This window comes from Murdochiella massiliensis, from assembly GCF_900059565.1.
GTDB classification, from domain to species: domain Bacteria; phylum Bacillota; class Clostridia; order Tissierellales; family Peptoniphilaceae; genus Murdochiella; species Murdochiella massiliensis.
Genome location: NZ_FIZW01000002.1, coordinates 690315 through 747985, shown reverse-complemented (window position 1 = coordinate 747985; position 57671 = coordinate 690315). Strand labels below are relative to the sequence as shown.

The 57671-nt window shown below is 51.4% G+C and carries 51 protein-coding genes and 3 tRNA genes (2 of these 54 cut by a window edge); 39 read left to right on the top strand and 15 right to left on the bottom strand.

The window, feature by feature from the left end; translation table 11 throughout:
* From BN3910_RS05130 to BN3910_RS05115, 4 genes are all read left to right on the top strand, one after another.
* Window positions 1-1102: the 3' portion of a MurT ligase domain-containing protein gene (locus tag BN3910_RS05130; RefSeq protein WP_066924978.1), read on the top strand. It extends 260 nt beyond the left edge of the window; only the last 1102 of its 1362 coding nucleotides appear in the window; its start codon lies off the left edge, out of view; its stop codon occupies window positions 1100-1102.
* On the top strand, window positions 1099-1797 hold the full coding sequence (locus BN3910_RS05125; protein ID WP_066924976.1) for a hypothetical protein: 699 nt from the start codon (window positions 1099-1101) through the stop codon (window positions 1795-1797). Before BN3910_RS05130 ends, BN3910_RS05125 begins: the two co-directional genes overlap by 4 nt.
* A 68-nt stretch (window positions 1798-1865) precedes the next feature.
* Window positions 1866-1951, top strand: a tRNA-Ser gene (locus BN3910_RS05120).
* A 450-nt stretch (window positions 1952-2401) separates the two neighbouring features.
* Entirely contained in the window at window positions 2402-3598 is a 1197-nt protein-coding gene (locus BN3910_RS05115; protein ID WP_066924974.1) for an ATP-binding protein, read from the top strand.
* A 128-nt stretch (window positions 3599-3726) separates the two neighbouring features.
* Here the strand turns inward: BN3910_RS05115 and BN3910_RS05110 are convergent, their stop codons facing one another.
* Window positions 3727-4473, bottom strand: a complete 747-nt coding sequence (locus tag BN3910_RS05110) for a DUF1287 domain-containing protein (RefSeq protein WP_082790318.1) — start codon at window positions 4471-4473, stop codon at window positions 3727-3729.
* A 292-nt stretch (window positions 4474-4765) separates the two neighbouring features.
* Here BN3910_RS05110 and BN3910_RS05105 point away from each other — a divergent pair, with 292 nt between their 5' ends.
* The 5 genes from BN3910_RS05105 to BN3910_RS05085 all read left to right on the top strand — a co-directional run bounded on the left by BN3910_RS05105 (window position 4766) and on the right by BN3910_RS05085 (window position 10161).
* Entirely contained in the window at window positions 4766-5257 is a 492-nt protein-coding gene (locus BN3910_RS05105) for a PaaI family thioesterase (RefSeq protein WP_066926237.1), read from the top strand.
* A gap of 187 nt (window positions 5258-5444) precedes the next feature.
* Window positions 5445-6140: an ABC transporter ATP-binding protein gene (locus tag BN3910_RS05100; RefSeq protein ID WP_066924972.1), complete on the top strand. Its 696-nt coding sequence runs from the start codon at window positions 5445-5447 to the stop codon at window positions 6138-6140.
* The gene (locus BN3910_RS05095; RefSeq protein ID WP_066924970.1) at window positions 6140-8410 is read left to right on the top strand and encodes an FtsX-like permease family protein; all 2271 of its coding nucleotides are present in this window, start codon (window positions 6140-6142) and stop codon (window positions 8408-8410) included. Before BN3910_RS05100 ends, BN3910_RS05095 begins: the two co-directional genes overlap by 1 nt.
* Window positions 8411-8708: 298 nt before the next feature.
* Window positions 8709-9137 carry a hypothetical protein gene (locus BN3910_RS05090; RefSeq protein ID WP_066924968.1) on the top strand — a complete coding sequence of 143 codons (429 nt, stop codon included), beginning with the start codon at window positions 8709-8711 and terminating at the stop codon, window positions 9135-9137.
* Window positions 9138-9276: 139 nt separating this feature from the next.
* Window positions 9277-10161, top strand: a complete 885-nt coding sequence (locus BN3910_RS05085; RefSeq protein ID WP_066924967.1) for a mechanosensitive ion channel family protein — start codon at window positions 9277-9279, stop codon at window positions 10159-10161.
* A 725-nt stretch (window positions 10162-10886) separates the two neighbouring features.
* On the opposite strand, the gene BN3910_RS05080 is transcribed toward BN3910_RS05085, so the two are convergent.
* The 3 genes from BN3910_RS05080 to BN3910_RS05070 all read right to left on the bottom strand — a co-directional run bounded on the left by BN3910_RS05080 (window position 10887) and on the right by BN3910_RS05070 (window position 13143).
* A complete protein-coding gene (locus BN3910_RS05080; protein ID WP_075967994.1) occupies window positions 10887-11873 on the bottom strand; it encodes a TlpA disulfide reductase family protein in 987 nt (328 codons plus the stop codon).
* A 192-nt stretch (window positions 11874-12065) separates the two neighbouring features.
* Window positions 12066-13004, bottom strand: a complete 939-nt coding sequence (locus BN3910_RS05075; protein WP_066924965.1) for a 4Fe-4S binding protein — start codon at window positions 13002-13004, stop codon at window positions 12066-12068.
* On the bottom strand, window positions 12997-13143 hold the full coding sequence (locus tag BN3910_RS05070) for a CD1871A family CXXC motif-containing protein (protein ID WP_019190314.1): 147 nt from the start codon (window positions 13141-13143) through the stop codon (window positions 12997-12999). The genes BN3910_RS05075 and BN3910_RS05070 overlap by 8 nt, the downstream gene beginning before the upstream one ends.
* Before the next feature lie 127 nt (window positions 13144-13270).
* On the opposite strand from BN3910_RS05070, the gene BN3910_RS05065 reads away from it, so the two are divergent.
* Together BN3910_RS05065 and BN3910_RS05060 are read left to right on the top strand one after the other, a co-directional pair.
* Window positions 13271-13948 carry a response regulator transcription factor gene (locus BN3910_RS05065; protein WP_066924963.1) on the top strand — a complete coding sequence of 226 codons (678 nt, stop codon included), beginning with the start codon at window positions 13271-13273 and terminating at the stop codon, window positions 13946-13948.
* Window positions 13945-15369 carry a sensor histidine kinase gene (locus BN3910_RS05060; protein WP_066924960.1) on the top strand — a complete coding sequence of 475 codons (1425 nt, stop codon included), beginning with the start codon at window positions 13945-13947 and terminating at the stop codon, window positions 15367-15369. The genes BN3910_RS05065 and BN3910_RS05060 overlap by 4 nt, the downstream gene beginning before the upstream one ends.
* A gap of 98 nt (window positions 15370-15467) precedes the next feature.
* Here BN3910_RS05060 and BN3910_RS05055 read toward each other — a convergent pair whose 3' ends face one another.
* Entirely contained in the window at window positions 15468-15833 is a 366-nt protein-coding gene (locus BN3910_RS05055; protein WP_066924958.1) for an ArsR/SmtB family transcription factor, read from the bottom strand.
* Between the two features lie 709 nt (window positions 15834-16542).
* Between BN3910_RS05055 and BN3910_RS05045 the strand changes: the two genes are divergently transcribed.
* The 5 genes from BN3910_RS05045 to BN3910_RS05025 all read left to right on the top strand — a co-directional run bounded on the left by BN3910_RS05045 (window position 16543) and on the right by BN3910_RS05025 (window position 22513).
* Window positions 16543-16761, top strand: coding sequence for a cation transporter (locus BN3910_RS05045; protein WP_066926231.1), 219 nt, complete (start codon window positions 16543-16545; stop codon window positions 16759-16761).
* Between the two features lie 247 nt (window positions 16762-17008).
* Window positions 17009-19048 carry a heavy metal translocating P-type ATPase gene (locus BN3910_RS05040; RefSeq protein WP_231862185.1) on the top strand — a complete coding sequence of 680 codons (2040 nt, stop codon included), beginning with the start codon at window positions 17009-17011 and terminating at the stop codon, window positions 19046-19048.
* Window positions 19049-19057: 9 nt separating this feature from the next.
* Window positions 19058-20011, top strand: a complete 954-nt coding sequence (locus BN3910_RS05035; protein ID WP_066924955.1) for an L-lactate dehydrogenase — start codon at window positions 19058-19060, stop codon at window positions 20009-20011.
* Window positions 20012-20204: 193 nt separating this feature from the next.
* Window positions 20205-21449 (top strand): MFS transporter, encoded by a 1245-nt coding sequence (locus tag BN3910_RS05030; protein ID WP_066924953.1) that lies wholly within the window; start codon window positions 20205-20207, stop codon window positions 21447-21449.
* Window positions 21450-21646: 197 nt separating this feature from the next.
* Window positions 21647-22513: a radical SAM protein gene (locus BN3910_RS05025; protein WP_066924951.1), complete on the top strand. Its 867-nt coding sequence runs from the start codon at window positions 21647-21649 to the stop codon at window positions 22511-22513.
* A 183-nt stretch (window positions 22514-22696) separates the two neighbouring features.
* Here the strand turns inward: BN3910_RS05025 and BN3910_RS05020 are convergent, their stop codons facing one another.
* Complete coding sequence (locus tag BN3910_RS05020; protein ID WP_066924949.1) at window positions 22697-23296, bottom strand: hypothetical protein; 600 nt, start codon at window positions 23294-23296, stop codon at window positions 22697-22699.
* A gap of 271 nt (window positions 23297-23567) precedes the next feature.
* On the opposite strand from BN3910_RS05020, the gene dnaX reads away from it, so the two are divergent.
* The 3 genes from dnaX to recR are packed head-to-tail and all read left to right on the top strand — an operon-like array spanning window position 23568 to window position 26695.
* On the top strand, window positions 23568-25670 hold the full coding sequence (gene dnaX, locus BN3910_RS05015) for a DNA polymerase III subunit gamma/tau (protein WP_066924947.1): 2103 nt from the start codon (window positions 23568-23570) through the stop codon (window positions 25668-25670).
* Window positions 25671-25679: 9 nt separating this feature from the next.
* Window positions 25680-26015: a YbaB/EbfC family nucleoid-associated protein gene (locus BN3910_RS05010; protein WP_066924944.1), complete on the top strand. Its 336-nt coding sequence runs from the start codon at window positions 25680-25682 to the stop codon at window positions 26013-26015.
* A gap of 59 nt (window positions 26016-26074) precedes the next feature.
* A complete protein-coding gene (gene recR, locus BN3910_RS05005) occupies window positions 26075-26695 on the top strand; it encodes a recombination mediator RecR (protein WP_066924942.1) in 621 nt (206 codons plus the stop codon).
* Window positions 26696-26833: 138 nt separating this feature from the next.
* Here the strand turns inward: recR and BN3910_RS05000 are convergent, their stop codons facing one another.
* Window positions 26834-27592 carry a gamma-glutamyl-gamma-aminobutyrate hydrolase family protein gene (locus tag BN3910_RS05000; RefSeq protein ID WP_066924940.1) on the bottom strand — a complete coding sequence of 253 codons (759 nt, stop codon included), beginning with the start codon at window positions 27590-27592 and terminating at the stop codon, window positions 26834-26836.
* Window positions 27593-27812: 220 nt separating this feature from the next.
* On the opposite strand from BN3910_RS05000, the gene alr reads away from it, so the two are divergent.
* From alr to BN3910_RS04965, 7 genes are all read left to right on the top strand, one after another.
* Window positions 27813-29126 carry an alanine racemase gene (gene alr, locus BN3910_RS04995; protein WP_066924938.1) on the top strand — a complete coding sequence of 438 codons (1314 nt, stop codon included), beginning with the start codon at window positions 27813-27815 and terminating at the stop codon, window positions 29124-29126.
* Window positions 29127-29237: 111 nt separating this feature from the next.
* A complete protein-coding gene (locus tag BN3910_RS04990) occupies window positions 29238-30275 on the top strand; it encodes a DMT family transporter (RefSeq protein WP_066924937.1) in 1038 nt (345 codons plus the stop codon).
* Between the two features lies 1 nt (window position 30276).
* Entirely contained in the window at window positions 30277-31551 is a 1275-nt protein-coding gene (locus BN3910_RS04985; protein WP_066924934.1) for an adenylosuccinate synthase, read from the top strand.
* Window positions 31552-31658: 107 nt separating this feature from the next.
* A tRNA-Val gene (locus tag BN3910_RS04980) sits at window positions 31659-31732 on the top strand.
* Window positions 31733-31946: 214 nt separating this feature from the next.
* Complete coding sequence (locus tag BN3910_RS04975) at window positions 31947-32177, top strand: hypothetical protein (protein WP_066924932.1); 231 nt, start codon at window positions 31947-31949, stop codon at window positions 32175-32177.
* A 201-nt stretch (window positions 32178-32378) separates the two neighbouring features.
* Window positions 32379-34985, top strand: coding sequence for a cell wall-binding repeat-containing protein (locus BN3910_RS04970; RefSeq protein WP_066924930.1), 2607 nt, complete (start codon window positions 32379-32381; stop codon window positions 34983-34985).
* Window positions 34986-35252: 267 nt separating this feature from the next.
* Window positions 35253-35326: transfer RNA gene (locus BN3910_RS04965), tRNA-Val, on the top strand.
* Between the two features lie 262 nt (window positions 35327-35588).
* Here the strand turns inward: BN3910_RS04965 and BN3910_RS04960 are convergent.
* Window positions 35589-35864: a hypothetical protein gene (locus tag BN3910_RS04960; RefSeq protein WP_066924928.1), complete on the bottom strand. Its 276-nt coding sequence runs from the start codon at window positions 35862-35864 to the stop codon at window positions 35589-35591.
* 277 nt (window positions 35865-36141) lie between these two features.
* Here BN3910_RS04960 and BN3910_RS04955 point away from each other — a divergent pair, with 277 nt between their 5' ends.
* From BN3910_RS04955 to BN3910_RS04905, 11 genes are all read left to right on the top strand, one after another.
* Window positions 36142-36480: a hypothetical protein gene (locus tag BN3910_RS04955; RefSeq protein ID WP_066924926.1), complete on the top strand. Its 339-nt coding sequence runs from the start codon at window positions 36142-36144 to the stop codon at window positions 36478-36480.
* A 324-nt stretch (window positions 36481-36804) separates the two neighbouring features.
* Window positions 36805-38052 carry an FAD:protein FMN transferase gene (locus BN3910_RS04950; protein ID WP_066924924.1) on the top strand — a complete coding sequence of 416 codons (1248 nt, stop codon included), beginning with the start codon at window positions 36805-36807 and terminating at the stop codon, window positions 38050-38052.
* Between the two features lie 208 nt (window positions 38053-38260).
* Window positions 38261-39259, top strand: coding sequence for a phosphate ABC transporter substrate-binding protein (locus BN3910_RS04945; RefSeq protein ID WP_066924923.1), 999 nt, complete (start codon window positions 38261-38263; stop codon window positions 39257-39259).
* Window positions 39260-39388: 129 nt separating this feature from the next.
* Window positions 39389-40429, top strand: a complete 1041-nt coding sequence (gene pstC, locus BN3910_RS04940) for a phosphate ABC transporter permease subunit PstC (RefSeq protein WP_075967993.1) — start codon at window positions 39389-39391, stop codon at window positions 40427-40429.
* Window positions 40426-41325 (top strand): PstA family ABC transporter permease, encoded by a 900-nt coding sequence (locus BN3910_RS04935; RefSeq protein ID WP_082790316.1) that lies wholly within the window; start codon window positions 40426-40428, stop codon window positions 41323-41325. The genes pstC and BN3910_RS04935 overlap by 4 nt, the downstream gene beginning before the upstream one ends.
* Before the next feature lie 45 nt (window positions 41326-41370).
* Window positions 41371-42138, top strand: coding sequence for a phosphate ABC transporter ATP-binding protein PstB (gene pstB, locus BN3910_RS04930; protein ID WP_066924921.1), 768 nt, complete (start codon window positions 41371-41373; stop codon window positions 42136-42138).
* A 24-nt stretch (window positions 42139-42162) separates the two neighbouring features.
* On the top strand, window positions 42163-42816 hold the full coding sequence (gene phoU / locus BN3910_RS04925; RefSeq protein WP_066924919.1) for a phosphate signaling complex protein PhoU: 654 nt from the start codon (window positions 42163-42165) through the stop codon (window positions 42814-42816).
* A gap of 50 nt (window positions 42817-42866) precedes the next feature.
* A complete protein-coding gene (locus BN3910_RS04920) occupies window positions 42867-43550 on the top strand; it encodes a response regulator transcription factor (protein ID WP_066926222.1) in 684 nt (227 codons plus the stop codon).
* 18 nt (window positions 43551-43568) lie between these two features.
* Window positions 43569-44699: a sensor histidine kinase gene (locus BN3910_RS04915; RefSeq protein ID WP_066924918.1), complete on the top strand. Its 1131-nt coding sequence runs from the start codon at window positions 43569-43571 to the stop codon at window positions 44697-44699.
* Window positions 44700-44745: 46 nt separating this feature from the next.
* Window positions 44746-45699, top strand: coding sequence for an L-threonine 3-dehydrogenase (locus BN3910_RS04910; protein ID WP_066924917.1), 954 nt, complete (start codon window positions 44746-44748; stop codon window positions 45697-45699).
* Between the two features lie 92 nt (window positions 45700-45791).
* A complete protein-coding gene (locus BN3910_RS04905; protein WP_222859629.1) occupies window positions 45792-46976 on the top strand; it encodes a glycine C-acetyltransferase in 1185 nt (394 codons plus the stop codon).
* Window positions 46977-47066: 90 nt separating this feature from the next.
* Here BN3910_RS04905 and gltS read toward each other — a convergent pair whose 3' ends face one another.
* From gltS to BN3910_RS04890, 3 genes are all read right to left on the bottom strand, one after another.
* Window positions 47067-48305 (bottom strand): sodium/glutamate symporter, encoded by a 1239-nt coding sequence (gene gltS / locus BN3910_RS04900; RefSeq protein WP_066924915.1) that lies wholly within the window; start codon window positions 48303-48305, stop codon window positions 47067-47069.
* 68 nt (window positions 48306-48373) lie between these two features.
* A complete protein-coding gene (locus BN3910_RS04895) occupies window positions 48374-49414 on the bottom strand; it encodes a Maf family protein (RefSeq protein ID WP_066924913.1) in 1041 nt (346 codons plus the stop codon).
* Window positions 49415-49734: 320 nt separating this feature from the next.
* Window positions 49735-50976 (bottom strand): aminopeptidase, encoded by a 1242-nt coding sequence (locus BN3910_RS04890; RefSeq protein ID WP_066924911.1) that lies wholly within the window; start codon window positions 50974-50976, stop codon window positions 49735-49737.
* Between the two features lie 204 nt (window positions 50977-51180).
* On the opposite strand from BN3910_RS04890, the gene pepF reads away from it, so the two are divergent.
* Both pepF and BN3910_RS07765 read left to right on the top strand, forming a co-directional pair.
* Window positions 51181-53169: an oligoendopeptidase F gene (pepF, locus tag BN3910_RS04885; protein ID WP_066924909.1), complete on the top strand. Its 1989-nt coding sequence runs from the start codon at window positions 51181-51183 to the stop codon at window positions 53167-53169.
* 1042 nt (window positions 53170-54211) lie between these two features.
* Window positions 54212-54382, top strand: a complete 171-nt coding sequence (locus BN3910_RS07765; RefSeq protein ID WP_156469876.1) for a hypothetical protein — start codon at window positions 54212-54214, stop codon at window positions 54380-54382.
* 156 nt (window positions 54383-54538) lie between these two features.
* Here the strand turns inward: BN3910_RS07765 and BN3910_RS04880 are convergent, their stop codons facing one another.
* The 4 genes from BN3910_RS04880 to BN3910_RS04865 form a co-directional block, all read right to left on the bottom strand.
* Window positions 54539-55243, bottom strand: coding sequence for an ABC transporter ATP-binding protein (locus tag BN3910_RS04880; RefSeq protein ID WP_066926216.1), 705 nt, complete (start codon window positions 55241-55243; stop codon window positions 54539-54541).
* A 91-nt stretch (window positions 55244-55334) separates the two neighbouring features.
* A complete protein-coding gene (locus tag BN3910_RS04875) occupies window positions 55335-56219 on the bottom strand; it encodes an ABC transporter ATP-binding protein (RefSeq protein WP_082790314.1) in 885 nt (294 codons plus the stop codon).
* Window positions 56212-57252, bottom strand: coding sequence for a branched-chain amino acid ABC transporter permease (locus BN3910_RS04870; RefSeq protein ID WP_066924907.1), 1041 nt, complete (start codon window positions 57250-57252; stop codon window positions 56212-56214). Before BN3910_RS04870 ends, BN3910_RS04875 begins: the two co-directional genes overlap by 8 nt.
* Before the next feature lie 6 nt (window positions 57253-57258).
* Window positions 57259-57671, bottom strand: the 3' portion of a protein-coding gene (locus tag BN3910_RS04865) for a branched-chain amino acid ABC transporter permease (RefSeq protein ID WP_066926210.1). It continues 469 nt past the right edge of the window; 413 of the gene's 882 nt are visible here — the last part of the coding sequence; its start codon lies off the right edge, out of view; it ends in the stop codon at window positions 57259-57261.

Sequence of the window (57671 nt, the reverse complement as noted above, 5' to 3'; positions counted from 1 at the left end):
CGGTGTTTTGGCGGCATTGATGGATTCGTCCTCTCTGCAGGATACGCAGCCGAAGGTCGGCGTGTATGAGGTGGATGAATTAAGCACCTATCGCATTTGCGATTTCCTCACGCCGAACACCTTTACCGTTACCAATTTGTTTCAAGATTCCTTTGAACGAAATGCGAATACCGGTTATATCAAAAAACGGCTATCTTTCGGCATTCCCAAAGAAACGAAATTGCTGTTGAATGCCTCAGATGCCATTTCGGCATATCTTTGTCCGGAAAATGAACGCATCTATTTTGATGTGTTGCCGTTGGCATTTGAGACGCAATGCCTGGATTCCAAAATTCAGGATCTCATCTACTGTCCCCATTGCGGGCGCAAAGTGAATTGGTTGTTCAAACGGTATCATCATTTGGGACGTTATCATTGTGATTGTGGAAACTTCCGCAATCCCGAAGCGACCTATTTTGTCTATGATGCGGATCGGGAAAAACGCATTCTGTTCATTCAGGACCACGATCAAAAGATTACCTTGCGGGCGATCGGTACATCGGTCGAGAGCATGTATAACCAAATCGCCGCCTATGCGACTTTACGGGAAAACGGCTATACCTATGCGCAAATTGCTTCCGTCATGGAGCAAATTGAGCTGACGAAAGAACGCCATCAGGAATCCCATTATGAAGATATGCATTTTTACAGCATCGTCACGAAAGGCTATAACCCGATTGCCGTGACAAGAAATCTGGATGCCATTCGGAAAAATCGAAATCGCAAGGAAATTATCTGGATTATTGAGGATTATTGGGAAAAGACGACACCCATGCGTACGCCGGGATGGCTTTTTGCCGTGGATTTCGATTATCTGGACGAGACCGTGTCACATTTTATTATTCTGCGGTCTCGCAATACCTATGAGATCAAACTCAGCTGTTTGCTGGATGGAGTACCACCGGAGAAGATTGTGGTTGTTGATCGTGTCGAAGACATCAATTCCATTATCGATCCAACGATAAAGGATATTTATCTCCTGCATGATTTTGGACCACCCTGGACGACGATTGCCAAAGAGTTCGAGACGACGATCATGAAGGGGCGAATGGAGCAGTCATGATATTTGAAGTGCTATACGATGAATTTTATATCTTCGGCGAAAAGGCGAATGTGGAGTATCTGAAACGGATGTTTCCCGATGATACGGTTCGAGAGACGTCTTTTGGCGAAGTGCCGTGTTTTACTACGCAACCGGTTGACGCAATTTTTCTCGGTCCCATGCAGGAGTCCAATCTGGAGCGGGTAACGGAAGCGCTGATGCCGCATCGCGAGAAGCTCAAAGAATGCATCGAGGAAGGCGTTCTCTTTGTTGCACTGAATAATGCGCTGGACATCCTCGGCCGCTCGCTTGACGTCGTGGATGAGGGAGAGATGCCTACGCTTTCCCTGTTTGACTATACTGCCGTGCGCGATTACATGAAGCGTTATTCGGAGCTTTTTGTTGCCGATTGGGATGGAGAGGAGATCATCGGGGAACGCATGGGTTTCAGTCAATACTATGGCAATGAAACTTGCGCGATTTATATGTCCAAGACCGGTAAGGGCTTCAATGCGGATACGAATCTGGGGGGCTACCGCTACAAAAATGCGTTTTTGATCGATGCGCTCGGGGTGCTGTTGGTGACGAACCCCCCTCTTGCCCGGCGTCTGTTCGCCTATTTCGGCATCAATAAGCCCCTTCCATTCGAAAAGGAAGGGGAAGAGGCATACACGAATAAATTGAATCTGTTGAAGACCGATTTCAAATTATCCTAACGAATCATCCCACTCCGGACTTGCGGTTCTTTGTTGCTTCGTGTAGAATTGTTAGGCATCAGTTGTGCGGAGAAGTATCGAAGTGGTCATAACGGGGCTGACTCGAAATCAGTTTGTCCTTCGGGACACGTGGGTTCGAATCCCACCTTCTCCGTAATAAAAAAGAAGGGCCGAAGCGCCCTTCTTTTTTATTTTTGAAAACGGAAGGGATTCGAACCCGGGTAAGATTGTCAGGGCCCCCAAGAGCGGCGTAGTCGCGATTGGTATGGGCCCGGCATGCGGCTCAGCCGCAATCCCACCTTCTCCGTGGTAGGAAAATGCCCGCCCTTGATTTTTCAAGGAAACGGGCATTTTTTAATGCTTGTGCTATTTAGCTTTGCCACTCTATTTCATTATTTTATCGAATAAAGTTAACATGAAATCTAACATGAAATGAACTTTTCAAAATCTTGCGTAGATTCTTTCCGTCTACGCTTGGTGACGTGCGTGTAGATATCCTTCGTCTCCACTTTCAAAACTTTATTTATTTTAAAGTTTTGAAAGTGCGGTGGTATACTACATTCAGAAGAAGAATTATCTTAACGTTTTGAAAGGGAAGAGAAGAATGAAACTTATCTATCGTCAGCAATATATGGACAGATTGAAAAAGCTTATCGGTACACCAGACATAAAAATCATTACTGGAATGCGAAGGTCGGGAAAGTCGGAAATCCTAAAAGCTTTAAAAAAGGAAATGATGGAGAGGAACGACAAAGCAAATATCATTATGATTGATTATGCCGACTTGAAATTCGATCCATTGAAAAAGTATAAAAAACTCTATCAGTATGTAGAAGAACGATATCATGCCGGGGTGGATAATATTCTATTGATTGATGAAGTACAACTATGCGACCAATTTGAATTGGCGATTAATAGTTTTCATAATAGTCAAAAGTATGATATTTACATTACCGGCTCAAATGCATTCCTATTAAGTTCGGATTTAGCTACATTGTTTACCGGCAGATTTATTGAGATTCCTATCTTCCCTTTCAGCTTTAAGGAGTATTGCCAGTATTTTGAAATTGAGGGGAGTATGCTGGATCTACAGCAATATTTAGTGAATGGCGGAATGGCGGGTTCCTATGTATATACGGAAAATAGAGACAGAATGCAGTACATTGAAGATATATATAGAACCTCTGTAAAACGCGATCTAGTTGATAAATATGGAATTACCGAGCATGCTCTTCTTGACACATTAACCGACTATTTGATGGATAACGTTTCAAATTTAACGACGGCAAACAATATCAGTAATACATTAAAGCAGAACAAAATGAAGACAAACCACATAACCATTAAAAATTACCTCCAATATCTTTGTAGTGCGTTTCTTTTTTACAAAGTAAAAAGATATGATGTTCGAGGCAAGAAGTACTTGGAGACGAATGATAAATATTATCTTGTGGATCCCTCTTTTCGCTTTGCGCTATTGGGCACTCGTAATATGGATTATGGTAGAATGTATGAAAACATAGTAGCGATAGAACTATTGAGACGAGGATACGCTATTTATGTGGGCAAGTTATACGAAAAAGAAATTGACTTTGTTGCGTTCAAGAATAACGAAAAGTTATATATTCAGGTTGCTGATCATATTTCAAACAAAGAAACATGGGAAAGGGAGTTGTTACCTTTGGCTTCCGTAAAGGATGCGTATCCAAAAATGATTTTCGCTAATACAGGCCATGCACCTTATGATATTGAAGGAATTAAGATTATGGATCTCGCATATTGGCTAAAGCATGACCAATAAATTCGATCTTTTCATGTGATATCGCAACAAGAAACTCTCCCGGTACGTTCGTCCAGTATTGTCGTTCAGAACGTAATAGATGCCGCTCCTGGAGCTGGAATATGACATTATTCTTGCCAAACAGCGCTTCACTCCGACATCCGATAATGCCCCTCAATATCGTTGCGACTTTCCAGAATATCCTGCTCATAGCCAAGCTGTGTCGGCGAGCCGTTGTGTAACACATAGGGAATGCCGCGGGCATTGCGGTGGTCGGAAACCATGCCGATGTGATCCGTAAAGATTACAATGTCGCCGCCTTGCCACTGGCGAATGTCCGCAAAATCGGTTGCCTTTTTTATCGCACAATGGGCAAAAAAGACCTTCAGGTTGCGCACACGACGAAAATCGATATTGGGATCGGGGATGTCGATATCGTAGTCTTCGGGGTGTTTGTCGATATCTTCCGCCACCAGTGTCTTAAGATCATAGCCGGCGTTGAGGAGCGAAAAGGCGACGACGTCGGTACAAACGCCGTACTCATCGTTAGGATAACCGTTCGGGTAATAGCGGCTTTCATATATGGGATTGGTGGAAAGGTAGGCAATAGTTCCTTGTAAAATATCGGTCTGGTCGTCGATACCGTCCCCGTCGCGATCAACGGAACTGGTGACTTGGGTGATCGATTCTTGATAGGCGTTTGGAAGACGATGGAACCCTTGCAACAAATACGTTTTTCTAAGCCACCAACCGCCGGCAAAAAGCAATAGAAGAAAGAGAAGGGGAAGAAGGCGATGCTTTTTTCTCGGTTTCCCCGAACGACGTGTATGAACGGACGCCCTGTGATGCGAGGAAAAAGATGAAACGGATGTTTGACGGGATGACGTGCGTGGCATAGGCTCTCCTTTCGCCTCTTCTTTTTTAGTGTATTCCGCGAATTTGTATTTTTAGGCGACATTTTTTAAGAATGTATTAAGATCGTTCACAACGAGATTCTTACGCATTCATGCATAAGGAAAATCTTAGTAAAAAACCTTGTCTTTACAAATTTATCCGTAAGGTAGTTGTGGAAAAATCACCAGCCTTTCCGGATTCCGTCTAAAGGGAATCCGTGCGAACCATTCCATGCTACAATGGGGAAAGAGGAAAAGTTGCTAAAACAGGGGAGCAAGCGAAATGGAGAAAACCATGATGGAGAACAACAAGGCGATGGCCATCGCCATTCAGGAGACATACGGCGAGCGCTTTCAGCACTGCTGGGGATGCGGACCGAAAAACGAAGAAGGAATGCATATTAAATCGTATCCGACCGAGGACGGCGAGCGGTGCGTCTGCTGCGTGACGCCTTCCAAGCAGTTTACCGGCGGTGTGCCGGCCAATCTTTTCGGCGGAATGATTGCGATGATTTTCGACTGTCACGGCACAGCCTCGGCGGCGTGGTTTTCGCATCGTAAGAAAGGGCTGGCATTGACGGCGGATACCGTGATCGGCCGGTTCATTACTGCGCATCTGGAAGTGGATTTTAAGAAGCCGGTGCCGATGGATATAGAAGTAACCGTCACCGCAACAGCGGAAGAAATCGGCGAACGCAAAGTCATCGTCGCCATGGAAATGGAAGCGGACGGCGAACTTCGTGCCAAAGCGCGCATGGTGGCCGTCGGCGTCAAGGACAACATGTAAAAATCGCTTGCGTCCGTTTTTACTTTGCAGTAGAGTACAGGAGGATAGCGTTAGCTATAACTAACTATAGGAGGGAGGCGACGGAACAACCGGAGGCTGCACGCCTTGATGCGGTGAAAACCAGGAATCGCAGACTGCGGCCCGGCGGCGAGTCACGTTCGTCCATTCCACCTTTACGGAGGAAAAAATGATTACGATACGCAATTTACATAAGTTTTACGGAGAAGGGGAAAACCGGGTGGAGGTCCTAAAAAACATTGACCTAACCATCGCTGACGGAGAAGTCGTATGCGTGTTGGGGCCATCCGGATCAGGGAAGTCAACATTGCTGAATATTCTCGGCGGCATTGAAGATATTGACGAGGGCGAGGTGATGGTTTCCGACGTTGCCCTGCATAAGGCAGGAAAAAAAGAGTTGGAACAGTATCGGCGCCATCACGTCGGCTTTGTTTTCCAATTTTACAATTTGATCAGCAATTTGAATGTGAAGGAAAACATCGAGGTAGGCGCGTATCTGTCCACCAATCCGCTGAATGTCGAGGAGACCATCGACACGCTTGGTCTGCGCGACCAGACGCACAAATATCCCAATCAGATTTCCGGAGGGCAGGCACAGAGAACTTCCATCGGACGCGCCATTGTCAAGAATCCTTCGCTTTTGTTGTGCGACGAACCCACCGGAGCCTTGGACTATGAAAGCGCAAAAGATGTGTTGGGACTCATTGAAACGCTGAAAGAAAAATATCATCCCATCATTATTATCGCCACGCACAATACACAGATCGCCCGGATGTGTGACACCACCATTCGCCTGCATAACGGATCGGTGCTGGAGGTAGCGCCGAATCTGCAGCCGATTACGGCCGAGGAGGTGAGCTGGTAATGCGAAATCCGATGAACAAGCGCATCCCCCGGATGCTGCTTCATCAGCCGGCACATTATGTGCCGTTGTTTCTGCTTCTGTTGATTACAATTATTTTTTGCTCCGCCTTTTTCCTCGTGCAGGGGTCGGTGGAACGTCTCTACTATGATTTTATGGATCGCTCTCACGTGGAGGACGGTCGCTTTACGACCCTTTCACCGTTAAGCAATTCGACCTGGAAACGTCTGGAAGAGAAAGGTGTCCGACTGGAAAAAAGTTACTATGCCGAGGCAAAGGACGAGAATGCCGACGTGCATCTTTATGCCAAGCGACAGAAAATCAATCTTCCCGATGTGATCGCCGGACGCATGCCGGAAAAAGACGACGAAGTGGCGCTGGATGTGAATTATGCCGGGGAGCACGCTTATACGATCGGTCAGGACGTGACACTCAGCGGACACAAGATGCATCTGGTCGGAACGGTGGTACTTCCCGACTACATCGCAATGATGCGCAACCGTGCCGACTTGGTTATGGACACGAAAAACTTCGGCGTGGGCATCGTCAGCGCGGACGGGCTTTCGCACTTTGATCGGCAGGGGTTGCAATATACGTATTCCTATCGTGAAAACAAGACTTCCACCACAAAAAAAGAAGCAAATGACACACTCAAAGAGCTCACGAAAACCGTTTATGAAGACAACATCTTGACGGAAGCCATGACCAAAGCACAAAATAAGCGCATTTCCTATATGATGGATGATATGGGCGGCGATGTGCCGATGATGCAGACGGTTCTCGTGTTGGCGGTGCTGTCGATTGCCTTTGTGTTCACCATGCAGACCCGCAATCAGATTATATCGGAATCCAGCGCCATCGGAACGCTGATGGCGTCGGGCTATACCCGTCGGGAGTTGATTGCTCATTATATGTTATTGCCGACGATAGCGGTGTTTTCGGCGGCTGTGCTGGGCAATTTCATCACGTATCAGGTGGGCTATAAACTGTATCTGAACTTGTACTATGCCTCTTTTTCGTTGCCGGTTTTTCATCCGCTGTTCAATGCGCGTGCTTTTTTGCTAACGACGGTTATACCCGCGACAATCGTGATGCTCATCCAATTTCTGATGCTGATGACCAAGCTGCGTCTGCGCCCATTGCGTTTTTTGCGCCATGAATTGGGACGCAAACCGCGTATTTCCAAGATGCGTCTCTCTCGTTTCGCTTTCTTTTCCAGCCTGGGCTTTCTTTCTCGCTATCGTCTGAAGGTGTTGTTTAACAACAAACTCAATGTCCTGGTTCTGCTCTTCGGGGTTACGCTCTCGAGCGTATTTCTTTGCTTCGGACTGGGCATGCGTCCGATTTTTGAACGGCATGCCGATCTGATGCAAAAGGAGTTTCCGGCAAAGGTGCAGACCTTTGTCCGTCCGGGAGCGGTGCTTGACGCAGCCGATGAAAAGGCAGAAAAATTCGGATATGCCGCCTTTGACCTTTCCATCAACGGCGACGTGCATCCTTTTGCTCTCTATGGCGTGGCCCCTCATAGCCGCTACTTCGATGCTGAAGCAATTGATCCGCTGCAGGACAAAGAAATTCAAGCTTCGGAGGGCCTTATGAAACGATTTGGCCTTGCGGAAGGGGATAACATCACGGTGGTCAATCCATACACGGGAAAAAAGTATACGTTCTGCATTCGCGCCATGCGCCGGCAGGCGGTCACGCTCTCGGCCTATATGCCGCTTCCCGCCTTTAATGCCGTCATGGGCTACGATAAGGAGGCCTTTTCCGGCTACTATTCGGAAGAAAAATTACACCTGGATCCCGCCTATGTGGCTTCCTGCATCGACCTGGATACCGTGGGCAAAGCATCGGATCATTTTCTGGACACGTTCGGTCAGATCATCGGTCCCATCGTGTTCATCGCGGTTCTGTTCTACTTTATCTTCATCGACTTCCTGTCCAAAGCCATTGTGGACAAGGCCAAGACGGAAATTGCCTATCTGAAAATCTTCGGCTATACCGACGCAGAAACGACCGGCATCTATTTACGTGCCACCGGCATTCTTCTCGGTCTCTTCCTTCTGGTATTGCCGTTCATTTTGCGTTCTGCTATGGCCGTACTCTTAACCGCGTCGCTCGCCAAACTCGATTCCTACATGGATCCGCACTTGTCCATGCACATCTATTTCCTGGTCAGCGTGACGGGCGCAGTGCTCTTCTTCCTGGTGCAGGCTTTGCAGAAGCGAAAAATCGCCAAAATCAGTATGACGGAGACGTTGAAAGAAGTGTAGTGCAGACAGAGTAATTCGGTGGAAGAGATTCCGCGGTGAAGAAGGAAATGTCACCGGGAAGCGCTCCGCTGCAAGATAGTCGACAGATGACATAACAGCGCCAAGCGCCCTCTTTACCTGTTTTTTACGCCTTTTTTATGGCAATGCACAGTAATTGCTTCGGATCTGCGGGACAATGCCTTCAGGTATTTCCTTATTTTCGATCGATAGACGGCAGGTTATCATACCGATGATCGGAAAGTGCAGGGATGATCGGAAATTACCCACACGGCAGGAAAGTACAGGAAAGGGGATCGCGATGACGCTGTTTTTGAATGAAGAGGATATGCACAAAAACCTTGCGGAATTGTTGCCGGAAGGGGAGACGTATCAGGTACAGATATGGGGCCTGATTCTTGGCGGTTCGAGCCTGGAACGTTTCCTCCTTGGAAATATGTCAGCACTAAATAATGTATGCACGTACTTTGGCGTAACGGAAAAACACTTGGTGATGGCCCTGATGGGAACCGTGTCCATTTCCCAACGGCAAGGCGAGCTGGTGCTTCCTTTAGAAGAAATTGACCTGGTGAAGGTCAAGCGTTCCTTCCTTCCCGGAAAATCGATGGTCATTCTGCAAGTCGGCCAGGAAAAAATCAAACTCTCCCTGATGTCCCGAAATCCCGTCACGGCAAGCATTAAAAACCAAAAGGAAGAGATTGCGACCTTCTGTTCTTTGCTCCAAAAATGAGGCTGGGAGGAAAATATATTTGTGCTGTGATGCGGTAAGGCGGGTTTCCGTCCCATCCAACACTTTGCCTTTCCTTCTCTCTCTTGATAAGCTAAAGAGCAGTATCGATTGCTTTGTTCGTTTGCGAAGGGAGAGAGGGATGCAACAATATTTTGAATATTTACGCGATATCGGAGATGATCAACATTCCTTTTTGGAAAAAATAGCAGTCTCGGCGTTGATTTTTTTGGCCGTCTTTGTGGTGCGGCTTTTGGTGACGAAAAGCATCGATGGAGTGGTGAAAGACGAGAAGCGTCGTCATCGCATTCAGTCGGTAACGCGCTTCTTTACAGTTATCCTGACGGTTTATCTGGTGCTCTATGTTTGGTTTTCCCGCGCAAAATCCGTCGGCCTCATTGTGGGCATCGGCCTGGCCTTGCTGGTATTAGCGCTCAAAGATCTTATCATGGACATCTTCGCCTTTATTTATATTTCTTTGCGTCGCCCATTTGCCGTGGGCGATCTCGTGGAAATCAGGGGAGTTCAAGGTGAGGTCATTGATATTGATTTTATTCAATTCAATATGGCGGAAATGGGCGCATTGGTAGATTGTATGACGCCAACCGGGCGTTACGTTTCGTTTCCCAACCGTTTTATTTTTCAAGAGGCGGTATTTAATTACAACCGGGATGATCCCTTTGTGATGCAGGATGTCTTCGTTCTCATTGATGGGAAAGATGATCGCCAAAAAGCGCTGGAAATTGCCGGAAAAGTTGCCTATGAGAAATATCAGAATATCATCGCCGACTACGACGAAGATGAAATGCAGCATTTTGAAAATGCAGTTGGCGCCATGAGTGGGGATGCCAAGCCCAAAATCCGCGCAACCCTTGATCCGAATGGTGTCCGCATTTATATTCAATTTTTTACTTCCTATGATGAAATCGGCAAAAACAAGATGGTCATGGAAAATGCTCTGTACGATGCGTTACGCGCGAACGGCTTTACGTTTCCTTCGCCCCAGTACATTCGTCTGGTGAAGTAAGCCGCTGGCAAGGAAATTCCTCTAAAACTGCGCCGCCAACGACCGTTCCAGCGGCCCTCCTTCTGAGGCCGTCGAACCTTGATATTAACACGAAATGAACCATTCGTCAGGGGTGCAGACCCTGACAACCTCTCGTTTCAGCCATTCGTCAGGGGGCTGGCCCTGTTTTAACACGATATTTTCCCTTCATCAGGGACACCGACCCTGACAACCTCTCGTTTCAGGCATTCGTCAGGGTACGTCGTACCCTGTTTTAACACGATATTTACCCTTCGTCAGGGGTTCGGACCCTGACAGCCTCTCGTTTCAGCCATTCGTCAGGGACGCCGGCCCTGATAACATCCTAATTTAGCAATTCATCAGGGTAGGTTGATCCCTGGAATTACGTGAATTGACTCTTCGTCAGGGACATCGTCCCTGATATCTTCTCAACATAGCAAGCCGTCAGGGTACGTCGACCCCTGTATTAACACGATATTTCCTTTACGTCGGGGATTCGAACCCTGACAACATCTCGTTTTAGCCCTTTCGTCAGGGATGCGAACCCTGATAACATCATAATTTAGTAAGTCATCAGGGTACGTTGGCTCCTGGCATTTACGTGAAACACACACCTCGTCCATTCAAGGCGCCTTCGCCATGCCATCAAAAAAGGAAGCGACGGGCGTACCCGTCGCTTCCTCGTCGTATACTGTTGCTCGGTAATACCGAGAGTTGAAGTGCATTTAATTTTTCGCGTTCTCCTTGTATGCTGCGTCTTTATCCGGATCGCTTTCCAAAACTTGGGCGATGCGCTCCTCTAAGGCCTTTTTGCCGTTTCCTTCGGCTACCGAACCGAGAATCGGGTCACCGACGATGTTTCCGTCACGGTCTACAACGACGGTGGTAGGGAAGGCCATAATGTTCTTCACATATTTTCCGGCTTCACTATCTGATGCAAACGTGAGGTTCGGATACGTGGCGTTTTTCTTTTGCAGGATGGATTTGGCTTCGGCAATGGCATCCTTGTCACCATCCAGCGTGAAGGAGTTGACGCCGACGACAATGCCGTCTTTTTCCTTCAACTGCTGATGAAGGGCCTCTAAATCACCCAGCTCACCGACGCAAGGCTTGCAGGTGCTGAACCAGAAATTGATGACGGTGACGGCATGCTGGCGGAAGATGCCGGAATCGACGTTGTTGCCATCCAGATCTTTACCGGTAAAGTCGGGAAAGGGGGTTGTGGCACCCTGCTTTGCACCACCCTTATCGGAGGCGCCGCCCTTGTTATCCTTCGGCGCTTCTTTTTCCAGCGCAAGAATTTTTTCTTCAATGGCACGAATTTCCTCGGCACCCGCTTTCAAGGTTTTCAGCTCCGCTTCCGTGAACTTGTCTTTTGCACTCTCAATGGTCTGCAACAGGAAATCACCATAGTTGGTGCCGTCGGAAATCATCCCGGAATTCTTGTTGGCTGACAGGAAGAGCTTATCCCACAGTTCTTGGTCCTTGCTGAAAATGGCGTTTTCCTGATCGTGTAATTCCGCTAATTTGGCATCGATCTCCGATCCGTCTTTTTCCGCGGTCGGATCCGTTTTTCCGGCCTCCGCTGCCGGCACGCTCATGCCGCTTTCCGGCATTTGGCTGTCTTCTGCAGGTTTTTTACTCCCACAAGCGGCCAGACCGAAAGCCAGGCCGGCAGCCAACAAAAGCAAAGATACTTTTTTCGTATTCATGTGATTCTCCTTTACTGGTATTCTTCCTAACGGATATTTTCTTCCATTCTTCGTATGCCATGCCGTGCCTGCTTTACACGACATTGTTTGCGCTTGCTGAAGGCGCATATTCACTGCGATTGACAATTGCGCTTGCTGAAGGCGCGTGTTCACTGCGATTGACGTTTTTACCTTTAAAGGTTTGCCCAACTTCTATTTTTCCACAACGATTGGCTTTTCGGCGACCGGTTTTTCCGGTTCCAATGCTTCCGGCGCATTTTTTCTACCGCATCCCAGCCCGTAGCGGAAATGCAGGGCACCGGTGGGACAGGCGTTGATGCACATGCCGCAGCGGATGCATTCCGTATGTGCCGGTGTTTTTAACACATCAACGTCCATTTTGCAGGCCTTCGCGCATTTTCCGCAGGAAACGCAGCGGTGTTCTTCCACCTGAATTTGCAACAGGGAGATCCGGTTAAAGAGGGCATAGAATGCACCAAGCGGACACAGCCATTTGCAGAAGGGACGAAAGAACAGGATGCTTAGAACGACGATGGTCAGCAAAATGCCCAACTTCCAAGTGAACAGGGCCCCCAGCGCCGCGCGGATACCGCTATTGACCAAAGAAAGCGGAATAGCGCCTTCCAACACGCCCTGCGGACAAAGGTACTTACAGAAGTAGGGATCTCCCAATCCGATCTCGTTCACCAAGAACAGGGGCAACAGAAACACCATGACCACCAGAATGATGTATTTGAGGTAGGTCAGAGGGCGAAGCCGCTTGGTCGAGAACTTCTTTGTCGGAATTTTATGCAGCAATTCCTGAAACCAGCCGAACGGACATAAAAAGCCGCAGATGAAGCGACCGAGCAATACGCCGATGAGGATAAGAATGCCGGTTATGTAGTACGAAAAGCGGAATTTGGAAGATCCGACTACGGCTTGGAATGATCCGATGGGACAGGCTCCGGAGGCTGCCGGGCAGGAATAACAATTAAGCCCCGGCACACAGACCATTTTTCCATTTCCCTGATAGAGCGACCCGGTGAAAAAATTCGGCAGATGGATATTGGTCAGCAGCGTCGCACCTGCTTGCCCCCATCCGCGGAAGCGGGAAAGTAACCGGGATTTGCTTTTTTTCGGATCAGCCAATGCCCACACACTCCATGCACAGACGGATGGCTTTGGCGAGGACGGTCTCTACCTCACCACGCATAGCACCCACGACGATCATGCCCACAGCGGCGACGAGCAGGGCAATCTGGGTAATGCTTCGTTTTTTTGTCTTCATGGCGACTCCTTTCTTGTTGACAAGAAGAAGAATAGCAGAACAAACATAAAGATGGTGTTAAGAAGAACACGAAAGATGGTGTTAAGAAGAGATCGTATGCTATACTGCATCCGAAACGGAGGAAGGTATGCGTTTATTACTTGTGGAAGATGAGCCTTTTTTAAGCGACAGCATTGCGAAAAGTTTGCGCCGGCAGGGCTATAGCGTGGATATTTGTGCGGATGGTGAAGCGGCCATGGAGGCCGTAACGTTGGAACCGTATGATTTAGTGCTTTTGGATTTGAATTTGCCCAAGGTGGACGGCATGACGGTTTTGCGCACAATTCGTAAGGAAGATTTGCAAACGCCGGTTCTTATTCTTTCGGCGCGCAGTGAGATTGCGGATAAAGTCAATGGTCTGGATGCAGGGGCGAACGATTATCTTTCCAAGCCCTTTCATCTGGAAGAGCTGGCAGCTCGGGTGCGCAGCCTTTTGCGTCGGGATTTTATTCAGCAGGAAGTGTGCCTTCGCTTTGGCGAACTGACTTTTGATACGCGTACGCGTACAACAACGGTCGGCGAACAGGTGATCGCCCTCACCAAAAAGGAGAGCGGCATTTTGGAATATTTGCTCCTGCATCCCGGTCGTCCGATCAGCCAGGAAGAGCTGATGGAGCATGTTTGGGACGGCAGCGTAGACAGCTTCAGCAATGCGATTCGTGTACACATCAGCGCTTTGCGCAAGAAATTGCGTGCAGCGCTGGGCTATGATCCGGTGCGAAACCGCATCGGAGAAGGTTACCTTTTGGAAGGACCCACACCATGATTCGTCGTTCTTTACAGTGGCGCATTGCCCTGATGACCTCGTTACTCATCGCCATCAGCTGCATGACCATGATGGTCTTACTGGGAGGCTCAGGCCTTCGTCGCATGGAAGAAATCGGAAAAAACATTGAAGCGTTAGAATTGCACCTGGATTCGGAGGATGCTACATCCGACAGCTCGGCGCATGTCGTGCCGGGTTTGTCGCCGGACTTGTCGCCGGACAGGCCATCAGGCGAGACATCGGGCATGTCGCCGGACTTATCGCAGAACCTGCCTTCAGGCGAGACGCCGGTGCCGGGAGAAACGCCGCAGGCATCGTTTGATCCGCAGGGAATGAGTCGCGAGAAGAACCTGACGATTGTCATTGATGAGGCACAAGCGCGGTTTACCCTTACCAATTGGTACGTGACAGCCGGTGTAACACTACTCAGCGGCATTATTGCCTATTTTGTTAGTGGCCGTGCGCTACGTCCGCTGGAAGACTTTTCACGTCAGATTGAAAAGGTTCAGCTGACGAATCTCGAAGATATGCACGTCAGCACGGATACGCTTACCGAATTTCGTTCGATCGCGGATTCGTTTAACGAAATGCTTGACCGCCTGCACACCTCTTTTGCCGCACAGCGCCAGTTTACCGGCAATGCCGCGCATGAATTGCGTACGCCGCTTGCTCTTTTACAAATGCGCTTGGATGCCTTTGTCGAAGAACATCCCGATACGGATGAGGAGTTGACACAGCTCATCGCTTCACTTCGGGAGCAGACGGAACGTTTGGCGGAAACAGTGACAATTCTTCTGGAGATGAGCAGCGCTCAACACATTCCGCGCACAGATCATGTCTCGCTTTTGCCGATGCTGGAGGAAATTGTTACGGATCTGACGCCGCTTGCCGAACAGAAGCAGGTCGCTCTTTCCTTCGGTGGCGACGATGTTTCGCTTCTTGCCAGCGACCGTTTGCTTTCTCGCCTGTTTTTCAACCTTACGGAAAATGCCATCAAATACAATCGTCCCGGCGGCAGTGTTTCGCTTTCGGTTTCTATCGCAGGCGACGTCGCCGCCGCGCCCGGAGAGGCTGGTTGCAGCGTTCCTGCTGCGCACGGCAGCGCCACAGCCGGTACTGCCGCGTTTAATGTTGCGGTTTCAACATCGGATGACGTCTCGGGATTCACCAACTGTGCACTCGAATCGGGCGTTGTTGTCACCCTTACGGATACGGGCTTCGGTATTCCCGAAGAGGATTGGGAGACCATTTTTCAGCCGTTTTATCGTTTGGATTCGTCTCGCAGCCGCCAGCAGGGAGGCGTCGGTTTAGGGCTCGCTCTTGCCGGCGAGATTGTTAAATTGCATCAAGGAACCCTTCGCGTCGTCGAAAGTTCCTCTGCCGGCACGACCATCCGGGTTACCTTGCCGTTTTCGTCGTGAGGTTGTGGGGACGGCCGCGCTGTGCTGTGCTGACTCGCCGATTCCGCTTGTCGTACAGCTTGGTTGTGTTGGCCTCGTCGTTCCGGTTGTGCTGACTCTTATTTCGGGCAAGCAATCTCCATGACCTGCTCAATCATCTGATGCAAAAGCTGACTCTGGGCATTGTCCGCTGCTCGATAGTACACTTCTTTTCCTTCCCGGCGACTGACCACCAGATTGCTGTTACGCAAAGGCCGCAAATGGTGTGAAATGGCGGGACTGGACATTTCGAGCAGCGCCGAAATATCCTGTACGCATTCTTCATGGTGGCATAAAAGCCAGAAAATGCGGATGCGCGTCGTATCGCCCAATTGCTTAAATATATCCGACACAATTTGGAAATCGCTCACAATCTGCAGCTGACGCTTGATGCGATCCGGCTCCGGCGGCGCCGGCGGATGCTTGGGCATGGCTTTGTTTTCCATATTGACCTCTCTTCTATTTTTGTTTGCTTGGTTCTTTTTCGTCCTGCGGGGCTTGTTGTCGTTATGCACGCGTGCTAAGGTTTATTTGGTTTGCTGAGGTTATTTTCGACCCATTTGTGGTGAAATGATACCTTTTGTGTCCGAAAAAACGTAAAGTGCGAAATAGGGACACGATTTTCATGGAGCAATGGTGGATTTTGTGTCCGAAAAACGCAAAACGTGAAAATAGGGACATGCCTTCGCTGCACGGTAGCCACCTTTTGTGTCCGAAAAACGCAAAACGCGAAAATAGGGACACACTTTCGCTGCACGGTAGTCACCTTTTGTGTCCGAAAAACGCAAAACGCGAAAATAGGGACACACTTTTCGGACTAAGAGCCTCAAGTTGTGTCCCAAAAACACGAATCGTGGAGAAAGGGACACAACTCGACCTTTCTTGCATGCCATCACAGGAAACTATTGACTTTCCGCTTACTCGATATTATAATTTAGGCACGACAATTAAACAAGTGCTTAAACGTAGAATCGTAGTGAAATCGGTGCATCTCGTACATATTCAGAAAAGCGTCGGCTGACTTTGCTGGGAAAGCAAGGAAAATCCTACGGTCCCTTAGAAATCTTACGTTCCAGAGAAGAGGAACGCAAAGACTCTCCCGGTTTGGAAAGCGGCGAGGCGCATCACAAAAAGGTATTACAAAAGGAGAAAAACATGAAAAAAACGTATGCGATTGAAGTCGATTGCGCAAATTGCGCTAACTTGATGGAAGAAGCAGCCAACAAAACAGCCGGCGTGGAAAAAGCAAGCATCAATTTCATGATGCAAAAATTGACAGTAAAATTTGCCGACGGCGCTGACGCACAGGATGTAATGGACGAAGTGTATAAGGCGTGCAAAAAAATTGAACCGGATTGCTCGATCGAGTATTGACCAGGAGCCGGCCTTCGGCCGGCGGATGGAAATCGCCGCCGGAGGCGGCGTACCTTACAGACCAACCACCCCTGGCAAATCGCCTTTTTAGCCGATAGCCAGGGGTTCAACAAAGGGAAACATCCCTGGCTAACGGACGATTTTGCGACTGGCCAGGGTCAAACAGCGCCATTCCCCTTAGGCCCGCCATTCCCCTTAGACCCGACATCCACCTTAGATCCACCATCCACCATAGAAAGGAAACAATATGGGAAAAATTATCACGAGCATTTTGCTCTTGGTCGTCATCGTCATGGCCTGCACCCTGCTCATCCGGGTGAAAAATAAGCCGGACGACATGCCGAAAAAACAACGCATCATGCTCAAACGCATCCTCGCCAGTGCGGCTTTGCTCTTTGTGCTGGAACTGCTTCCTGCCGAGGCCTTTGCAACGCTCGATGCGTCCTTGTTTCCCGGAGCAGGAAGGGGCCTGCGCTTCGCACTTTACGTGGTGGATTACGGCATTATCGGTTACGACATCTTGCAAAAGGCTCTGCTTGGCGTGCGCAACAAACGACTCTTCGATGAAAATTTCCTGATGGCGGTAGCGACCATCGGTGCCATGACGCTTGCCATCATCGAAGACGGTGATTACCTGGAAGCTATTGCCGTCATGCTGTTTTACCAGATCGGCGAATGGTTCCAGCGCTATGCGGTGGGAAAAAGCCGCCGCAGCATCAGCGACCTGATGGACATTCGTCCAGACTATGCCCGCATTGAGCGTAACGGCGAGTGGGTCAAAGTGGATCCGGATGATGTGCCGGTAGGAAGTCACATTATGGTGCATCCGGGCGAAAAGATTCCTCTGGACGGTGTGGTTGTGGAAGGCACGTCGAGCCTCAACACAGCAGCGCTGACCGGTGAAAGTTTGCCGAGAGACGTGCACGAAGGAGAGGAAGTCCTCAGCGGATGTCTCAGCATGACCGGCGTGCTGACCATTCGTACGACCAAGGAATTTGAACAATCCACCGTATCGAAAATTCTCGATTTGGTGGAGAATGCCAGCTCCCGCAAGGCGCAATCCGAGGAATTTATCTCGCGCTTTGCCCGCGTCTATACGCCGGCAGTTTGCGCTGCCGCTCTGGCGCTTGCGATCCTGCCACCGTTGGTGCGCCTATTCATCCTGCAACTGCCTGCCGCATGGATGGTTTGGCTGTATCGTGCGTTAACTTTTCTCGTCATCAGCTGCCCCTGCGCGCTGGTCATCAGCATTCCGTTGAGCTTCTTTGCCGGCATAGGTGGAGCGAGCCGCGCCGGTATACTCGTTAAAGGCTCCAATTACCTTGAGCTTCTGTCAAAAACCGGCATCCTCGTGATGGATAAAACAGGCACGCTTACGCAGGGCGTTTTTGAAGTCAACGCGCTGCACCATGCCATTTGTGAAGAAGATCGGCTCATCGAACTGGCGGCGCTCGCGGAAAGCGCTTCTTCGCATCCCATCAGCAAGAGTTTGTTGCGCGCCTACGGCAAGAAAATTGATACGGATCGTGTGACCAATATTCAGGAACTCAGCGGAAAGGGCGTTTTGGCACGGGTCGACGGCATCGAAGTGGCCGCCGGCAACGATAAACTGATGGAGTATCTGGGCGTGGCGTATCAAGATTGCCACATGACGGGCACGATTATCCACATGGCACTGGACGGCGAGTATGCCGGTCATATCGTCATTTCTGACCGACTGAAGCCCACCGCTTCGAAAGCCATTCAGGAGCTGAAAACCGTAGGAATTCATCACACGGTCATGCTCACGGGCGACAGTGATAAAGTGGCGCAGGAAATTGCGCAGAAACTCGGTATTGACGAGGTGGTCAGCGAGCTTCTTCCGGACGGCAAGGTAGAAAATGTGGAGCGCCTCCTGCAGAGAAAGCATAAGAGTGAGCAGCTGGCCTTTGTCGGTGACGGGATTAACGACGCACCGGTGCTGGCGCTGGCCGACATCGGCATCGCCATGGGCGCGATGGGCTCCGACGCCGCCATCGAAGCGGCGGACGTCGTCTTGATGGATGACGACCCCTTGAAAATTGCGCAGGCGATGCGTATTTCGAGACATTGTTTGGGTATTGTAAAGCAGAACATTATTTTGGCCTTGACGGTCAAGTTCGTCTGTTTATTACTGGGAGCGTTCGGACTTGCCGGCATGTATCTTGCCATTTTTGCGGACGTTGGCGTTATGATTTTGGCCGTTTTAAATGCGATGCGATGCCTGCGTGTTGGCGGAAGCGATACAGGGATATCAAAGGCATATTAGGAGGAACGAATGACAAATAGAGTGGATAATCGAAAAGTCGCTGTTGTCGGCTGCGGCTTTGTCGGTTCATCGTCCGCATTTGCGTTGATGCAAAGCGGATTGTTTTCGGAAATCGCGTTAGTGGATGTGAACCGGGAAAAGGCGGAAGGCGAGGCCCTGGACATTTCTCACGGCGTTCCCTTTGTCGGGCAGGTGAAGGTGTACGCTGCCGATTATGCGGATATCATGGACGCGGCCATTGTCGTGGTGACGGCAGGCGCTGCGCAGAAGCCGGGAGAGACGCGTTTGGATCTGGTGAACAAGAATATCCGCATTTTTCAAAGCATTCTGCCCGAGTTTAAGAAACGCAACTATGGCGGTATTTTGCTGGTGGTATCCAATCCCGTCGACATTCTGACGTTAGCGGCGTTGGAGCTGAGCGGCCTTCCCGAACAGCGAGTGATCGGATCCGGTACCGTGCTGGATACGGCGCGCTTAAAGACGGCACTTGGTGAACATCTTGATGTGGACAGCCGAAGCGTACATTCCTTTATTATTGGTGAGCACGGGGACAGCGAGATGGTTGCGTGGAGCAGTACCAATGTTTCCGGCATTCCCCTGAACGATTTTTGCGAGATGCGCGGCCATTTTAATCACCAGGAGGCCATGGAGCGTATTGCTGATGAGGTACGCAACAGCGCCTATGAAATCATCGCTAAAAAACACGCGACCTATTACGGCATTGCGATGTCGGTCGTTCGCATTTGTAAGGCCATCGTCATGAACGAACACTCCATCTTGCCGGTGTCTACGATGATGCACGGCGAATACGGTGTTGACGGCATTTGTTTGAGCATGCCGGTCATCGTTGGAGAAGAGGGCGCAGGGGTTCATGTGCCCCTGGTTTTGAATGATGAAGAGCAGGAAAAACTGCTTGCCTCAGCCAATGCCTTAAAGGAAGTCGCGCGATCTGCCGGATTATAGTACGCGGTCGACAATTGGCATGGTGACTGTCCTCATGGTGTTCATAATCGGCTAACTCTTCCGGGTGATCATTCGCAGGATGATCGTCTGCCCGACCGTATTCATCGGGCGATTGTTCATGGGGCGCTTTTTACAAGGTGGTCGTTTGCCGGCTAATGTGTAATGGAAGGACATCACCCCGAAAGGAGTTTTCTTGCTGCAACTTCTTCTGGTTATCATCTATTTCGCTTTTATCAGCCTCGGCCTTCCGGATGCCCTGCTTGGCGCTGCATGGCCGAGTCTTTATCCGAGCCTTGGCGTTCCAATTTCCTATGCCGGCATAATCGCCATGATCATTTCCGCCGGAACAATTGTGTCGAGCTTGCTCAGCGACCGATTAAATCGCCGTTTCGGAACCGGTCGCATTACTGCGTTTAGTGTGTCCCTCACGGCAATCGCGCTGCTCGGCTTTTCTCTTTCGTCCTCTTTTATACAACTCTGTTTTTGGGCCATTCCCTACGGATTAGGCGCAGGGAGCGTTGATGCCGCCTTAAATAATTATGTTGCTTTGCATTACGAAAGTCGGCACATGAATTGGCTGCATTGTATGTGGGGCGTCGGGGCATCGCTTGGGCCGTACCTGATGGGGCTTTGCCTAACCCATGGATGGGGATGGGCAAACGGCTATCGCAGTGTTGGCGTGATCCAGGTTGTTTTGAGCGCCGTTTTGTTCTTCACGTTGCCATTGTGGAAACAGGCGGACACGCAGCTCCCGGCGGCGAAATCAGAGGAAAAATCGGAGAAAACATCGGAGGGAAAATTGGAGAAAAAGCCCGCTTCGACAACAGGGCTTTCCACGATTCTTTCCCTTCCCGGCGCTAAAGCGATACTACTCTGTTTCTTTTCCTACAGCGCGCTGGAAGCGACGGTTGGTCTCTGGGCGAGCAGTTTCCTTTCTCTGGCCATCGACGTGGATCCGGAAATGGCTGCCGGTTTTGCCGGCCTGTTTTATCTTGGCATTACCGGCGGAAGAGCCGTTTCCGGCTTTCTTTCGCTGCGCTTTGATGACGATGCTCTTATTCGCGGTGGTCTTCTGACCATCGGTCTCGGCCTTACCTTTCTAGGAATGAGCCTGTTTTGTGGTATGCTTTGGGCAAATCATGCGGAATCGTTGCCCACGATGCTCGCTCTTATCGGCCTGGTGCTGATGGGATTGGGCTGCGCACCGATTTATCCCGGCATTATCCATTCCACGCCGGCACATTTTGGTGAAGCTCATTCACAAGCGATGATCGGCATGCAGATGGCATGCGCCTATGTCGGCTCCTGCTTTTTGCCGCCCCTTTTCGGCGTTCTTGCCCGGAGCCTTTCCGTTTCGCTTTTGCCGCTTTATGTGCTTATTTTGCTCGCATTGATGGCGTGGACACATCGGCGCGTGTTACGTGAAACCGCTGTGTGATGCTCGTTTTGCCGGCGTTAATGTTGGTGATATCCGCTGCGTGTTACGTGAAACCGTTGTGCGGTGACTGTTCAGCGACGGCTGTTTGTCGATGCCCGTCTGGGTAGGCGATGCCCGTCTGGGTAGGAGATGCCCGTCTGGGTAGGCGATGCCCATCTGGGTAGGCGATGCCCATCTGACGCAGGAAAGGAGATGCAATGCAATATATCGGTGATGTTTATCGGCCTCCCTCGGAGGCATCTTCGTTCATTTTGCAATGTACGGTGGGATGTGCACAGAATACCTGCCGCTTTTGCTCCATGTATAAAAAGGATTCCTTTTTCATGCGTTCCCAGGAGGATATTTTGGCGGATATTGCGGAAGTGGCAACGCATTGGCCGGCGCTTCGCCGCATTTTCCTTGCGGATGGCGATGCCCTGGTTATGCCCACGCCGCGTCTGGTCGAGATTCTGGAAACGGCACAACGGCACTTTCCCTACCTCGAGCGGGCAACGGCCTATGCCACGGTTCGGGATGTGCTGGCGAAAAGTGATGAAGAATTGCAGCAGCTTCGCGCATTGGGTTTGACGATGATTTATCTGGGTCTGGAAAGCGGTTCCGATGAAATCCTGCAACGCATTCATAAAAAGCAGACGCAGGCAGACTATGTGGAGGCCGTCTTGAAGGCAAAGCGCAACGGCATCGATACCTCGGTAACACTCATTTTTGGACTGGGTGAACAAGCATTAAGTGACCTGCATATTAACGAAAGTGCAAAGGCCATCAGCCTGTCTAAACCGGCATATGTTTCCTTTTTAAGCTTGCATCTGAGCCCTGGCGCCCCGCTCTATGACGACGTCAAAGAAGGTCGATTCACGCTTATCAGCGATGAGGAGATTTTAGATGAAATGAAGCGGTTCATTGAACAGGTGGATAGCGAAGGGACGATTTTCCGCTCCAATCACGCGTCCAATCCCGTTCCCGTCGGCGGTACCTTTAACCGAGATCGTGCCCACATGCTGCAGCAAATTGAAGAGGCTCGTCGCTGGCAAGCCTATCGTCCGCGTTCCTGGCGGGAGCTGTGATTTAGCATGCTATTTGGTCACGATACGCGATAGAACTACACCTTTAGTGCGCAGAGGGTGATCTTCGGCGGCATGCTGTTCCGTTTCGGCGTGAAAACGCTGTTCGTGGGTAGAAAATCTGGCAGCATAGTGGTGAGGGCGAAATGAACTGCGGTAAATGAATGCGTTCTTCGGGCGTCGAAATCAGCGCAGCGACGCCGGAAATACCATTGGTGCGGTTGGAAAGCGGAGCGCCGCCGGATCTGCTGTTGGCGGCGCGATTACGAAAGTGTAGCCGCCTTCGGCGGCGTTTTCAAACCGCCGGCCAAAGGCCGGCTCCTTATGCTGTAGAGGGGAATGGCCGAAAAACACAAAACCACTCCACACCCATTCATCATCTTGTAGAGGGGAATTGCCAAAAAGTGCAAAACCACTCCACACCCTTTCGCGATCCTGTGGAGGGGAACCGTCGAAAAGGGCAAAACCACTCCACACCCATTCATCATCTTGTAGAGTGGAACTGTCAAAAAACGCAAAACCACTCCACACCCATTCATCATCTTGTAGAGGGGAATGGCCGAAAAACGCAAAACCACTCCACACCGACCTGCATATCGGTAGAGTGGTTTCACGATAATTGCAAAACAAACACGATTTCAATGACACACGACGAAAAATAAAGCGGAGCGCCGCTGAAATCAGCGTTGGCGGCGCGATTACGAAAGTGTAGCCGCCTTCGGCGGCGTTTTCAAACCGCCGGCCGGAGGCCGGCACCGCCTTTTTACGATGGTGGTGGAGACCCATTTTCCTCAAACCACCATCGCTATGCGCGTGTAATCAAAATCCCTCAGCAATTTCGCCCCCGAAAGAACTACTGTCCACCACATCCACCGCAAAGCCGCCCCGTCCGTGAGTCGCCTCTTCGACGAGTTGCGTCCGTAGCAATGGCTATAAAGCGAGGCGACGAGGAGAAGCGAGCGACGAGCGGACGGGGCGGCTTTGCATAGGCGACCGGACGTGGCAGTTTTGTTCTGCTCGCCAACACCTATGCTAAAATGGAGGATAGGAGGCAACCATGCAAAAAGCTCTTTATCGCGCCTACCGTCCACAGACCTTTGACGAGGTGGTCGGCCAGGATGCTATTGTTACCGCATTGAAAAATCAGATCATGACCGGGCATATCGGCCATGCATACCTCTTTTCCGGCACACGCGGCACGGGCAAAACGTCCTGCGCCAAAATTTTTTCACGCGCGGTCAACTGCTTGGAACCGCAAGAAGGCAATCCCTGTAATGCGTGCGCTCATTGTCGTGCCATCTTGGACGAAACCACTATGGACGTCGTCGAAATGGATGCCGCCTCCAACCGCGGAATTGACGACATTCGGGAGTTAAGGGAAACCGTCATTTATCCGCCGGCACAAGTGCGTTACAAGGTCTACATCATCGACGAAGCCCATATGATCACTAAAGAAGGCTTTAATGCACTGCTCAAGATGATGGAAGAACCGCCCGCACACCTGATTTTTATTCTGGCGACGACCGAGCCGGAAAAAATTCCGCCCACTATACTGTCGCGCGTCCAACGTTATGAATTTAAGCGCATTGATGTGGAAGTTATTACGCAACGCCTTTCCTACATTGCGGAAAAGCAGGGCGTTACGATTACACCGGAAGCGTTGACCGCTCTGGCACGTGCCGCGGACGGTGCTTTGCGTGACGCGCTCTCGCTGCTCGATCAGGTGATGGCCATGGGCGATACCGATATCACGGAAGAACTGGTTGATCGTGTGCTTGGCACTGCCGGCAAGTTGTCGCTGACCGAGCTTACGCGTGATGTGTTGAATGATCGCATGACTGCAGCAATGACTCATGCCGCCTCCCTCCTTAAGGAAGGAAAAGAGGCTGCCGTACTCCTTCGGGAATGGATCGCCTATTTTCAGCAATTGTTGCTGATCAAAGGGGCCGGCAAGGAGTGGAAGGCACCTATTTCGGACATGGAACGCCGGGAAATGGAGGAGCTCGTGGCTGACATTCCCATGACGCGCCTGCTTGACTCCGTCGATCACTTGGTGGAAACCGAGGTGCTGTTGCAAAAATCCGATCACGCGGAAACGCTCTTTCTGGCCGCCGTCGCGCGACTCATCAATTATGCCTCCCCGCGCGTGCTGGAAAGCCGTATTGTCGCGCTGGAACAAAAACTGGCCATCGTGGAACGCTGGCAATCCCCGGAAAAAGCCATCCGGGATGCGCTGGAACGGTTGCAGGCGGTTGCGTCCACCGCGCCGCAGGCTACCATTCCATCGGCAAAAGAGACACCGACGTCTGCCGTTGCACCTGTCGCTCCACAGCCGGCCGGTGCATCTCGAACATCGGCGCCACCGCAACCCGCTACACCGTCAATAGCACTCAAAAGCCCGGAACAGCCGAAGGCTACACCGTCAATAGCACCCAAAAGTCCGGAACAGCCGAAGACTGCACCGCCGACAGCATCCCAAAGTCCGGAACAGCCGACAACGCCGGTGCAACCCACGACGGCTCCGCAGCCGACTACACCATCCAACTCCTTTTCGGCGGATCCCGAAGGTTGGTATCGACGCCATGAGAATGCCTGGCGCAATGTTGTGGAAAAAGAAAAAATCGTGCCCACGTTTTTTCTGGGGCGTTTTGCTAAAATAGACGTACACCAGGGCGAGACTTACGTTTCCTATGCCCGGGAAAACGAAGCAAAAGGCGCCCTCCTCAAGGGAAAAGAAGAAGAACTGTCCGCCGCATTTTCCCGTTTTGCCGGGGAAACGATCCGCCTGCATCTCGGCGAAGAATCACCGGCAAGGCGACCTTCGAGCAGCACAACCGGGTCGACACAATTAAAGGATTTGACGAGCTTGTCGACGCAACCTAAGAACGGGACACAACCTGAGGGCAGGAAGCAACCTAAGGATGGGACGCAACCTGAGGACAGGAAGAAATCCAAGGACGGGATGAGCACGTCGACAAAAACGACAACTGTACCAACGACTGCCGTTCCAACAACGCCTCCCTCAGCAAGCGCGATAGACAAAGGAAGCGTGCCGACGAATTTGTCCGGCGATGCGGACCCGGCGTCGGAAGCGGAAGACTGGACATGGCAGGAATTACAACGTACCATCCCCAAAGAAATACTCAAAAAGATGGAATAAGGAGGAGACATGAAGGGATTCAAAGGACCGCGCAGCGGCAACAATATGAACAATATGATGAAGAAGATGCAGCGCCTGCAGCGTCAGATGGAAGAGACGCAGCAGAAGATCGACGCAACCGAAATCGAGACCAGTGCCGGCGGCGGTGTCGTTAAAGTCAAAATGAACGGAAAACATGAGCTGTTAGAGCTTGTGATTGATCCAGAAGTCGTGGATCCCGAAGATACAGAAATGTTGGCCGATCTCGTCATGGTTGCCGTGAATGATGCAATTCAGCAGGCGACAGCGCTTAACGAATCGGAGATGGGACGCCTAACGGGCGGGATGAACATTCCGGGACTCTAATATTCTGAACTCTACTCATTCGGGACATTACCATCCCGAACGCGAATAAAGGAGGGGATATGAACGAATTTCCGGCGTCCGTAGAGGTGCTGATCGAACGCTTTCGTCAGCAACCTACCATTGGGAAAAAGACGGCACAACGTCTGGCGTTGCATGCCCTGAAAGATCCGGCCGCCACACGCGCCTTTGCCCGCGCCCTTTTGGACGTGACGGAGAAGGTGCACCGCTGTCGCATTTGTGGCAATATCACCGAAGAGGCGATTTGCCCCATTTGCGCGTCCACGAAACGCGACCATTCCGTGATCACGGTTGTCGAAGACGTCACCAATCTGTTGGCCATTGAGCGCGGCGCCGCCTATTTCGGCACCTACCATGTGCTGGACGGCCTGCTATCGCCCATGGATCAGCGAGGACCGGAAGATATCGGCGTACACCGCCTGCTACAGCGCATTAAAGACTCCATGAACAGTTCTACGCCGGTAAAAGAGGTCATTCTGGCTCTTTCGCCTACGGTGGAAGGGGAGACCACCATGCTCTTTCTGGCGGATCAGCTGGAAGCATATCCTGTGCGCGTAAGCCGCATTGCCAGTGGCATTCCCGTTGGCGGTTCACTCGAATATTATGACGAATTAACGCTTGCTCGCGCCATGCAAGATCGTCGCGCGATGAACGACCGCTAAGGTGAAGAACCTCCGCGGTGTTTTTTCGCCGACCATCATGCGCCGTCGCGCGATGAACGACCGTTGACATAACGTAACGAACGCGTCAGCACGTGTTACGAAAGGCCTCGGCAGCACAGTCCGACGGAACGCACGGCCTTATTTCCGACCGGCAAATGCTCGGGCGCACGTGACCAACCAGGAAAAAATGGCCTGCTGAGCATCATCTTTGGCAGCCATCATTTCCGGATGCCATTGAACGGCGAGAAATGCAGGCATTTCCGAACATTCCAATGCCTCAATCACGCCGTCTTTTGTTTGCGCACTGACAGAAAGAGACGGCGCGACGTCTTTCACTGCCTGATGATGAAAGGAATTCACCCAGACGCTTTCACCGAATAGATCTGCAAGAAGCGAATGTGGCCGAATTTCCAGCGCATGCACGCCATATTCCCGTGGCACGTTCTCATTGCTGTGATATAGTGAAGAAGGTTTTTGCGTAGGCAAATCCTGATAGAGCGTTCCGCCGAAGGCAATGTTGAGAAGCTGCATTCCGCGGCAAACGCCAAGCATGGGAAGATTCCGTTTCTTTGCCAATCGGGCGAGGGCGGCTTCGTGTTGATCCTGCTCGGGAACAACGGGACCGCAGGTCTTTTCGGTGCTTTCGCCATAGAGTGGCGTATAGAGATCCGCACCGCCACAAAAAACGATGCCGTCGAGCACGTCGAGAAGCGCTTCGCGCTCTTCTTCCGTTTCTAGCGTCGGCAACAGGACAGGCGTTGCCCCGGCAGCCGAAACCGCGCACACAAAATCATCTGTGCAGACGTGATAGCTTTGACCGGGAACGCCCATGTGTAACATGGCGCCAAGCTTATCGTTGTGGGTGTAGGTCGTACTAAGACCGATAATGGGCTTCATAGCAGACTCCTTTTCGCTTTTTTTTCATTGTAGCCCGTTACAACCGACCCTCGCAAGCTTTGCGGGAAGCATGCCTCCAGAAACAGCAGGCTTGTCACACAACGCGGCGGGGAAAAGCGAACCGGCGTTGCGTCTCATCGAAAACGTGATCGCCAACCATTGGCACGTTCTGCCAAGCATATTTGTCATAATCTGCGCAAGCTGCGCAGAAGGAGGAAGAATGAAGGCGCAGTCCGTATTGGAAGTGAATACGACGAAAATTCGCGAAAATCTGTTGGCGATGTGTAAGGACCATCCGCAATCGATTTTCGGCGTCGTCAAGGCAGATGCCTATGGCCTGGGCGCGGTGCGCGTAGCACAGGCAATTCGCAATGAGGTTGCCGGCTTTTGTGTCGCCACCGTCTCGGAAGCGTTCAGCTTGCGTCAGACGATAGGCAATAAGCCGATTCTTCTGTTTGGCTACACCGATCCGGACGATCGTCCTGAACTCATTCGGATGGGCATTCGTCCCGCCATTTCGACTTTGGCGGATGCCGAGGCATGGAATCGGGAAGCGGAGAAATTGGGCATTTGTGCACCGATTCATATTGCTCTGGACACGGGTCATCGCCGCATCGGTTTTCTGACGGAAAGCGATGAAGCCTTTGCGGACATTTGTGCCGTAGCCAAGCTTCCGCATCTGCGCATTGAGGGGCTCTTTTCTCACTTTGCGACGGCGGATGAAGTACCGTTTCCGCATCCCTTTGCCCGCGAGCAACTTTCCCGTTTTCGGCGGATGGCTGAACGTCTCAAAGCGGCAGGAATTTCAATTCCCTTTCGTCATATTGCCAACGACGCCGGTCTTCTCTTCTTCCCGGACGAAGAACTGTTTGATGCGGCGCGGCTGGGCGTTTGTCTCTATGGACACTATCCTTCCATTGAAAGCGAAGCGGCTTGTGCCATCGATTTGCAAATTCCGTATCGCTGGACGGCACCTATTTCCCGTGTGAAATGGATGGACGAAAACGAGAGCGTGGGTTACGGGCGGACGTGGTTCAGCAAGCGCAAAACTAAGGTGGCCACCGTGCAGGTCGGCTATGCAGACGGCTATCCGCGCATTCTTTCCGGCCGCGCCATGATGCTGGTGAAAGGTGTCGCCTGTCCGGTCATCGGGCGCATTTGCATGGATCAGCTGATGCTGGATGTGACCGACGCACCGCCGGTTGACGTGGGCGATCGGGTGCTCGTGATGGGGGCTTCCGATTGGGAACACACGGATTCTCGCCGAATTCGCGAAGAAAGCGAGCGTGCGTTTTCCGCGCTTTTCGGAGACGAAAGCGCGTCGATAGCAGCGGGAAAGACGACAACAACCGACGACACCAAAATGGCGAGTGCTACGACCACTGCGGCGGAACGTAACGATACGAAGCTTTCCCCGGCAAGGGAAAATCGCTGGGGCATTTCCGCCGACAGTTTGGCCTATCGCGCCGAAACCATTTCGTATGAATTATTGACTGCCATCGCATCACGTGTGTATCGCGTGGAAGTGAAATAGAAAAGGACAGGCGCGCGACGAATCGTTGAACATCCTTCTTCGAACGTCTAAAGCGCAACGTGCAAAACTTCACCTCAAAAGCAATAAAAATCTCACAGAAAGGAAGGAAAAATGGAAGAAAAGTTCCTCACGCCGAAACGAAAACTCGTCGTCACTATGCTCCTGTTTAGCACTTTGGGGCTGTTTCGACACGGAATTCTTTTTCCTTCCAGTGTAGTCGTATTATTTCGCGCCTTGATCGGATCCCTTTTTCTGGCGGTGTTATTCGCCTTTGGCCGGCTGTCTTTCTCATCGGCGGTCATGAAATATAAAAATCGCATCCTTTTGGCCGGAATCATTACGGCGGCGGACTGGATTCTGCTCTTTGAGGCTTACCGATATACGACCGTGGCCATCGCTACGATGTGCTATTGTATGTCTTCGCTGATGTTTATGTTGGCTTCGCCCTTTTTCTTTGGCGATAAGATCACGATGCGCAAAGGAGTGGCCATGGGTGGCGCTATTTTCGGGATGCTCTTCGTCTCGGGCGTGATCAACGGTGAGCTGAAAGGCGGTCTCGGCATTGCTTTGGCATTGATGGGCGCAGTGTGCTATGCCGGGGTCATGGGCATCGGGAAAAGTCTGAAAGGAGTGGACGGGGCAAGCCTCGCGCTTATGGAATTTAGCGTCGCGACCGTCGTACTGATTCCCTATGTTTTGTTCACTGAAGACCTGACGCTTTTACAGGTGGACATGCGTTCGATCGTTTACACCTTAATACTCGGCGTGGTGCATACGGGTCTGGCCTACGCCATGTGGTTCAACGCCATTCAACATTTGCCCGCACCGACGATTTCCCTGCTGAGCTATGTCGACCCGGTTTCGGCCGTTTTTGTCTCGGCCATTTTGCTCAGCGAACCCCTGTCCCCGATCACGGCCATCGGATGTGTGATCGTGATCGCGTCGATGGTGTATAGTGAATTGGGCGGATCGGCAGGACAGGCCGAAGCAAATTTGGTCGAATCGGCAGAAGCGATGCCGATAACGAAGGCAGAAGCGATTCCAATAACGAAGGCCGAGGCAATTTCGATTGCACAGGCCGAAGCAACGCCGATAAAGCAGTCCGTCGGATCCGGAACAGTACGCTCGTCAAACGAATGGAGGAAGTGATATGGCACATAGCGCCATTGTAGGCATCAACTGGGGAGATGAAGGCAAAGGCCGTATGGTGGACCTTTTAACGGAAGACTATGATGTGGTTGTTCGCTATCAGGGCGGCGGAAATGCCGGTCATACCGTGGTCAATGAACAGGGCACGTTTGCTTTACATCTTTTGCCCTCCGGTATTTTTCGCCCGGACGTGATCAACATTCTCGGCAACGGGGTTGCCGTGGATTGCGAAAACCTCTGGAAGGAAATGCAGGAAGTGGAGAAGAAGGGCGTAAAATTGTTGCCCCCGCATTTTCAGATTTCCGAACGGGCGTCTCTCGTCTTGCCCTGGCATCGTGAGCTGGACGCTCTGGAAGAAGCGCGTCTTGCCGATCAGAAATTCGGCTCGACCAAACAGGGGATTGCGCCATTCTATGCAGATAAAGCCGCGAAAAAAACCATCCTTGCCGGCGAACTTTTGCATCCTGCGTATCTGCGTGCCCATGTGGAACAGCTGGTGGAATGGAAAAATCTTACGCTGACGAAGGTCTACGGTGCGAAACCGACCACCACCGAGGAGGTTCTTGCCTGGCTGGATCAGTATGGGACGCCGCTAAAGCCCTACATCGGCAACACGGCGAAGGTTCTGCGTGAGGCGGATCGTGCCGGAAAGCGCATTCTTTTTGAAGCGCAGTTAGGCGCCCTTCGCGATCTTGATTTAGGCATTCATCCGTACACCACTTCGTCCAATGCTCTCGCTGCCTATGCACCGGTCGGATCCGGTTATCCCGGTGTGAAATTGGACAACGTCATCGGGGTGGTGAAGGCCTATTCCAGCTGTGTCGGGGAAGGCCCTTTCACCTGTGAGTGGTTTGGAGAAGAAGCCGAAGCGCTTCGCAAGGCCGGCAACGAATACGGCGCAAAAACCGGACGTCCGCGTCGTGTCGGACCCATCGACCTTGTCGCTACGCGCTACGGCGTGCAGGCTCAAGGTGCAACCACCCTGGCCTTAACAAAACTGGATGTCCTCAGCTATCTTTCCGAAATTCCCGTCGTCGTGCGCTACACCGTGGATGGCGAGGAGACCGACGAGTTCCCGTTCCCGGCTTGTCTGGAAGAAGCAAAACCGGTGGAAATCACGCTTCCCGGCTGGAAACAGGATATTTCCTCCTGCCGTACCTGGGATGCCCTGCCAAAAGAGGCCAAGGACTACGTCCTCTATCTTGAACAAGCACTCGATTGCCCGATTCACTATGTTTCCGTCGGCCCCGAGCGCGACGCGATCATTTTGCGATAAGCATTTTCACACAAGACCCCTCGTTTTTTGCAGGGGTCTTGTGCATTTTCCGCCTTTCCTCTGTCTTGCGCACCATGAATGACCATGGTATAATGTCCCCGTTGTACGGATCATTAGCTCAGTTGGTTAGAGCGCCACGTTCACATCGTGGAGGTCGTCGGTTCGAGTCCAACATGGTCCAAAACCACCTTTGCCCGCTTCGTTGAAATTCCAACGGAATGGGCATTTTTCATTTTGAATGGAAACAGGAAAGGAAGGGTATACTATTATCAGCGCCGGGAATGGGAATCCTTTCCACCGGGCGTAAGTCAAGATGTGGGAGCGCCGGTTGTTATACGAGAAACTTCCGAAAGCGCCGAAGATACCAAGTAATTAGAAACAGAAAGAGAGCAAACATGACTAATGATTTTATGCGCGAAGCAAAAGAAAAAATGGATGAGGCGGCAAAACGTGCCGGTGAGATGAAAGACGATGTGGAGAAAAAAGTCGGCGAAATGGGCGAACGTGCTCAAAAAGCCGGAAAAGACGCCGGAAAGAAAGCGGAACAAACAGCTGAAGATCTGAAAGAAAAAGCGAAGGAAGGCGTGGATAGCGCTAAGGATTTCTTGGGCGGAATTGGGAAGTAGGCGAGCCCGCTCTTCCCTTTCATTAATGCGTAAGGGCATAGTCAAAAAGCGGCGGGTGGTTCCGTCGCTTTTTTGCGCATGAGTATTTGTCAATTCGCATGCGATTCCATTATCCGGATCTAAAGAATGTGTGCTATATTCTAATGGCGGAGATGTTCATGGCATCAGTAAAAAGGAAAAATAATAACGGAGGAGGCAATCATGAAGACGGCAAAAAAACGGTTTTTCTCGATACTTTTCGTTCTTGCTCTTGCCCTTAGCTTTCTGACCGCAGGGGAAGTTCTTGCGGATGAAGCCACGGGAAAAGTGACAACGACACAAGCCGAAAAAGAAGAAACGAAAGCGACCACAGACGGCACTATGGCGCAGGATGTGGGGGGGGTCTCACTAAACAATAAAGCGCAACGAGCCCCGGTAGCGCAAGATAAGGTGTATTTTGAGATTTTACCGGAAATTCTTCTGTATGATGATTATTCAGGTACGCCGGATATGCCTAAATTGTTAACACCGGACTCAGCGATTGGCATTTGGCGTGATACTATGGTTTTTGGCGGTCCACTGAAAAACGCAGCAAAGACAACTTGGGAAAATGTGTATTTTAACGTCTATAATGAGGACGGAACCCTTAATGTGAGAACGAATGGCACGATTGGTGATCATGGGCGTTGGAGTGGAACCAAATATCTTGGTCCCTTCGAAAAAGGAAAAAAGTACACGATTGAGGTCGACGTGTCTACGCTTCCTCCGTATTATTATTCCTGGTTTACACAAAAAACTACAGGCGGTTATCCTGAATATCCCTTAACCGTAAATAATATGGTAAACAATATGTCCGGTGGTATAAAAGCGTTTTATGACGGAAACGGGACAGAAACATATGCGGTAACGCGTTTTCACATGGAAATGGTTAGTATCGCATTTGTCAAAAATGAGGATGTCGGTAAAAATCAATTTATATTAGATGGTGAAGGCAAGGTAACCGGTCGAAATCCTCAATATTTAGAGGGGAAGGATTACCTTCTTAAGACGATTGAAAAGGATCATAAGCTGCCTACGCTTACCGAAGCAGAAAAGGAAAAGCTTGCCGATGAAGGCAATTGGCCGGTAGGGTTTTATTTTTATTATGCGCAGAAAGGTAAGCCGGATTTAAAATTGCCTCTGCGCGCTATTCCTCCAATGGCGCCTGAATATGGATTTTTGCGATCCTGGAATGATTCCAATGGAATTAATACCAATTTTAAATTCAATTCCTCTAGTATCTATACGCTCGTCTTGGAACAACGTATTCCGGTCGTGCGTTTCTATCAAAACGAAGGCAGCGAACAGGAAGCAGACAATACGCTCTTAGACACGCGTCAGGTATACTATAAGCATTCTTTAGCGGATAATTGCTTATCCAATGGTACGTGTTTGCCAAAGGACTTGCCGGATAACCCGAAACGCGAAGGCCTGCTCTTTTCCGGATGGAATACGAAACCCGACGGAACGGGAGAAACCTTTACTGCAAATTCGACGGTCAAAGCGGACATGAAGGTCTATGCACAGTGGAAGAAGCCCGATACACCGACACCAAAGCCGGATCCCAAGCCCTCCACCCCGATCCTTCGCATCGTAAAGATCGACGGCGACGGCAACCGGATTCCGCTGCCCGTAACGTTTAAGATTACGGACAAGATGATCTCCTCCATCAACCGCGTGGTCACGACGGATAAATCGGGAGAAGCAAGGGTGGAATTCCTCTCAACGGGCGATTATTCCTTACAGGAAATTAAGACCCCAGAAGGCTATATCCCACTGGATAAGCCGCTCTCCTTCTCCGTTAAGGATGGGCGTGTCCGCTACGAGAATCAAATCGTTCGTACCATCTACGTCAAGAACGACAAAAAGACGGAAGAACCGGAAACACCGGATGTCATCAAACCTATCGATGACCCGACACGGCAGGATATCGCCGCTACGATTTCCAAAACGTATTTCGGCGATGCCAGAAAAGTGATCCTTGTGCAGAATATGGCCTATGCCGATTCCATGAGTGCCATGAACGTCTCCCAGGGAAACATCCCGATTCTGTATACGCAGAAGGATGAACTCTTCGCCGTGACGAAGCAGGAAATTCTTCGTACCGAGCGTGACGAGATTATCGTCATGGGTGGCCCGGGAACCATCTCGGAAAAGGTCATTGACGAGCTTAAGGCCATGACGAATGCAAAGATCACGCGCGTGGGCGGCATTGATCGCTTTGAGGTGAACAAGAATTCCGCAGCGTATCTGCCGGAGAGCACGAATGCGGTGATTGCAAACGGTATGATCTATACGGATGCCCTTTCGTCGGTACCGTATGCGCATCAGTGGAAGGCGCCGATTCTTCTGGTACGTGAGGATCGTGTTCCCGAGTTTGTGGCGGATGTCCTAAAGGCACGCATTCGCGATGCCGTGATCAGCGGCGGCGAAGGAACGATCGCTCCCGAGACGAAACAGGCGATTGAAGCCATGATTGGTAAAACCGTATCTCGTGTGGACGGTGCGGATCGTTATGTGGTCTCGGCAAAGATGGCGGAGATGGTGATGAATCCGACACGCGCGATAATTACGAGTGGAGAGAAGTGGTCGGATGCGTTGGTCGCCGGTCCGGTAGCGCAGAAGCTGAATGCGCCGGTACTCCTAACGAAACAGGCGAATCTGCCGATGCCGATTGATGCCTATCTCAATACGCATACCGATCTTGAGCAGATTCTCATTGTTGGCGGACCGGCTTCGGTGGGAGAGAGTGTGCGCAATGCGGTGAAGGCGATTTTCCCGGTGAAGTAGAGAAAAAGTTGGTAAAAAGTCAGGACGCCGATTTTCCTGGTGAAGTAGGGGAAAGCAGATAACGATAGGATAAATTTACGGTGAACAGATGGGTGAATACGGCTTGAGGATGTTCAAAGGCAATTCGGATCAAGGGTATCCGCCTTAAGGTTGGAAAAGAAAGGCAGCGACAGGTTTACCTGTCGCTGCCTTGTTGTTTAGGGTATGTTGTTGTTTCTAACGCTGTCTTGACAGGCTCTTTTCCATCTGTTATTATTCCCTGAGTACGGACCATTAGCTCAGTTGGTTAGAGCGCCACGTTGACATCGTGGAGGTCGCTGGTTCGACTCCAGTGTGGTCCAAAGCCATTTTTGCCCGCTTCGTTGAAATTCCAACGGAACGGGCATTTTCAATTTCTGTAAATGTGCCGACAACAGCGGTATGCCCTCTGTAACCAAGTAAATAGCTATTCCGGAAACACTCCGTTTTGCCACCGCGCTGCCAATATTGATTTCAGCGGCACTCAGCATATCAACGGCACCCTTCACGTTGATTTCGGCGGTGTTTCGCATTGTGCAATCGCGTCGCCAATACTGATTCCAGCGGTGCTCCGGTGACCCTGGGTTAGGATAGTTTTATTTTTTTACCAAGATCAAAAAATGGTGTTCGACCCTGGCTGGAAAAACCTTTTGCTCTTTGATAGGGTTCGATATAGCATACCTGACCCTGGCTGTCACACACTATTTTCTGCAGCCAGGGTTTGCCGGGAGAGAAGAAACCCTGGCTATGAAATTTCGTTTTGTTCAGCCAGGGTTGGGAAGCACCGGATCGTCCCTGGCTGTCAAACTTTTTTTCTTTTAGCCAGGGTTTCGCCGCAAAGATCGACCCTGGCTGGCGCACACTATTTTCTTTAGCCAGGGCTTGTTGGAAGAAAAAGACCCTGGCTATAATATTTCATTTTACTCAGCCAGGGCTGGGAACTACCTGATCGTCCCTGGCTGTCAAACTTTTTTTCTGTTAGCCAGGGTTACGCCGAAAAAATCAGCCCTGGCTATTAAATGACTTTATCGTCAGCCAGGGTTTGACCGAGAAAAATGACCCTGGCAAAGGACTGTAGTTTTGTCCAGCCAGGGTCATACGGGTTTTTTCTTCGCGACAGGGAAGCGTATGTCTGAAAATGCGGAAAGCAAAAAAAGACACAATCTCTTGCCTCTGTTTTCAACGCACAGAAGGAGCGCCGCTGGTTCCGCCGTTGGCGGCGCATTTGCAGAAGGGAGCGCCACTTGTCCCGCCGTTGGCGGCGAGTTTGCAGAAGGGAGCGCCGCTTGTCCCGCCGTTGGCGGCGAGTTTGCAGAAGGGAGCGCCGCTTGCCCCGCCGTTAGCGGCGCGTTTGCAAAAGGCAACCAGAGACGATCCGCTTTCCAACAGCAGTGCTAAAAAAGTCACATATCTGTCACATCCCTTGCAAATTCGTACCATCCGCGAGACGCCTCTTCGACGAGTCACGACAGTATAAGTATAATGGAAAGCGAAGTGACGAGGAGAGTGTGCGCCGAGCGGATGTGCACGAATTTGCCGGGCGAAGCAAAGGACGTGCGCCGAGTGGATGTGCACGAATTTGCCGGGCGAAGCAAAGGGCGTGCGCCGAGCGGATGTGTACGAATTTGCAGGGCGAAACGCTGAGCGGACATATGCGAATTTGCGGAGAAAAAACCGAACGGACGTGTGCGAGCGTACAGACCGAAACGCCCAGCAAACGTGTATGCATTTGTAGAGCAAGGCGCTGAATCGTCGAAAGAATTACAAAGAACCTACCATCACGAACCGGGGGAGAATACAAATGAAAGCAAAAAAGAAACTACTTGCCTTGGGTCTTGCCCTCAGCATGCTTGTCGGCTGTGGAAGCGGAACCGTCGGCGAATCCAATAGTGGAGAGTCCAATAATAAGGAAGGGCAGGCGTCCTCAGAAATAGGAACGTCACAAGCACAGAGTGGCCAGGGAATGCTGACGAAAGAGGAACTGCAAAAGATGCCGTTTTTAGACGAAGGAACGTGGATTACCGGTAAAAACGGCGAAAAATGGTACAAAAACAAAGGGACCTTCTATGATGCCTTTGATACGGTCATTCAGCTGACCGGCTATACCAAGGACGAAGAAACGTTTAAGCAGGCGTTTGCGCTCTGCCAAAGCGAATATCAGCGTCTGCATAAACTTTTTGACAACTATCATGAATACGACGGTGTGACCAATTTGATGACTCTGAATCGCATGGCTTCCAAAGCGCCGGTAAAGGTGGAAGAGGAATTGTTTTCTCTCCTTCGGTTCAGCAGGGACAATTACGACAAAACATTGGGCAAAGTTAACATCGCCATGGGCAAGCCCCTTGCGATTTGGCATGATCTGCGCGAGACAGTCACCGTGCAAACCGAGCACGACTCAGCCGGAGCGGGCAAAACGATCGCCCTTCCTACTAAGGAGGCATTGGAGGAAGCCAATCGTCACAGCAATCTCGACGATCTTGTTTTGGATGAAGCGAATAGGACGGTACAGATTCGTGACCCCGAATTGCAGCTGGATGCCGGTGCCGTCGCAAAAGGCTATGCGACGGAATTGGTGGCCAGAAAGTTGAAGGCCGCAGGCTTGGAGCACGGGATCATCAGCGCCGGCGGGAACATTAAAACGATTGGAACTCCCGTCGACGATCGCACGCAGTGGAAGGTGGGCATTATGCATCCGCGGCCGGAACAGAAGGATGTCTTGGCGACCGTTCTGGTATCCGGCGATACAGCGATGGTGACTTCCGGAGACTATCAACGCTACTTCGAGCTGGACGGGGTGCGTTACGCCCATATCATTGACCCGGAAACCCTCTTTCCGGCAAAACGGTATGCGTCCGTCAGCATCCGCACAGCGGATTCCGGTTTGGCAGACTACCTTTCAACGGCGTTCTTCATTGCCGATGAAAACGAAGCACAGCAGATTTTGGCACATTATAGGGATGCCGGTGTTGACGTGATCTGGGTGGACCAACAAATGAACGTTACGGCAACACCGGAAATTCTGCCTGATATTGAGCTGGTTCCGTAAGCGGCCTGCGAAGCGCCTCCTGGCGCTCCAACTGCTGTGCTGTGTCGCTCGGCCCCGTAACTCGCACCGTTGCTCGTAGCGTTACGGCCTAAACTTAACATAACCTTAACCGAATGCATGGTATGGGCTTAACCTTCCCCTCTTATCCTATGGACGGTACACAGAAATAGGAAAACAACAAGGATAAGAAAAGAAGAGGTGGTAGACAATGAAATCGACCATAAAAAAAGTATTCGGTGTGGTATTGGCGCTTGCCTTAGTCGTCACATTGGCGGCATGCGGCGGCAATGACAAGAAGGATAACAGTTCGGCTCCGGCGTCGGAAAGCGTCGCAGCGGAGAAATCGGAAGATACGGAAGCGTCTTCAGAAACCTCCGAAGCGGCCAAAGACGGGGAAGTAGATCCCAGCTTAAAGGGACAGATCAGTGCTTCGGGCTCCTCGGCATTAAAGCCGTTGGCGGATAAAGCAGCGGAAGCCTTCATGGCGAAAGCAAGCGGCGTGGCCATTACCGTGAATGCCGGCGGTTCGGGTCAGGGATTGAAAGACGTTGCGGCCGGCACCGTCACGCTTGGTATGTCTGATGTTTTTGCAGAGGAGAAACTGGAAGCCGATCAGGCAAAAGATCTTGTGGATCACAAAGTCTGCATCATCACGATGGCCCCGATCGTCAACGAAAAGAACACAGTGGGCGATTTGACCCAGCAGCAGATGATCGACATCTTCTCCGGCAAAGTCACGAACTGGAAAGAAGTTGGCGGCGCTGACCTGCCCATCATGCTGATTACGCGTCCTTCATCTTCAGGTACTCGCGCACTGTTCACGAAGTTCGCATTGAACGGCACGGAAGAGACCATGGGATCCATGGAAACGGACAACTCCGGCGAGCTGCTCCAGAGCGTCAAACAAAACGAAGGTGCAATCGGCTACGTTGCACTGTCCTACCTGGTCGGTGATCAGGGCAAAGGGGTTAAAGCGGTGAAACTGGACGGCGTGGAGCCGAATCTCGAGAACACCTACAGCGGAAAATACCCGGTATGGGGCTTCGAGCATGTGTACACCAAAGGAGAAGCCACGACGCCGGCAAAAGAGTTCCTGGATTACTTCATGGGTGAGGAATTCGGCAAGAACATCGAAGAGATGGGCTACGGCGTATCGTCCAAACTTGCTCCGGAAGCGATGACCGGACATGACACGCCTTCAAAATAACGCACGTCTCCTTCCGGCATCCGTATGTCGGAGGACAAAGAACGGACAATAGGGAACGGAGGCATTGTGGAATGACAGTTTCGCAATGCCTTTTTCTTAGCTGTACTGCAAATGAGATAGGACGTGCATATGACGACGAAACAACAAGAACAGGCGACGGCAAATAGTATGCCGACGCAAAAAAGGCTGCGCACGCCTGCGGGAGAAAAGTTCAGACGAGAATGGTTGGGACGGGGATTCGTGACGCTTATGGGTCTCATCATCATCGTTATCACGATTTCCATCCTCCTGTTTCTTCTGGTGCGTGGGACGGCTTCCTTTACGCAGTTCCAACAAAGTGTGTCGGACTTTTTGACGGATGCGAACTGGGCGCCGACCGATTCCTTCAACAAACCGGGCGAAGGTTCCATTGGCGCAGCGGTATTCATTTTTGGTTCCATCATCACGTGTGGATTGGCAATTCTTCTGGCCACCCCGTTTTCACTCGGCGCGGCGATTTTTATGACGGAAATTGCGCCAAAGGCCGGGCAAAAAATCTTCCAGCCGGCCGTAGAAATCTTTGTGGGTATTCCGTCCATCGTCTATGGCTGGGTGGGCTTGACGGTGTTGGTACCTTGGATTCGCGATACCTTTAAGGCGCCGGTCGGCGGTTATTCTGTCCTTGCCGCGGTGATTGTATTGACCGTAATGATCTTTCCGACAATTACCACCTATATCACCGATACTATTCGGGGCGTGCCGGACAGCTATCGTCAGGCCGCGTACGGCATGGGCTCCACGCGCTGGCAGGTGATTAAAAACGTCGTGATACCGGCGTCCAGTACAGGAATCTATACGGGCATCATCCTCGGATTGGCGCGTGCCTTCGGGGAAGCGCTGGCGGTTTCCATGGTCATCGGTCGAACACGGCTATTTCCCCAGAGTATTCTTCACCCTACGGCGAACATCACGGGCATTCTTGCCTCCGACATGGGCAACACCATTGACGGAAGTGAAGCGAACATGGCGTTGTGGAGCCTAGCGCTTCTGCTGATGCTCATTTCCATTCTGTTCATCGTACTCATTCATTTCTTCTCCGCAAAGCAGAAAAATAAACTGGATCAGGAGCATAAAGCGATGAAGGCGGCGGAGAAAAAAGAACCCTTGTTGGAAGAGGAGGTGGCCGGATGAATGAGCGTATGCGTTCGCGTATTTCGCGGGCAAAACGAATCGATCGTCTGATGACCTTATTGTTTACCGCGATTGGCGGATTCTTTCTCGTGTTCATTTTGTTTCTTGCCGGTTATATTATCATCGGTGGACTGATGAGCTATTTCCCGGGCGTGCTTTCGTTTTCGTCCAAGGGCATCGGCAACCAGCTGTTTAATACCATTTATCTTCTGTTTCTTTCCCTGGTGTTCAGCTGTCTTGTGGGTATTCCTGCCGGCATCTATATGGCGGAATACGCGGGAAAGGGAAAAACGACTGAGTTTTTGCGTATGAGCATTGAGTCGCTTTCGTCACTGCCGTCAATTGTTATCGGCTTGTTCGGCTATCTGGCTTTCGTGCTGAGCTTCGGCGCGAGTTGGAACTTAATGGCCGGCGCGATTACGGTATCTATTCTGAGCATTCCGCTCATTACCACGTCAACAGAAGATGCCATTCGCGCCCTCCCTCCCAGCTTCGTCGAAGGTAGTATGGCGCTCGGCTCCACGCATTGGTATGCCATCGTGCACACTCTTTTACCGGCGGCGCTTCCACGCATCGGCTCAGGCATTATCCTGGCCGCCGGTCGTGTGTTCGGTGAGGCGACCGCGCTCATGTATACCGCCGGTATGTCAACGCGCATCGATTGGTCCAACTGGGATTTAACTTCCCCGTTAAATGCACTCAACCCGTTCCGTACAGGAGAAACGCTTGCCTTGCACATCTGGGTTATGCGTTCCGAAGCGGTGGATCCGAACAGCGCCAAGATTGCCAACTTCTCGGCTGCGATTTTAGTTATCGTCGTGCTGCTCTTCTCCCTTGCCGCGCGAAAAATTGTCAGCAATATTAACAAGAAACAAACGGGAAGCGAGAAGAAATAGCGCCTCGGAGCAAAACGACGTCGCAAAGGAGAGTAGAGGACTACTATGGACAACAAACAACAGCCGCTTAAATTTGAAGTTTCCAATCTGGATTTTTACTATGGCACATTCCAGGCACTCAAAGGCATTGATATGGACGTGAAGGCGAATCAGATTACCGCGTTCATCGGCCCGTCCGGATGCGGAAAATCAACGTTTTTGAAGACCATCAATCGTATGAACGACCTCATTCCTGAAACGCGTGTGGAGGGGATGCTGTGCATGGACGGAAAAGATGTCTACAAGGATATGGATGCCTTGGAATTGCGCAAGCGCGTCGGAATGGTCTTCCAACAGCCGAATCCCTTTCCAAAGAGTGTGTATGACAATGTGGCCTACGGTCCGCGAATCAACGGCATCAAAGATCGTAAGACATTGGATGAGATCGTCGAGCGCAGTCTGAAAGAGGCGGCGATTTGGGATGAGTTAAAGGATCGTCTGCATAAAAGCGCGCTGGGGCTTTCCGGCGGACAGCAACAGCGCCTTTGCATCGCACGTACTCTCGCGGTAGAACCGGAAGTCATTCTGATGGATGAGCCGACGTCCGCATTGGATCCGATTTCGACAACGAAAATCGAAGACTTGATGTTCGAGCTGAAAAAGGAATTTACGATCATTATCGTCACCCATAATATGCAACAGGCGACGCGTATTGCCGATGAAACGGGCTTCTTTTATCTGGGGGAGCTCATCGAATTCGGGGACACCGTGCAAATTTTTGAGAATCCGCGCTATGAACGCACGGAACGTTATGTTACCGGTCATTTCGGTTGATCATCGCGGCAACGGAGGAAAACTATGCGGAACAACTTTGTGAATAAATTGGAAGAGCTCAATGCCAATTTGGTAGAAATGGGCGAGATGGTCAATCAATCCCTGTCCTATGCGTTGGGAGCACTGATCAGCAAGGATAAGGAACAGATTGACTATGTTTTGCAACAGGAAGAAAAGATCAATCATTTCTCTTCCGAAATTGAACAACAGGCGTTGCTGCTTCTGCTCAAGGAACAGCCTTTGGCGCGCGACTTTCGGTTCATTTCGGCGGCGATTCGCATGAACACCGACTTGGAACGCATCGGCGATCAGGCGGAAGACATTGCCGTGTTGGTGAAGCAGATGCTGACATTCGGATATCAGGAGGCGAATCTCGGCAGCCTGACCAAAATGTCGGAAATTACGCAAACGATGGTATCCGATGCCGTACGTGCCTTCGTTGAAGGAGACAGCGCGTTGGCCTATCATGCCGCTGAGATGGACGATGAGGTGGATGCCCTCTTTATGAAGGTTCGTGAAGAGATCATTGCTGAGATTCGTGCGGAGACCATTGAAGCGAATTTGGTGATTGACTTGTTGATGATTTCCAAATATCTGGAACGCAGCGCCGATCATGCCCAAAATATCGCGGAAGCCGTGGTATACTCGATAACGGGGGCAATGGAAAAATTTAACTGACCTTTTGCCGCCCGAATTTTTTGGACGGCTTTTATGATCGTGAGGATGGCATGAAACAGGTTTATATTGTAGAAGATGATCAAAATATTCGCGAACTGATCAGCTACGCGCTCAACAATAACGGTTATAAAGCTCGTGGATTCGAGGATGCGAAAGCGCTTTATGCGGCACTCGACAGCGATGGTGCGCCCATTCTGTTTTTGCTGGATATCATGCTGGAGGGGGAAGACGGGTATTCGATTTTATCCACGATTCGCAATCGTGTCGATACCAAAGAAATTCCCGTCATCATGGTCACGGCGAAGACGAGTGAATTTGAAAAGGTGCGCGGTCTCGATATGGGCGCGGACGATTATGTCACCAAGCCGTTCGGCGTACTGGAATTGCTTAGCCGTGTGAAGGCGGTTTTACGCCGCTACGGCGACAGTGAAGAGCGTTCTCTCCTGGTGCATAACGAAATTGCGATGGATCCGAAGAAGAGGGAGACGATCGTCGGCGGAAAACCGGTTCAGCTGACCTATAAGGAATTTGAACTGCTCTACTATCTGATGAATAATCTGGACGTTGTTCTTTCGCGCGACCGCATTATGAATGCGATTTGGGGTTACGATTATGCCGGTGAAACCCGTACGGTTGACGTGCATATTCGCGCGTTACGCCAGAAACTTGGCGATGCCGGCCGGTATATCAAAACCGTGCGCAACGTCGGGTATAAACTGAGCAAAGAGGCTTAACCGGGCGGAGGATCAAGCATGAAGCGCAATATTTGGCGTCATTTTTTAGGAGCCGGCATGATTTTTGCCGGCATTTCTTCTCTTATTTGTGTCGGCCTTTTGCAGGTGATTTTACCGAAAAGCAACGTAGGCCAGCGTATTCCGCTGATCATCGGCGTCGTTGTGGTGTTGCTCATCACGGCGCTGGCGCTTTCAGCGATTTTTACGCAGCGCATCTACAACGAGAGTCTTTGCCCTTTGCGCATACTGGTGCGCTATTGGAAGGACCTGCTTTCCGGGAAGGACACGGACGGCCTTCCTGCACAGGAAGCCGAAGAGATGTTGGCAAGCCTCTTGGATACCGAAGAGGAACGCAAGAATTTTTTTCAACAGCTGGCCAATGTGCGGGAAAATGAAACGATGCGACGCCAGTTTTCCGCGAATGTCAGTCATGAACTTAAAAGTCCGTTAACGTCCATCAACGGGTATGCCGAATTGATCGCCTCGGGGATGGTGAATCCGGAAGACACCCGTCGCTTTGCCGACATTATTCATCGCGAGGGTGTTCGCCTACTCAACATGATCAACGAAATCATTCAGCTTTCTCAATTTGATACGGGCTATTCCGATTTTGACCAACGCGAAGAGGTGGATCTCCACGAGGTGCTGCGCGAAGAGATGACCTCTCTCTCTTCCATGGCCGAGGAACGCCATGTGCGCTTGGAGAGCGATGTGGTCGGGGAGGGAGAATCCGATCGCGTCGTGCTGTTCGGTAATCGGCGCCTGTTGGCGGATGTTTTGCGCAATCTGCTCAGCAATGCGATTAAATATTCCAAACCAAACGGGGGATATGTCTTGACAAAGTTGCGTCAGGATGAACACAATGTAAGCATCATTGTGGAAGATGACGGCATCGGTATTGCCCCGGAATACCAGAAGCGCGTATTTGAACGCTTTTTTACGGTGGATCCGGGCAGAACGCGCAGAGACGGCTCAGGAACGGGATTAGGTCTTTCCCTGGTCAAGCATATTGTTCAGGCGCATGAGGGAATTCTGCGCCTGGACAGCGAATGGGGAAAAGGATCACGTTTTTCGATTCTCCTGCCGCGTGACGCGCAAGAAACCGCATCCGTCACGACCGAAACGTCATCGCAAGAGAAGGATAACTAACCTTCCGACGACGAACATGGCGGAATGGACCTACCAAGGAGAGGGAATGAAAACGATTCTGATCACAGGCGGTCTGGGGCAGATCGGCACGGAACTGTCGACCTATCTGCGCCGGGCGTATGGAACGAACAACGTCATTGTCACGGATGTCGTGAAGAAGGAATCCCCCGTTGTGGAGGAGGGACCTTTTGAACAACTGGACGTGACCGACGGCAAGCGGCTGGCGGAATTGGTGGATCGCTATCATGTGGATACGGTAATGCATCTGGCGGCGTTGTTGTCGGCCGTGGCAGAGGCACATCCGCAAGCGGCGTATCGCATCAATCTCGACGGCCTTTTTCAGGTGTTGGAAGTGGCACGCGAAAAGCGATTGGCGGTCTTTACACCGAGTTCCATCGGTGCCTTCGGTGCGTCCACGCCGAAAGTGACGCCGCAGGATACCATCCAACGTCCGAGCACGATGTATGGCGTGACGAAAGTCGCAGGCGAACTCCTTTGTGATTACTATTTTCACCGCTTCGGTGTGGATACGCGCGGCGTGCGTTTTCCGGGCCTGATTTCGTATGCGGCGCTTCCGGGCGGAGGGACGACGGATTACGCAGTGGACATTTACTATGCGGCGTTGAAAGCGGGACATTATGATTGTCCCATCGCCGAAGGAACGTTGATGGATATGATGTATATTCCCGATGCGCTGCGCGCCGTGCATGAGCTGATGGAGGCGGATCCGACGAAGTTAACGCATAGAAATGCATTCAATATTGCGGCGATGAGTTTTGCGCCGGAAGACATCGCATCGGCTATTCAACAGGAGCTGCCCGCTTTTACCATGACGTATCAGGTTAATCCCACTTTACAGGCCATTGCTGATTCCTGGCCGGATAAGCTGGATGATACGGCGGCTCGTGAGGAATGGGGATGGAAGGCGCAATACGACCTGAAAACGATGACGAAAGATATGCTGAAGAATTTGCGGCCGCGTTTGGCCGAGGGAAAATAAGGACGTTTCCCGTTTGCGAAAGGAGAAGGCCTCCCGGCTTTCTGCACCTGCCGATGCGGCGTAACGTTTCTCGTGCTTGAAAGGAGCTGACCGTGAGTGTTCATGACATGGCGTATTTGCAACAAAAAATTGATGGATTAAAGGCTGATGGTCTGTATAAATCGTTCAAAGTGGTGGAAGGTCCAAATGAAGCGGAGTGCGTGATCGACGGAAAAAAGGTGATCAACCTTTCGTCCAACAATTATTTGGGGTTTGCCAATCATCCGCGTTTGAAAGAGGCGGCGATCAAAGCGATTCGCGAATACGGTGTCGGCGCCGGTGCAGTTCGCCCCATCAACGGCAACCTGCTTCTGCATGAAGAATTGGAAAAATTGCTTGCCGAGTTCAAGGAGGAGGAAGCTGTTGTCGTTTATCAATCCGGATTCAACTGCAATGCCGGAACGATCCAGGCGGCAGTAGATGAAGGCGATCTCATTATTTCGGATGAACTCAACCATGCCTCGATTATTGACGGCTGCCGTTTATCCAAGGCCAAGAAAACCGTGTTCCGTCACAGTGATATGGCGGATCTTGAGCGCGTGTTAAAAGAGCGCCGTGCGGACTACGATAAGGTGCTCATCATTACGGACGGTGTCTTTTCTATGGACGGGGACATCGCTAACTTGCCGGGCATCGTTGCTCTGGCAGAAAAGTATGATTGCATGACCTATGTCGATGATGCCCATGCCTCCGGCGTTCTGGGACGCAGCGGACGCGGCACGGTGGATCACTTCCATCTGCACGGTAAGGTGGATTTCATCATCGGTACGCTGTCCAAAGCCATCGGTGTGATCGGCGGCTACGTGGCGGGAAAGAAAGCCACGATTGAATGGCTGAAGAACCGCAGTCGTCCGTTGCTCTTTTCCACCGGCAATACACCGGCGGATACGGCAGCGATCATCGAAGCCATCAAAATGCTGATGGAAAGCGACGAATACACCGAAAAACTTTGGGCGAACGCGCGCCTGTTCAAAGAAAAACTCAATACCTTAGGTTTTGATACGGGACACAGCGAAACGCCCATCACCCCGATTATTATCGGCGACGAAGCCAAGACAGGTGAATTTTCTGCGAAACTCTTCGATGCGGGCGTATTCACCAGCCCCATCGTTTTTCCGACCGTTCCCAAGGGAACGGGCCGCGTGCGTTGCATGATTACGGCGGCGCATACGCCGGAGCAGATTACACGTGCGGTGGAGATTATCGGTCGCGTGGGCAAGGAAATGGGCATTATTTAAGCCGTCGCGTGCAAAAGTTGCGAACAAAGAAAAGGCTGTACGTCGGAAAAACCGACGTACAGCCTTTTTGCATCTGCCTTGCAGGGGAACTTATTTCAGGTTTTTGACGAACATACTGATAAAGGTTATCGTCTGCGGTTGGTAGATAATATCGACCAAGAACGCGCCGACAATCGGCACGATCATCATAGCTTTACGGGAATACCCATAGCGGTCGTTGACCGCGGTCATGTTGACGATTGCCGAAGGCGTTGCACCCAAACCGTGTCCGCAAAGACCGGCGCACATAACCGCCGCATCGTAGTCCGACCCGAGGAGACGGAAGACGATGAAGTAGGATACCAAACCAAGGAAAAGCACCTGGCAAAGTACGACGAGCAATACGCCACCGACCAGATCCGCAATTTCCCAAAGTTTCAGCGTCATTAGCGCCAAAGACAAGAACAGGTTCAACATCACCGTACCGATACCGTCCGTAAGGGCAAAATCGAAATGATAGAAGTGAAATTTCTCATTCAGGTTGCGGACGATGACGGCGACGAACATGGCACCGACGTAGGTCGGGAACGATAGATTGATCAGGCTCTTGATCCAGCCGGAAATGAGCGTACCGGCTGCCATACAGAGGATAATGACCACCACGTTTTGAATGAGCTCAAAGCTCGTGAGCTTCTCGTTACCTTCGGTGGTATTGACATTTGCGGCATCGGTCACAAAGTCTTCATTGGTCGGCTTCAGGTGATGGCGTTCAATGAGCAGACGACCGAGCGGTCCGCCCAACAGAACAGCGGAGATCAAACCGAATGTCGCTGCTGCGGCACCAACCGTTTTGGCGAGCGGGTAGCCCATTTCCACAAAATCGTTGCCATAGGACAGGGCAGCGCCGTGTCCGCCAATCATGGAGATAGCGCTTGCCAACAGAGCATACGGTGGTTCCAAGCCGGTGGCTTTGGCAATGCCGATGCCGATGCTGTTCTGGATGATGGAAATAACGCCGCAGATCAACCAGTAGATCAGCAGCAGTTTTCCGCCGCTCTTGAGCAGCTTAAAGCTCGCGCCCAGACCGACGGTCGTAAAGAATGCCAGCATAAACACGCTTTGGAACGGGTCATCGAATACAAAGGAAAAGCTTCCGGTAGTATGCCCAATCCAGGTGATGAGCATAAACAGAAAGCCGCCAACGACCGGTGCGGGAATGCAGAATTTCGCGAGGAAATGTACTTTGCGCACCAGAACGTATCCGATGAGAAGAAGGATGGCGGCTAACGCAAGGGTAAGCACGCTGTTGAGATTAATCGTAAATAAATTATCGACAACTTCGAATGTCATAATGCCTCCTTTTCTCGTTTCTATTTTGTTTCGCTTCTACAGATGCGATTTCATTGTATCATGGATTCCTATTTTCGGTGTAGGTAATCGTGTAAAAAACGAGCATCTTCCAGCGCCAAATCCGCATTGCCTGCCATTTCTTCCACATGGTGTTCAAATTCATGACGAAGCGTCTCGCGCACATGCGCTTTGAGTTCTTCGCGCCCACAGGAAGGAAATTGTTGCCGGAAGGAGCCATAGTAGAGTTCAATATGTCTTCCGAGGTTGTCACGGATATAGCGCCCCAGAACCAGTAAATCACCATGCTTAGCTTGCGGATGGATTTCTTTTTGCGGTTGAATTTGAATCTGTCCGTTTAAGTCGCGAAAGAGGAAATCCGGCAGTTCGTCGGCTAATTCGCGGACAATTTGCTCAAAATCGGCAATGGATGGAAAAGCTGATGGCGAGGGGGCGCTTCCGTCGGCAACGTAATAGGGCGCAATGGCGCGCCAGAGGGCAGAAACCGAAAAGCCGATCACCGTATAGGGGTCTCCCTCTACGCCGGATAGAAAGCCGGGCGGCATATCCTGCAGACCATAGGCTCCGGCACGATCCAGAAGCTGTGGGGTGAGGTAGGCTTGAAGCTGCGCTTCCATCTGTGGCGCATAGGGGGAAAAAGTAACATCCGCAAAAGTTTCATAGTGCAGCGAACCTTGTAGTGTCCGCAGACAGACTGCCGTAACGACAGTATGGGTCTTCCCAAAGTAGGAGCGCATCATTTGTTCCGCTTCCGCCATATTTCGTGGTTTGTTGTAGATTTCCTCATTGTGGACGACGATGGTATCGGCAGCGATATAGAGGGTATTCGCCAAAAGGGAAAATTCCTCGTCGTTTCCGCCGGCTTTTGCTTCGGCGAGCGCCCGGGCGGCGATGGCTGCGCGTTCCACCATCGGCTTTCCGACCGTCTTCGCCAACGACGTCTGCCGTATAGCCTCTTCATCGCAAGGAACGTGTTCCCGTCTCGGATGCAGAAACGCCAACAAGGCGCGCCTTCTCGGAGAGCCGCTCATCAGCACGACGTGCTCAAAAAAGCCGAGTATTCCGTTTTCCTTCGGTACGGTCGAAAACATCCTTTCCTCCTTTTTTGATCGTGATGATTTTGCCCGGATAGATTTTTCTGCTTGAAAATCCGCTCGGATGAACCTCCGGTAGGGTGGATTACTGACCGGCGGGATTTTCGGTCGGGTAGATTTCCGCTCGGAAGGAGAAATCATCACAAAGAAATCAAAATTCCGATCGTCGCGCATGCTACACTGGTAATGGATAAGTTATCTCTATGCATGACACATCAGCTGGCGGTTGGCGTTTCGTACTCGCCTGTCCTGCTTTCAGGCGACTAACGAAAGCAAAATCATCCGATGCCCTCGAGGGCATCGGATTTTTGTTTGTATTATTCGAGAACAAAGTTGCCGTGTGCAAAAACGGTCTTTTCCTCGCCATCTGCCGTAATGCCGACAATGGACAAGTCTCTTGTGCCAACCATGAAATCTTCATGGATTTGCGAGACATTGGCACCGTGCGCTTTTAATTCATCGTCGCTCATGTTCTCTCCGCCTTGGATGGTTGTCGGGTAGCTTGCCCCGAAAGCGAAATGGCAAGATGCATTTTCATCGAAGAGCGTTTCATAAAACAGCGTTTTTGAAAGGGAGATAGGGGAGTCATAGGGAACCAGTGCAATCTCGCCAAGACGCACAGCGTTTTCATCTTCCGCAAGGAGCGCCTTCAGCTTTTCCTCTCCTTTTTTGGCGGAATAGGATGTCACGGCACCGTCCTTAAAGTGCAAGGTGAAGTCTTCAATCAGGCTGCCGTTATAGGACAGCGGTCGAGTGGCCACGAGTGTTCCATCTACCCCTTCGCGATGCGGCATCGTGAACACTTCCTCGGTGGGCATATTGGGAACAAACGCTGTTCCGCGGTTATCCTTGGACGTCGCGGCGCACCAGATGTGTCCTTCCGGAAGACGAACAACAAGGTCGGTTCCGTTTTCCGCTCGATAGTGCAGCCGTTCAAAACGATAGTGATTTAAACGATCTGCGCGCTCTTGCAGACGCTTGAGATGCGCCTGCCAAGCGGCCACAGGATCTTCCTCGTTAAGGCGCATGACGGAAAAAATCTGTTCCCAGAGGCGATGGATCGCCTCTTTGGCCTCCGTTGCATCGGGATAGACTTTTTTCGCCCACGCTGCACTGGGAACGGCAACGATGCACCATGAGACCTCATCGTTCATGGTGTAATGCCGCAAAGGTTTAAATTTCTTATTTACCGCCGTCGAAGCACGCTGTACACGGTCATGATCCACGCCGGCAAGCGCTTCCGGATCAGAGGAAATCAAATGGATCATGTGCACCCCTTTTTGACAATAGTATTCACGTTTGTCGTACAGAAAATCGGGCACGTTGTCCAACACATCGAGAGAAGCATTTTCCAAGCGCAGTCGGCTAAGCGCATCATCCTGCCAATCCACGACAACTTCGCTTGCCCCCGCTTCGTAGGCATACCTCACAACGAGACGCACAAAATCTGCCACTTCGATGGCACCCGTGATCAATACAGGCACACCCGGCTGGACATTGGATCCGACTTCCACAATAAGACGCGCATAGGCATCGAGACGTTGATCGTTGACGTTCATGATTCCTCCTTGTGATGTTTGATGAGTGATGTTTGGTGATTTTTTGTTAAAACGAAAGTGTTTTCTCCCTGAGGGCTTGCTTTATCCTTTTCCGGCGCGCATCCTTTTCCAATGCGTGGAAAAAGAAAATAGGGTAGCATAATAACGAATATCGTTGATATCGCTATCGTTATTATAACGGAATCCCGTTGGAAAGGAGAAACGATGGAAAAGAGTGTATCTCGCGCGGAGGTGCCGGTCGAAGAGACTTGGGATCTTCGTCCGATTTTTGAAACCGAAGAAGCCTTTGAAGCGGCATTTACAAAAGCAGAGCAAGAGGCTGATGCGTTTGTGGCGCGTTATGATGGCAAATGGACGTCGGCAAAGCAGGTGAATGAAGCGTTGACGGCGTATGCGAACCTGTTTGCACAAGTGGAACGTGTAGAGGCCTATGCCTCCCTGCAAGTGGAGGAGGATACCTCCAATAAGACCAATGCGCAACGGGAGGCACACACTGCGTCGCGTCTCGCCATCCTCGGCAAGAAGCTGGCGTTTGTTCCGATCACGCTTGCCCATATGGAAGAAGGCATACGGGAAGAAGCGGCTCGTCTCATGCCCGAGCATGCGCGCTATCTTGCGCGCCTCGCAAAAGACAAGGCACATTTTCTCTCGCCGGAAACCGAAGCAGCCTTGGCGGCTATGGCACCGACTCTTGCGGCGCCGGAACAGATTTATGCGGACAGTAAATTCGGCGACACCGTTTTTCCGCCATTTACTGTGAATGGCAAAACCGTCCAGATGACCTACAATACCTTTGAAAATCGCTATGAAACGGAGACGGATCATGCCCTGCGCCATCGGGCGGCGGAAGTCTTTTACGGGGAACTTTCCCGTCATCGTCATGTCACGGCCTCGGCGTATAACGCCCGTGTTCAGCAGGAGAAAATCGAAGCGGATCTGCGCGGTTACGATTCCGTATTTTCCTTCCTTCTCGCCGATCAGGAGGTGCCGCGTGAGCTATACGACCGTCAGATCGACATCATCATGCAGGATCTTGCGCCCATTATGCAGAAGTATGCGCGTCTGTTACAGAGCGTTTATAACTTGCCTTCCATGACGAGCTACGATCTCAAGTTGGAGCTGGACCCTACATTTGTTTCTCACGTCTCGTATGAGGAAGCGGCGACGTACATTAAAGATGGCCTTTCCATTTTGGGCGAAGACTATGTGAAGATGCTTTCGCAGGCCTTCAACGAGCGGTGGATTGATTATGCCGAAAATCAGGGCAAGTGTACCGGTGCCTTCTGTGCCGATGTTTACGGCGTCCATCCCTATATTCTTACCAGTTTCAATTACCGCATGGATGAAGTGGCGACGCTTGCCCACGAACTGGGCCATGCCGGCCAAAGCGTGCTCACCTGTGCGGCGCAGCCCTATCTGAATAAGGAAATGTCGCTTTACATGGTGGAGTCGCCATCGACCACCAATGAGCTCATCATGGAAAATTATTTGCTCCAAAAAGCCGGCAACAATAAGCGTGAACGTCGATGGGTGCTCTCACAAATGCTTTCCAAGACCTATTATCACAACTTTGTGACGCATCTTTTGGAGGCAACCTACCAGCGTGAAGTCTATCGTATCGTGGATCGGGGTGGTTCCGTCGATGCAGACGATCTTTCCGGCATCTATCGCGACGTCTTGACACGCTTCTGGGGGGATGCGGTGGAAATCAAAGACGGCTCTACGCTCACCTGGATGCGCCAACCGCACTACTACAACGGCCTTTATTCCTATACCTATTCCGCCGGCCTTACCGTCGGCACCCAGATGGCGCTTCGGCTGATGGCGTCCTCGGGAGCGAATGGAAAAGGCGATGCCGCGTCCGGAAAGGCCGGCAGCTCGGATCGAAATAAGGTTGGACGGAACGACCGTGCAACGGGTGAGGAGCATGTCGGTGGCTCGGATCGTCAAGCGGTCATCGCGGATAGCAATGCTGCCGGACTGCATGACCATGGGGTTGACCAGAATTCTGCCGGTAGCGCGGAGAGCCAGGCGGTCGTCAATGCTTGGCGTTCCTTCCTCGCCGCCGGCGGATCGTTAGATCCCATTGCCCAAGCCGCGCTCGTCGGCGTGGACATCACCACCGATAAGCCGCTGAAAGACACAATTGCGTATATCGGCTCCATCGTGGATGAATTGGTGGAATTAAGCTGAGAAGGTCAAGCCTTTTATGTCCAAGTCCGTTCGCTGAGCAAAGCGGCCTTGTGAGTTGACCGCTCGCTTCTCATGTTCGGGAAGGCCGCCTCGTCCAGGCAAAGCCGTCCCGTCCGCTCGTCGCTCGCTTCTCCTCGTCCAGGCAAAGCCACCTCGTCCGCTTGTCGCTCGCTTCTCCTCGTCGCCTCGCTGTATCGCCTATTGCAACTGTCGCGACTCGTCGAAGAGGCGACTCGCGGACGAGGTGGCTTTTGAGGATGTGGTGGGACAGAGTTTTTTTTTGGAGGCGACATTGCTGAGGAGCTTTTTGTATACGTATGTAGCGATGGTGGTGGTTTGCTGAAATGGGGATTCTACCACCATCGTTTATGATTTTATCGATGGTGGCTGTTTACCAAAACTGCTGCACTACCACCACTTCTTGCGATATTAGCGATTGTGGCGATTTGAGGAAAATGCCATATCACCATCACCATAGAAAGGCGGTGCCGGCCTGCGGCCGGCGATTTGAAAACGCCGCCGAAGGCGGCTCCACTTTAGAAATTGCGCCGCCAGTAGCAGTTTCGGCGGCACTTGGATGACCCTGGCTGGAGACATTTTTGGCCATTTGCCAGGGTTAAATCGGCATGCCAGCCCCTGGCTCATGCACGATATTATCCGCAGCCAGGGTTCGAAAATGAAAAGAAACCCTGGCTATAACACTTAGCTTTGCCCAGCCAGGGCCTGGAGGCGGTGAATCGCCCCTGGCTTGCGCACGATATTTTCCGCAGCCAGGGTTCAAAAATGAAAAGAAACCCTGGCTATGACACTTTGCTTCGCTCAGCCAGGGTCGGAAAAGAAAAAACAACCCTGGCTGACGTACACTCTTATTTGCAGCCAGGGACGTGTATATTTCGTGTGCAAAACTGCTCCGCCAATGATGACACCAGCGGCGCTCTACACGAAGCCGTCCCGCCAACATGGTTTCTAACGGCGCACATCTCCTAATCAAAAAGGAAGCGATGAATCCGTCGCTTCCTTAATCTGTATAAGGAGCCGGCCTATGGTCGGCGATTTGAAAACGCTGCCGAAGGCAGCGATCTGTAATTCATGTTCAAAGCCGCTCCCCAAAAAGCTTTGCCCCCGCAATTTCCTCGCCCGCACCATCCACCACCCCGGCGACCTTCCGCGCGCCGCATCTTCGACGAACCGGAAGTTCGTCATCCTCAAGTAAATCGCCGAGGAGAAGCCGGCGGCGCAAGGGAGAGTGCCGGGGCGGACATGCCGGTGGAGCAAGGAAGGGTGCCAGGGCGGACATGCCGGCGGCGCAAGGAAGGCTGCCGGGGCAGACATGCCGACGACACGCGAATGGTCTCTGGCAAAGCTTCGTTTATCCGCCCAAATACGCTTTCTTGATTTCCGGCGCATTTAACAATTCCTCGCCGGAGCCTTCCATCACAATGCGACCGGTTTCCATCACGTAACAGCGATCGGCAACGGAAAGGGCAGCCTGGGCATTCTGCTCTACGAGCAGGATGGTGGTACCGGCTTCATGCAAGCGGCGAATGATGGAAAAGATCTGCTCCACGATGAGCGGAGCGAGACCCATAGACGGTTCATCCAGCATGAGCATCTTCGGACGCGACATCAGCGCGCGACCGATGGCAAGCATCTGTTGTTCACCGCCGGAAAGCGTGCCGGCAATCTGTTCACGTCGTTCTTCAAGACGTGGAAAGAGAGCATAGACTCGCTCAAAATCGGCTTTTACGACGGCTTCTTCGGACTGAAGATAGGCACCCATGCGGAGGTTTTCCTCCACCGTCATTTTCGTAAAGATTCGGCGTCCTTCTGGCGACTGGGCAATTCCGCGTCCGACAACCTTATGCGCCGGAACGTGAACCAAATCGCTTCCTTCAAATTGAATTTTGCCGGACTTGATGGGCAGAAGTCCGGAAATGGACTGCAATGTGGTGGTCTTACCGGCACCATTGGCACCGATTAAGGTGACGATTTCGCCTTCATTGACCTGAAACGAGATGTCCTTGATGGCGTGAATAGCGCCATAGAAGACGTTGAGACCCTCCACCTGCAACAACGCGGAAGTCGTTTTTTCGGAAGCGGACTTCGTTTCGCGTAAAGCAGTACCGTGATCGACCGCAACGGAATCGGAGTGCAGCAAGACTTTCTCAGGCATGCGTGGCCTCCTTTCCCAAATAGGCTTCAATCACCGCCGGGTCATTGGATACTTCCGAGGGCGTGCCTTTAGCGATGATGCGACCGAAGTTGAGTACGGCAATACCCTCACAGATGCCCATGACGAGATTCATATCGTGTTCAATGAGGAAGATGGCAATCTGAAACCGGTCACGGATATAGACGATGTTATCCATCAGCTCCGCCGTTTCCGAGGGGTTCATGCCGGCCGCCGGCTCATCCAATAGGAGAATCTTGGGATTGGTGGCCAGTGCGCGCACAATTTCCAGACGTCGCTGGGCACCGTAGGGAAGAGAATCCGCTCGCTGGTTGGCCAAGCCCTGAAGATTGAAGATCGAAAGAAGATCCATGGCTTTTTCACGTGCTTCTTTTTCCTGACGCCAATACTTTGGCAGGCGCAGGAAGGTATCCATCATCGAGTAGGTCGAACGCTGATGCAGGGCAATCAGAATGTTTTCCAGAACGCTCAAATTCTTGAACAGGCGGATATTCTGGAATGTGCGCGCGATGCCCGCCTGATTGAGTTGCGGCGTGTTCATGCGAAGCGCATCGCGTCCGTCCATAAGAATCGTGCCGCGCGTGGGATCATAAACGCGTGTGAGCAGGTTAAAAATCGTGGTCTTTCCTGCACCGTTCGGGCCGATGAGGCCGGCGATTTCGGTGCGCCCGATAGCAATATCAAAATCGCTGACGGCGGTTAGTCCGCCGAAATCAATGCCCAGATTACGGCACTCAAGAATAGGTGCGCTTTGCACATCGCGCTCCGGGATGCGGTTACGGCTTGGCACCGGAACCAGTTTTGTTTCCGGACGATTGCGCCATCCCTGTCCGGCGGTCTCTTGAGGGAGATTACGCATGGTTTTCCTCCTTTCCCGTCTTCTTTCGCCGTGCCAGCAGCTTTTCTATCCACCGGCTCAGGGAAAAGTCATAGTCGCCAAGAAGTCCCTTGGGACGGAAAATCATCATCAGAATGAGCAGTAAAGCAAAGGCGACCATGCGATAGCTTTCAAAGCCGCGAAGAAGCTCCTGCAAGGTTGTATAAAGCGTAGCCGACAGAACAGAGCCCAGCATCGACCCCATACCGCCCAGGACGACGATGACCAACACCTCAATAGATTTCATGAAGGTGAAGCTTGTGGGGTAGAGGGAGCCGAGATAACCGGCATAAAGCGCTCCGGCCAGTCCCGCCAAGGCAGCGGAAAAGGCGAACGCATAGGTTTTGTAATATGTTGTGGGGATGCCCACGCTTTCTGCAGCAATTTCATTTTCCCGAATCGAGAGAATGGCGCGGCCATGACGAGATTTCATTAGCACATGAATCAGGAAAAGACACAGCACGACACAGATATAGATCAGCAGCAGGCTGGTGAATTTCGGCAAACGCTTGAGTCCGGCGGCGCCATACGTGAGCGTAATGCCGAGCGTCTGGTCGATATTGGTCAGCACGACGCGAATAATCTCGCCGAAGCCGAGGGTGATAATAGCCAGATAATCACCACGCAGACGAAGGGCGGGAATACCGATCAGAAAGCCTAAAAATCCGGAAACCAGCATGGCGATGAGCAGCCCCATGACAATATAGAAGACCGCTTCCGGCGTCAGATTACCGCGCACCAGTTTGGCCAGCGGCGTGGTTTTCAGATAGATACCGGAGGCATAGGCGCCGATGGCCATAAAGCCGGCATGCCCCAACGGCAGCTGACCAAGATAGCCTACCGGAATGTTCAATGATGCGGCGAGGATGATGTTGATGCCGACCATGATGAAAATACCGTTCCAATATTCGGTAATGATGCCGGCGGAGCGAAGTGCCATCAGCAGGACGCCGCAGAGCACGACGAGGATCGTATTCACCGCATAACGTGCCGGCATGGGATAAGATCGAACCATAGCAACCTACACTTTCTCACGCCGTGTCACGCCCATGATTCCATCCGGTTTGAAGAGCAAAACCAGAATGAGAATCGCAAAGACGACGGCATCTTTCCAGATCGACAGACCGACAGCCGAAGCCAGCACTTCTAATATCCCGATGAGCAATCCGCCCACCATGGCACCGGGAAGTGAACCGATTCCGCCAAGAACCGCGGCAACAAAGGCTTTCAAGCCGAGCATGGAACCCATGGTAGGGGATACCTGCGGATAGGAACTGACGTAGAGCACCGCACCGATGCCGGCAAGCGCCGATCCGATCAGGAAGGTGAAGGCAATGGTACGATTGACATCAATGCCCATGAGCCGCGCAGCATCCATGTCTTCCGAAACGGCGCGCATCGCTTGTCCGCGCTTGGAGCGCGAAACCAGAAGCG

Coding starts and splice junctions, on each gene's coding strand:
- alr (WP_066924938.1), top strand. CDS start 27,813: ATGAAGGCGCAGTCCGTATTGGAAGTGAATACGACGAAAATTCGCGAA.
- BN3910_RS04970 (WP_066924930.1), top strand. CDS start 32,379: ATGAAGACGGCAAAAAAACGGTTTTTCTCGATACTTTTCGTTCTTGCT.
- BN3910_RS04870 (WP_066924907.1), bottom strand. CDS start 57,252: ATGGTTCGATCTTATCCCATGCCGGCACGTTATGCGGTGAATACGATC.
- BN3910_RS05000 (WP_066924940.1), bottom strand. CDS start 27,592: ATGAAGCCCATTATCGGTCTTAGTACGACCTACACCCACAACGATAAG.
- BN3910_RS05115 (WP_066924974.1), top strand. CDS start 2,402: ATGAAACTTATCTATCGTCAGCAATATATGGACAGATTGAAAAAGCTT.
- phoU (WP_066924919.1), top strand. CDS start 42,163: ATGCGGAACAACTTTGTGAATAAATTGGAAGAGCTCAATGCCAATTTG.
- BN3910_RS05020 (WP_066924949.1), bottom strand. CDS start 23,296: ATGGGTCTCCACCACCATCGTAAAAAGGCGGTGCCGGCCTCCGGCCGG.
- pstB (WP_066924921.1), top strand. CDS start 41,371: ATGGACAACAAACAACAGCCGCTTAAATTTGAAGTTTCCAATCTGGAT.
- BN3910_RS05095 (WP_066924970.1), top strand. CDS start 6,140: ATGCGAAATCCGATGAACAAGCGCATCCCCCGGATGCTGCTTCATCAG.
- BN3910_RS05080 (WP_075967994.1), bottom strand. CDS start 11,873: ATGAATACGAAAAAAGTATCTTTGCTTTTGTTGGCTGCCGGCCTGGCT.
- BN3910_RS04945 (WP_066924923.1), top strand. CDS start 38,261: ATGAAATCGACCATAAAAAAAGTATTCGGTGTGGTATTGGCGCTTGCC.
- BN3910_RS04910 (WP_066924917.1), top strand. CDS start 44,746: ATGAAAACGATTCTGATCACAGGCGGTCTGGGGCAGATCGGCACGGAA.
- BN3910_RS05025 (WP_066924951.1), top strand. CDS start 21,647: ATGCAATATATCGGTGATGTTTATCGGCCTCCCTCGGAGGCATCTTCG.
- BN3910_RS05125 (WP_066924976.1), top strand. CDS start 1,099: ATGATATTTGAAGTGCTATACGATGAATTTTATATCTTCGGCGAAAAG.
- recR (WP_066924942.1), top strand. CDS start 26,075: ATGAACGAATTTCCGGCGTCCGTAGAGGTGCTGATCGAACGCTTTCGT.
- BN3910_RS04875 (WP_082790314.1), bottom strand. CDS start 56,219: ATGCGTAATCTCCCTCAAGAGACCGCCGGACAGGGATGGCGCAATCGT.
- pstC (WP_075967993.1), top strand. CDS start 39,389: ATGACGACGAAACAACAAGAACAGGCGACGGCAAATAGTATGCCGACG.
- BN3910_RS05100 (WP_066924972.1), top strand. CDS start 5,445: ATGATTACGATACGCAATTTACATAAGTTTTACGGAGAAGGGGAAAAC.
- BN3910_RS05035 (WP_066924955.1), top strand. CDS start 19,058: ATGACAAATAGAGTGGATAATCGAAAAGTCGCTGTTGTCGGCTGCGGC.
- BN3910_RS05085 (WP_066924967.1), top strand. CDS start 9,277: ATGCAACAATATTTTGAATATTTACGCGATATCGGAGATGATCAACAT.
- BN3910_RS04920 (WP_066926222.1), top strand. CDS start 42,867: ATGAAACAGGTTTATATTGTAGAAGATGATCAAAATATTCGCGAACTG.
- BN3910_RS07765 (WP_156469876.1), top strand. CDS start 54,212: ATGGTCGGCGATTTGAAAACGCTGCCGAAGGCAGCGATCTGTAATTCA.
- BN3910_RS05045 (WP_066926231.1), top strand. CDS start 16,543: ATGAAAAAAACGTATGCGATTGAAGTCGATTGCGCAAATTGCGCTAAC.
- BN3910_RS05040 (WP_231862185.1), top strand. CDS start 17,009: ATGGGAAAAATTATCACGAGCATTTTGCTCTTGGTCGTCATCGTCATG.
- BN3910_RS04955 (WP_066924926.1), top strand. CDS start 36,142: ATGCGGAAAGCAAAAAAAGACACAATCTCTTGCCTCTGTTTTCAACGC.
- BN3910_RS04895 (WP_066924913.1), bottom strand. CDS start 49,414: ATGTTTTCGACCGTACCGAAGGAAAACGGAATACTCGGCTTTTTTGAG.
- BN3910_RS04890 (WP_066924911.1), bottom strand. CDS start 50,976: ATGAACGTCAACGATCAACGTCTCGATGCCTATGCGCGTCTTATTGTG.
- BN3910_RS04915 (WP_066924918.1), top strand. CDS start 43,569: ATGAAGCGCAATATTTGGCGTCATTTTTTAGGAGCCGGCATGATTTTT.
- BN3910_RS04950 (WP_066924924.1), top strand. CDS start 36,805: ATGAAAGCAAAAAAGAAACTACTTGCCTTGGGTCTTGCCCTCAGCATG.
- BN3910_RS04985 (WP_066924934.1), top strand. CDS start 30,277: ATGGCACATAGCGCCATTGTAGGCATCAACTGGGGAGATGAAGGCAAA.
- dnaX (WP_066924947.1), top strand. CDS start 23,568: ATGCAAAAAGCTCTTTATCGCGCCTACCGTCCACAGACCTTTGACGAG.
- BN3910_RS05055 (WP_066924958.1), bottom strand. CDS start 15,833: ATGGAAAACAAAGCCATGCCCAAGCATCCGCCGGCGCCGCCGGAGCCG.
- BN3910_RS05060 (WP_066924960.1), top strand. CDS start 13,945: ATGATTCGTCGTTCTTTACAGTGGCGCATTGCCCTGATGACCTCGTTA.
- BN3910_RS05070 (WP_019190314.1), bottom strand. CDS start 13,143: ATGAAGACAAAAAAACGAAGCATTACCCAGATTGCCCTGCTCGTCGCC.
- BN3910_RS05065 (WP_066924963.1), top strand. CDS start 13,271: ATGCGTTTATTACTTGTGGAAGATGAGCCTTTTTTAAGCGACAGCATT.
- pepF (WP_066924909.1), top strand. CDS start 51,181: ATGGAAAAGAGTGTATCTCGCGCGGAGGTGCCGGTCGAAGAGACTTGG.
- BN3910_RS05110 (WP_082790318.1), bottom strand. CDS start 4,473: ATGCCACGCACGTCATCCCGTCAAACATCCGTTTCATCTTTTTCCTCG.
- gltS (WP_066924915.1), bottom strand. CDS start 48,305: ATGACATTCGAAGTTGTCGATAATTTATTTACGATTAATCTCAACAGC.
- BN3910_RS04935 (WP_082790316.1), top strand. CDS start 40,426: ATGAATGAGCGTATGCGTTCGCGTATTTCGCGGGCAAAACGAATCGAT.
- BN3910_RS05105 (WP_066926237.1), top strand. CDS start 4,766: ATGATGGAGAACAACAAGGCGATGGCCATCGCCATTCAGGAGACATAC.
- BN3910_RS05010 (WP_066924944.1), top strand. CDS start 25,680: ATGAAGGGATTCAAAGGACCGCGCAGCGGCAACAATATGAACAATATG.
- BN3910_RS04990 (WP_066924937.1), top strand. CDS start 29,238: ATGGAAGAAAAGTTCCTCACGCCGAAACGAAAACTCGTCGTCACTATG.
- BN3910_RS04975 (WP_066924932.1), top strand. CDS start 31,947: ATGACTAATGATTTTATGCGCGAAGCAAAAGAAAAAATGGATGAGGCG.
- BN3910_RS05090 (WP_066924968.1), top strand. CDS start 8,709: ATGACGCTGTTTTTGAATGAAGAGGATATGCACAAAAACCTTGCGGAA.